General features: G+C 62.0%; 53 protein-coding genes, 1 tRNA gene and 3 pseudogenes (1 of these 57 only partly in view). 35 read left to right on the top strand and 22 right to left on the bottom strand.

The annotated features are described in order from the left end of the window. Nucleotides 1-43, top strand: partial view of a CBS domain-containing protein gene (locus EFD55_RS14030; protein ID WP_125845661.1) — the end only. The gene continues 392 nt to the left of window position 1, outside the view; 43 of the gene's 435 nt are visible here — the last part of the coding sequence; the start codon falls outside the window, past its left edge; the stop codon is at nt 41-43. 54 nt (nt 44-97) lie between these two features. On the opposite strand, the gene EFD55_RS14025 is transcribed toward EFD55_RS14030, so the two are convergent. From EFD55_RS14025 to folE, 3 genes are all read right to left on the bottom strand, one after another. Then, nucleotides 98-1,060, bottom strand: a complete 963-nt coding sequence (locus EFD55_RS14025) for a patatin-like phospholipase family protein (protein WP_125845660.1) — start codon at nt 1,058-1,060, stop codon at nt 98-100. A 115-nt stretch (nt 1,061-1,175) separates the two neighbouring features. Then, nucleotides 1,176-1,628 (bottom strand): phosphoribosyl-AMP cyclohydrolase, encoded by a 453-nt coding sequence (hisI, locus tag EFD55_RS14020; protein WP_125845659.1) that lies wholly within the window; start codon nt 1,626-1,628, stop codon nt 1,176-1,178. A 25-nt stretch (nt 1,629-1,653) separates the two neighbouring features. Further along, the gene (folE, locus tag EFD55_RS14015; RefSeq protein ID WP_125845658.1) at nt 1,654-2,268 is read right to left on the bottom strand and encodes a GTP cyclohydrolase I FolE; all 615 of its coding nucleotides are present in this window, start codon (nt 2,266-2,268) and stop codon (nt 1,654-1,656) included. Between the two features lie 308 nt (nt 2,269-2,576). Here folE and EFD55_RS14010 point away from each other — a divergent pair, with 308 nt between their 5' ends. The 6 genes and pseudogenes from EFD55_RS14010 (at nt 2,577) to EFD55_RS13985 (ending at nt 7,454) form a co-directional block, all read left to right on the top strand. After that, nucleotides 2,577-3,023, top strand: coding sequence for an iron-sulfur cluster assembly scaffold protein (locus tag EFD55_RS14010; protein WP_125845657.1), 447 nt, complete (start codon nt 2,577-2,579; stop codon nt 3,021-3,023). Nucleotides 3,024-3,028: 5 nt separating this feature from the next. Further along, entirely contained in the window at nt 3,029-3,433 is a 405-nt protein-coding gene (gene yidD, locus EFD55_RS14005; RefSeq protein ID WP_125845656.1) for a membrane protein insertion efficiency factor YidD, read from the top strand. A 4-nt stretch (nt 3,434-3,437) separates the two neighbouring features. Then, nucleotides 3,438-3,857, top strand: coding sequence for a DUF2267 domain-containing protein (locus tag EFD55_RS14000; protein ID WP_125845655.1), 420 nt, complete (start codon nt 3,438-3,440; stop codon nt 3,855-3,857). Next, entirely contained in the window at nt 3,854-4,381 is a 528-nt protein-coding gene (locus EFD55_RS13995; protein WP_125845654.1) for a DUF1697 domain-containing protein, read from the top strand. The genes EFD55_RS14000 and EFD55_RS13995 overlap by 4 nt, the downstream gene beginning before the upstream one ends. A 122-nt stretch (nt 4,382-4,503) precedes the next feature. Next, nucleotides 4,504-6,510 (top strand): threonine--tRNA ligase, encoded by a 2,007-nt coding sequence (thrS, locus tag EFD55_RS13990; protein WP_125845653.1) that lies wholly within the window; start codon nt 4,504-4,506, stop codon nt 6,508-6,510. 103 nt (nt 6,511-6,613) lie between these two features. Beyond that, a pseudogene (locus tag EFD55_RS13985) lies at nt 6,614-7,454 on the top strand (lysophospholipid acyltransferase family protein). Between the two features lie 20 nt (nt 7,455-7,474). Here the strand turns inward: EFD55_RS13985 and EFD55_RS13980 are convergent. Next, nucleotides 7,475-8,572, bottom strand: a complete 1,098-nt coding sequence (locus tag EFD55_RS13980) for an RgsD C-terminal domain-containing protein (RefSeq protein WP_125845652.1) — start codon at nt 8,570-8,572, stop codon at nt 7,475-7,477. 113 nt (nt 8,573-8,685) lie between these two features. Between EFD55_RS13980 and EFD55_RS13975 the strand changes: the two genes are divergently transcribed. From EFD55_RS13975 to EFD55_RS13965, 3 genes are all read left to right on the top strand, one after another. Beyond that, nucleotides 8,686-9,270, top strand: coding sequence for a nitroreductase family protein (locus tag EFD55_RS13975; RefSeq protein WP_125845651.1), 585 nt, complete (start codon nt 8,686-8,688; stop codon nt 9,268-9,270). Beyond that, the gene (locus tag EFD55_RS13970) at nt 9,270-9,878 is read left to right on the top strand and encodes a flavin reductase family protein (RefSeq protein WP_125845650.1); all 609 of its coding nucleotides are present in this window, start codon (nt 9,270-9,272) and stop codon (nt 9,876-9,878) included. The genes EFD55_RS13975 and EFD55_RS13970 overlap by 1 nt, the downstream gene beginning before the upstream one ends. A gap of 102 nt (nt 9,879-9,980) precedes the next feature. After that, nucleotides 9,981-11,126, top strand: coding sequence for a DUF2336 domain-containing protein (locus tag EFD55_RS13965; protein ID WP_125845649.1), 1,146 nt, complete (start codon nt 9,981-9,983; stop codon nt 11,124-11,126). Here EFD55_RS13965 and EFD55_RS13960 read toward each other — a convergent pair. Continuing rightward, entirely contained in the window at nt 11,123-11,551 is a 429-nt protein-coding gene (locus EFD55_RS13960; RefSeq protein WP_125845648.1) for a hypothetical protein, read from the bottom strand. The genes EFD55_RS13965 and EFD55_RS13960 overlap by 4 nt on opposite strands. A gap of 127 nt (nt 11,552-11,678) precedes the next feature. Between EFD55_RS13960 and EFD55_RS13955 the strand changes: the two genes are divergently transcribed. Then, nucleotides 11,679-12,137 carry a GNAT family N-acetyltransferase gene (locus tag EFD55_RS13955; RefSeq protein WP_125845647.1) on the top strand — a complete coding sequence of 153 codons (459 nt, stop codon included), beginning with the start codon at nt 11,679-11,681 and terminating at the stop codon, nt 12,135-12,137. Between the two features lie 14 nt (nt 12,138-12,151). Here the strand turns inward: EFD55_RS13955 and EFD55_RS13950 are convergent, their stop codons facing one another. From EFD55_RS13950 to parE, 3 genes are all read right to left on the bottom strand, one after another. Next, on the bottom strand, nt 12,152-13,357 hold the full coding sequence (locus EFD55_RS13950) for an AI-2E family transporter (protein WP_125845646.1): 1,206 nt from the start codon (nt 13,355-13,357) through the stop codon (nt 12,152-12,154). A gap of 90 nt (nt 13,358-13,447) precedes the next feature. After that, a complete protein-coding gene (locus tag EFD55_RS13945; RefSeq protein ID WP_125845645.1) occupies nt 13,448-14,611 on the bottom strand; it encodes an esterase-like activity of phytase family protein in 1,164 nt (387 codons plus the stop codon). Nucleotides 14,612-14,806: 195 nt separating this feature from the next. Then, nucleotides 14,807-16,909 (bottom strand): DNA topoisomerase IV subunit B, encoded by a 2,103-nt coding sequence (gene parE / locus EFD55_RS13940; RefSeq protein ID WP_125845644.1) that lies wholly within the window; start codon nt 16,907-16,909, stop codon nt 14,807-14,809. Nucleotides 16,910-17,118: 209 nt separating this feature from the next. Between parE and EFD55_RS13935 the strand changes: the two genes are divergently transcribed. The 4 genes from EFD55_RS13935 (at nt 17,119) to pyrG (ending at nt 21,317) form a co-directional block, all read left to right on the top strand. Further along, the gene (locus EFD55_RS13935; protein ID WP_125845643.1) at nt 17,119-18,018 is read left to right on the top strand and encodes an alpha/beta hydrolase; all 900 of its coding nucleotides are present in this window, start codon (nt 17,119-17,121) and stop codon (nt 18,016-18,018) included. 124 nt (nt 18,019-18,142) lie between these two features. Further along, the gene (gene tpiA, locus EFD55_RS13930; protein ID WP_125845642.1) at nt 18,143-18,913 is read left to right on the top strand and encodes a triose-phosphate isomerase; all 771 of its coding nucleotides are present in this window, start codon (nt 18,143-18,145) and stop codon (nt 18,911-18,913) included. 122 nt (nt 18,914-19,035) lie between these two features. Further along, the gene (gene secG / locus EFD55_RS13925) at nt 19,036-19,545 is read left to right on the top strand and encodes a preprotein translocase subunit SecG (RefSeq protein ID WP_125845641.1); all 510 of its coding nucleotides are present in this window, start codon (nt 19,036-19,038) and stop codon (nt 19,543-19,545) included. Between the two features lie 143 nt (nt 19,546-19,688). Continuing rightward, nucleotides 19,689-21,317 (top strand): CTP synthase, encoded by a 1,629-nt coding sequence (gene pyrG / locus EFD55_RS13920; RefSeq protein WP_125845640.1) that lies wholly within the window; start codon nt 19,689-19,691, stop codon nt 21,315-21,317. A 49-nt stretch (nt 21,318-21,366) separates the two neighbouring features. On the opposite strand, the gene EFD55_RS13915 is transcribed toward pyrG, so the two are convergent. After that, complete coding sequence (locus EFD55_RS13915) at nt 21,367-22,455, bottom strand: citrate synthase/methylcitrate synthase (protein ID WP_125845639.1); 1,089 nt, start codon at nt 22,453-22,455, stop codon at nt 21,367-21,369. Between the two features lie 83 nt (nt 22,456-22,538). On the opposite strand from EFD55_RS13915, the gene EFD55_RS13910 reads away from it, so the two are divergent. The 6 genes and pseudogenes from EFD55_RS13910 (at nt 22,539) to EFD55_RS13885 (ending at nt 29,188) form a co-directional block, all read left to right on the top strand. Continuing rightward, a complete protein-coding gene (locus EFD55_RS13910; protein WP_125845638.1) occupies nt 22,539-23,684 on the top strand; it encodes a citrate synthase in 1,146 nt (381 codons plus the stop codon). 127 nt (nt 23,685-23,811) lie between these two features. Continuing rightward, a complete protein-coding gene (locus EFD55_RS13905; protein WP_125845637.1) occupies nt 23,812-24,330 on the top strand; it encodes a FecR domain-containing protein in 519 nt (172 codons plus the stop codon). A 5-nt stretch (nt 24,331-24,335) separates the two neighbouring features. Further along, on the top strand, nt 24,336-26,192 hold the full coding sequence (locus tag EFD55_RS13900) for a CHASE2 domain-containing protein (protein WP_125845636.1): 1,857 nt from the start codon (nt 24,336-24,338) through the stop codon (nt 26,190-26,192). A 98-nt stretch (nt 26,193-26,290) separates the two neighbouring features. Next, nucleotides 26,291-28,261: a DEAD/DEAH box helicase gene (locus EFD55_RS13895; RefSeq protein WP_125845635.1), complete on the top strand. Its 1,971-nt coding sequence runs from the start codon at nt 26,291-26,293 to the stop codon at nt 28,259-28,261. Between the two features lie 67 nt (nt 28,262-28,328). Then, a pseudogene (locus EFD55_RS13890) lies at nt 28,329-28,490 on the top strand (GNAT family N-acetyltransferase); the annotation flags it as partial. A gap of 47 nt (nt 28,491-28,537) precedes the next feature. After that, the gene (locus EFD55_RS13885; protein ID WP_125845634.1) at nt 28,538-29,188 is read left to right on the top strand and encodes a class I SAM-dependent methyltransferase; all 651 of its coding nucleotides are present in this window, start codon (nt 28,538-28,540) and stop codon (nt 29,186-29,188) included. A 17-nt stretch (nt 29,189-29,205) separates the two neighbouring features. Here EFD55_RS13885 and EFD55_RS13880 read toward each other — a convergent pair whose 3' ends face one another. The 5 genes from EFD55_RS13880 to EFD55_RS13860 are packed head-to-tail and all read right to left on the bottom strand — an operon-like array spanning nt 29,206 to nt 34,670. After that, complete coding sequence (locus EFD55_RS13880) at nt 29,206-30,429, bottom strand: molybdopterin molybdotransferase MoeA (RefSeq protein WP_125845633.1); 1,224 nt, start codon at nt 30,427-30,429, stop codon at nt 29,206-29,208. Beyond that, complete coding sequence (gene moaC / locus EFD55_RS13875) at nt 30,426-30,923, bottom strand: cyclic pyranopterin monophosphate synthase MoaC (RefSeq protein ID WP_125845632.1); 498 nt, start codon at nt 30,921-30,923, stop codon at nt 30,426-30,428. Before moaC ends, EFD55_RS13880 begins: the two co-directional genes overlap by 4 nt. Nucleotide 30,924: 1 nt before the next feature. Next, entirely contained in the window at nt 30,925-31,737 is an 813-nt protein-coding gene (gene trpC / locus EFD55_RS13870) for an indole-3-glycerol phosphate synthase TrpC (RefSeq protein WP_125845631.1), read from the bottom strand. A 9-nt stretch (nt 31,738-31,746) separates the two neighbouring features. Next, on the bottom strand, nt 31,747-32,763 hold the full coding sequence (gene trpD, locus EFD55_RS13865; protein ID WP_125845630.1) for an anthranilate phosphoribosyltransferase: 1,017 nt from the start codon (nt 32,761-32,763) through the stop codon (nt 31,747-31,749). Nucleotides 32,764-32,777: 14 nt separating this feature from the next. Continuing rightward, on the bottom strand, nt 32,778-34,670 hold the full coding sequence (locus EFD55_RS13860) for a peptidylprolyl isomerase (protein WP_125845629.1): 1,893 nt from the start codon (nt 34,668-34,670) through the stop codon (nt 32,778-32,780). 219 nt (nt 34,671-34,889) lie between these two features. On the opposite strand from EFD55_RS13860, the gene EFD55_RS13855 reads away from it, so the two are divergent. Then, nucleotides 34,890-35,171: a hypothetical protein gene (locus EFD55_RS13855; RefSeq protein ID WP_125845628.1), complete on the top strand. Its 282-nt coding sequence runs from the start codon at nt 34,890-34,892 to the stop codon at nt 35,169-35,171. 118 nt (nt 35,172-35,289) lie between these two features. On the opposite strand, the gene EFD55_RS13850 is transcribed toward EFD55_RS13855, so the two are convergent. Continuing rightward, nucleotides 35,290-35,544 carry a GlsB/YeaQ/YmgE family stress response membrane protein gene (locus tag EFD55_RS13850; RefSeq protein WP_125845627.1) on the bottom strand — a complete coding sequence of 85 codons (255 nt, stop codon included), beginning with the start codon at nt 35,542-35,544 and terminating at the stop codon, nt 35,290-35,292. Nucleotides 35,545-36,201: 657 nt separating this feature from the next. On the opposite strand from EFD55_RS13850, the gene EFD55_RS13845 reads away from it, so the two are divergent. Next, nucleotides 36,202-36,357: a hypothetical protein gene (locus tag EFD55_RS13845; protein WP_008526318.1), complete on the top strand. Its 156-nt coding sequence runs from the start codon at nt 36,202-36,204 to the stop codon at nt 36,355-36,357. 460 nt (nt 36,358-36,817) lie between these two features. Here the strand turns inward: EFD55_RS13845 and EFD55_RS13840 are convergent, their stop codons facing one another. Next, entirely contained in the window at nt 36,818-37,714 is an 897-nt protein-coding gene (locus EFD55_RS13840; protein WP_125845626.1) for a LysR family transcriptional regulator, read from the bottom strand. A 14-nt stretch (nt 37,715-37,728) separates the two neighbouring features. On the opposite strand from EFD55_RS13840, the gene EFD55_RS13835 reads away from it, so the two are divergent. Continuing rightward, on the top strand, nt 37,729-38,970 hold the full coding sequence (locus tag EFD55_RS13835; protein ID WP_245438471.1) for an MFS transporter: 1,242 nt from the start codon (nt 37,729-37,731) through the stop codon (nt 38,968-38,970). Between the two features lie 383 nt (nt 38,971-39,353). Here the strand turns inward: EFD55_RS13835 and EFD55_RS13830 are convergent. Next, nucleotides 39,354-39,443 (bottom strand) — tRNA-Ser (locus tag EFD55_RS13830). A 237-nt stretch (nt 39,444-39,680) separates the two neighbouring features. Further along, on the bottom strand, nt 39,681-40,502 hold the full coding sequence (locus EFD55_RS13825; RefSeq protein ID WP_125845625.1) for an Ig-like domain-containing protein: 822 nt from the start codon (nt 40,500-40,502) through the stop codon (nt 39,681-39,683). Nucleotides 40,503-40,995: 493 nt separating this feature from the next. On the opposite strand from EFD55_RS13825, the gene EFD55_RS13820 reads away from it, so the two are divergent. The 4 genes from EFD55_RS13820 to EFD55_RS13805 all read left to right on the top strand — a co-directional run bounded on the left by EFD55_RS13820 (nt 40,996) and on the right by EFD55_RS13805 (nt 45,191). Continuing rightward, entirely contained in the window at nt 40,996-42,096 is a 1,101-nt protein-coding gene (locus EFD55_RS13820; protein ID WP_125845624.1) for a septal ring lytic transglycosylase RlpA family protein, read from the top strand. 72 nt (nt 42,097-42,168) lie between these two features. Then, the gene (locus EFD55_RS13815; RefSeq protein WP_125845623.1) at nt 42,169-43,362 is read left to right on the top strand and encodes a D-alanyl-D-alanine carboxypeptidase family protein; all 1,194 of its coding nucleotides are present in this window, start codon (nt 42,169-42,171) and stop codon (nt 43,360-43,362) included. Nucleotides 43,363-43,492: 130 nt separating this feature from the next. Continuing rightward, the gene (gene tmk, locus EFD55_RS13810) at nt 43,493-44,173 is read left to right on the top strand and encodes a dTMP kinase (RefSeq protein ID WP_183736724.1); all 681 of its coding nucleotides are present in this window, start codon (nt 43,493-43,495) and stop codon (nt 44,171-44,173) included. Next, nucleotides 44,166-45,191: a DNA polymerase III subunit delta' gene (locus tag EFD55_RS13805; RefSeq protein ID WP_125845621.1), complete on the top strand. Its 1,026-nt coding sequence runs from the start codon at nt 44,166-44,168 to the stop codon at nt 45,189-45,191. Before tmk ends, EFD55_RS13805 begins: the two co-directional genes overlap by 8 nt. Before the next feature lie 81 nt (nt 45,192-45,272). On the opposite strand, the gene EFD55_RS13800 is transcribed toward EFD55_RS13805, so the two are convergent. After that, complete coding sequence (locus EFD55_RS13800) at nt 45,273-46,061, bottom strand: sulfite exporter TauE/SafE family protein (protein ID WP_125845620.1); 789 nt, start codon at nt 46,059-46,061, stop codon at nt 45,273-45,275. 231 nt (nt 46,062-46,292) lie between these two features. Here EFD55_RS13800 and metG point away from each other — a divergent pair, with 231 nt between their 5' ends. The 3 genes from metG to EFD55_RS13785 are packed head-to-tail and all read left to right on the top strand — an operon-like array spanning nt 46,293 to nt 49,459. Continuing rightward, nucleotides 46,293-47,843, top strand: a complete 1,551-nt coding sequence (gene metG / locus EFD55_RS13795) for a methionine--tRNA ligase (protein WP_125845619.1) — start codon at nt 46,293-46,295, stop codon at nt 47,841-47,843. Between the two features lie 4 nt (nt 47,844-47,847). Next, on the top strand, nt 47,848-48,630 hold the full coding sequence (locus EFD55_RS13790) for a TatD family hydrolase (protein ID WP_125845618.1): 783 nt from the start codon (nt 47,848-47,850) through the stop codon (nt 48,628-48,630). 4 nt (nt 48,631-48,634) lie between these two features. Further along, nucleotides 48,635-49,459, top strand: a complete 825-nt coding sequence (locus EFD55_RS13785; RefSeq protein ID WP_125845617.1) for an MBL fold metallo-hydrolase — start codon at nt 48,635-48,637, stop codon at nt 49,457-49,459. A gap of 30 nt (nt 49,460-49,489) precedes the next feature. Here the strand turns inward: EFD55_RS13785 and EFD55_RS13780 are convergent, their stop codons facing one another. Next, nucleotides 49,490-50,098, bottom strand: a complete 609-nt coding sequence (locus EFD55_RS13780) for a TerC family protein (protein WP_125845616.1) — start codon at nt 50,096-50,098, stop codon at nt 49,490-49,492. A 265-nt stretch (nt 50,099-50,363) separates the two neighbouring features. Here EFD55_RS13780 and EFD55_RS13775 point away from each other — a divergent pair, with 265 nt between their 5' ends. Both EFD55_RS13775 and EFD55_RS13770 read left to right on the top strand, forming a co-directional pair. Continuing rightward, nucleotides 50,364-51,056 carry a hypothetical protein gene (locus EFD55_RS13775; RefSeq protein WP_125845615.1) on the top strand — a complete coding sequence of 231 codons (693 nt, stop codon included), beginning with the start codon at nt 50,364-50,366 and terminating at the stop codon, nt 51,054-51,056. A gap of 66 nt (nt 51,057-51,122) precedes the next feature. Further along, the gene (locus EFD55_RS13770) at nt 51,123-51,491 is read left to right on the top strand and encodes a hypothetical protein (protein WP_125845614.1); all 369 of its coding nucleotides are present in this window, start codon (nt 51,123-51,125) and stop codon (nt 51,489-51,491) included. A gap of 163 nt (nt 51,492-51,654) precedes the next feature. Here the strand turns inward: EFD55_RS13770 and EFD55_RS33760 are convergent. After that, nucleotides 51,655-51,813 (bottom strand): annotated as a pseudogene (locus tag EFD55_RS33760) (alpha/beta fold hydrolase); the annotation flags it as partial. A gap of 143 nt (nt 51,814-51,956) precedes the next feature. Between EFD55_RS33760 and EFD55_RS13760 the strand changes: the two are divergent. After that, on the top strand, nt 51,957-54,110 hold the full coding sequence (locus tag EFD55_RS13760; protein WP_125845613.1) for a mechanosensitive ion channel family protein: 2,154 nt from the start codon (nt 51,957-51,959) through the stop codon (nt 54,108-54,110). Between the two features lie 316 nt (nt 54,111-54,426). Next, nucleotides 54,427-55,428 (top strand): IS30 family transposase, encoded by a 1,002-nt coding sequence (locus tag EFD55_RS13755; RefSeq protein ID WP_125845612.1) that lies wholly within the window; start codon nt 54,427-54,429, stop codon nt 55,426-55,428. 88 nt (nt 55,429-55,516) lie between these two features. On the opposite strand, the gene EFD55_RS13750 is transcribed toward EFD55_RS13755, so the two are convergent. Beyond that, entirely contained in the window at nt 55,517-55,930 is a 414-nt protein-coding gene (locus EFD55_RS13750) for a hypothetical protein (protein WP_125845611.1), read from the bottom strand. Nucleotides 55,931-56,061 lie beyond the last annotated feature (131 nt).

Here is a 56,061-nt window from a genome sequence, read left to right as displayed (position 1 = left end):
CGTGCGCGAGACCGAGGAAATCAAGGCCTATATCGCCGGCTGAGGTTTTCGCCCGCCTTGTTTGAGGCATGTCGTCGTTCCAAAACCGCGACATGCGTCACGGGTGGCTGGCGTAGACTTCCTGCATGCGCTGGATCTCGGGGAGCCGGGCTCTGGCTTCCTCGTAGCCGCGTTCAATCGCCTCTCCGGCCCGATGGAACTCGGAAAGGCCGATATCGCTGAGGCGCGGTTGCAGCGAGATATCAGGGGGGTCGCCGGCAAGGCGGGCGCGGGCAATCCTGTCCTGGATGATGTTGAAGGCCTGGACCATGACGCCGGTCATGCCGAGCCGCGCATAGGGCGCCTCTTCCTGCTTCTGCACTTCCTGCGGCGAGAGGCTTGCATTGTGCCGGACGACGGCCGAGCGGCCATAGAGATCATAATTCAAATTGACGGCGACGACGAGCAACTGCTCGTAGGCGCGGCAGACGGAGACGGGTACCGGGTTGACCAGCGCGCCGTCGACCAGCGTGCGATGGTTGCTGCGCACCGGCTCGAAAATGCCGGGCAGGGCATACGAGGCCCTGAGCGCCGTAATCAGCGAACCATTGGCGATCCAGACCTCGTGGCCAGTATTGACCTCGGCCGCGACCGCGACAAAGGGCCGGTCGAGATCCTCGACGTTCAGTCCTTCGAGATGCTCCTGCATGCGTTTGGTCAGTCGCATGCCGCCGAAGAGGCCGCTGCCGCCGATCGTCAGATCAAGCAGGCTCGCGATGCGGCGCATGGTCAGCGAGCGCGCGAAACTTTCGAGTTCATCGAGTTTGCCGGCGAGATAACAACCGCCGACCAGTGCGCCGATCGAGGTGCCGGCAATCATGCCGATCTCGATCCGCGCTTCGTCGAGTGCGCGCAGCACGCCGATATGGGCCCAGCCGCGGGCGGCGCCGCCGCCGAGCGCGAGCGCGATCTTGATTTTCCTTGCGGGCGTGGGGGGAGGGATCGTTTCGAGTGTGGTCGATATGCCGGAACCGGAACCCTCGCCTTCAGAGCTTTGACGATGCAGACTCCAGCTCAGCATGGCGCTCTCCCCTCCAGTAGAACACTTGGTTTCCGATAGTGTGCCCGATCAGTTTCCAAATGGTATATAGAAGCGGTTTTTGGCGCAATAAGGGGCAAATGCCGGCGAAATCGGGCTATTTTCCGTAAACGTCCTGCGGATCGAAATGACGCTCGTCATCGACGATATCAAGCATCGGCTTTCCGTCCTGAAGCGTGACCGTCCGGTAGAAGCAGGAGCGGCGGCCGGTATGACAGGTGGCGTCGTGACCGGCGACCTCGACCTTCAGCCAGATGGCGTCCTGATCGCAATCGGTGCGGATTTCCTTCACCGTCTGGAGATTGCCTGACGTTTCGCCCTTCTTCCAGAGCTTGCCGCGCGAACGGCTGAAATAGTGAGCCGTGCCGGTCTGAATGGTCAGCGCCAACGCCTGGGCATTCATATGCGCCACCATCAGCAGTTCGCCGTCGCCGGCATCTGTCACAATGGCCGTGATTAAGCCGCGATCGTCGAAACGCGGCGTGAAATCACCAGCGTCCTCCAACGCGGACTTGTCCTCGGATGGTTGACTGAAGATCAGTTGGCTCATCGCGGCCCTCCTGAGGGAGCCGGTATCAGCGGCTTCGCACCATGGTCATGAAACGGGCCTGATCGGCCGGTTCCGTCTTGAACGTTCCGGTAAAGGTCGTCGTCAACGTGGTCGAGCCCTGCTTCTGAACGCCGCGCATTGCCATGCACATATGTTCGGCCTCGATCATCACGGCGACACCGCGCGGATTGAGCGTGTCGTCGATGGCCCGGGCGATCTGCGCGGTCATCGTTTCCTGCGTCTGCAGGCGGCGGCCATAGATCTCGACGACACGGGCGATCTTCGACAGGCCGAGCACGCGTCCGTCCGGCATGTAGGCGACGTGGGCCTTGCCGATGATCGGCACCATATGGTGTTCGCAATGCGAGTAGAACGGAATGTCCTTGACGAGGACCATGTCATCGTAGCCGGCGACCTCCTCGAAGGTACGGCCGAGCACGTCTTCCGGCGCCATATCATAGCCGGCGAAAAGCTCGCGGTAGGCTTTGACGACGCGAGCCGGCGTCTCGAGCAGACCTTCACGCGCCGGATCGTCGCCGGCCCAGCGCAGCAGAACACGAACGGCTTCTTCTGCCTCCTGCTGGGAAGGCCGATCAGACTCACGGTTCGTCTGCGGAAAGTTCTTTACGATGGCGTCCATGATCAATGGTCTCCTGGTCCGCATCGCGGACCCGTCTGTCGGAATCGCCACTGGTCAATCCCATGCGGGAATTCATGCACCTCTGGCAGGCTCCGGGGCTTTCAGGGCTGTTTCAACACCCATCCGGCACGGTTTCCCAATCAAACTTACACGAGGCCATTGCATTTTCATGGCCTTCGAACGACATACATATAGGAAGACCGTCATGGTATGTAAGTATCCTTGGGCGACACGGTGTGTTTTTTGTTTCGACGACAATGACAAGCCGATAAGGCCCGATCCGCAGCGATTTTGGAGCGGAATCCAGCATGGACGACATCTACAACAGCAAAATCCTCGAATTCGCGGGCAATATTCCGTTGACCGGCACGCTTGCGGATGCGGATGCGAGCGCCCAGGCCCATTCCAAGCTCTGCGGCTCGAAGGTGCGGGTCTGGCTGAAGATGGACGGCGACGTCGTTACCAATTTTGCCCATGACGTGAAGGCCTGCGCGCTCGGACAGGCCTCGTCCTCGATCATGGCCCGCCATGTCGTGGGAGCCACATCGGGTGAACTGCGCCAGGCACGCCAGGACATGCTCGCCATGTTGAAGGCGGACGGGGCGGGGCCTGCCGGGCGGTTCGAAGACATGCGCTATCTGCTGCCGGTGCGGGACTACAAAGCCCGCCATGCCTCGACGATGCTGACTTTCGATGCGGTGGTCGATGCGATCGGGCAGATCGAGGCGAAACGGGCGGAAGTTGTCGAGGCGTAACCGAGATGTGCGAGTTCTGTGCTCTGCAGGCCAGCGATGAGGACGACGGTGGCGCCGCCGGCTCCCCAAAGCCGCGCAAAGCGCCCGCGCACCGTTCCCGCAACTATACCGGCCCTTTCCGCAAGACCCCCGACCGCCTGCTCGGCATGGGGTTCATCCGTTTCTATCAGTTGACGCTTTCCGGCTTTGTCGGCAATTCCTGCCGCCATATCCCGACCTGCTCCGAATATGGCTACGAGTCGATCGCCCGCCACGGGCTCTGGGCCGGTGGATGGATGACCCTGTTTCGCGTCGGCCGCTGCGGTCCGGGCGGCACCAGCGGACTCGACCAGGTGCCGGAGACGCTCGGCGGCGATTTCCGCTGGTGGACGCCGTGGCGTTATATCGCTCTCGGACGCAAAGGAGGGTGAGCCCATGACGATGCCCGGCGAATACAGGCGTGCATCGGTGGATTTCGACGCTTATCTCGATGATGTGAGAGCAGATACGCTGATCGACAGCCGCAATGTGGTCTACACGATGACCCAGGGCGTCTTTCAGACGTTTCGACGCCGTCTGAATGTCGCCGATGCGCTCCGCTTCGCCGATGTACTGCCGCCGGTCCTGCGCGCGATTTTCGTCGTCGACTGGAATCCCGACGAGCTCAAACGGTCCTTCGGGGATCGTGCGGCCATGACACGGGAAGCGCAGTCACTGCGCGGTGACCATAATTTTTCCCCGGAGACCGCTATCCCAGACGTGGCAGCAGCCTTATGGAAACATGTCGATGAAGCGGCATTCAACAGGGTGCTGAAAACCCTGCCTGATGCAGCAGAGGAATTCTGGCGGCCATGAGCATGTTCGTAGCGCTCCTCCACAGCATCGTCCTGACGCCCGACCGCCGCGTCATCATGGAAGATTTGCGCGCCCTTGCCGAAGAGCTCGGCTATCGCGAGCCGCGCACGCTGGTTTCGACCGGAAATCTTGTCTTCGAAGCCGACGAAATGCGGCCTCACGAACTGGAGGTCGCGCTGGAAGAGGGATTCGAAGAGAAGTTCGGCAAACATGTCGATATCATCGTGCGTAGCGACTGCACCTGGATGGCGCTTTGCAGCACCAATCCCTTCAGGGACGGCAGTGGTGATCAGGTCATTGTCCGGGTGATGCGCCTGCCGGTCGATCCGGCGAAGGTGGAGGCGTTGAAGCCGCTGATGGCGGAAGGACAGCGCATCGCCGTCGTCGGCGGCGATCTCTGGATCGATTTTGCCGGCAAGCCGAGCCAATCCAAGCTGCTTTCGGCGCTGACGACCAAGCGGCTCGGCGTCGGCACGATGCGCAACTGGAACACGGTGTGCGGCCTTGCCGAAATGATCATGTAGGCTGGCTTCTTCTTTACTCATGAGGGAAATCTGGGTATCAGGCGGCAGCGCTTCCAAAGGACGGAAGCGTTGTCGTTGCAACCACCCGCATTCGTTGGCGGGACTGGACAAGGAGAATTTCGATGTCCCAAGCCATTTCCCTGACATTTCCCGATGGTTCCGTGCGCAGCTTCGATGCCGGCGCAACCGGCCGGGATGTCGCCGAATCCATTTCCAAGTCGCTCGCCAAGAAGGCGGTCGCCATTGCGATCGACGGTACAGTGCGCGACCTTTCCGATCCCGTAGCAACGGGCAGGATCGAGATCCTTACCCGCAACGACGACCGCGCGCTGGAACTCATCCGGCACGACGCTGCGCACGTCATGGCCGAAGCGGTGCAGGAACTCTGGCCCGGCACCCAGGTGACGATCGGCCCGGTCATCGAGAACGGCTTCTATTACGACTTTGCCAAGAACGAGCCCTTCACGCCCGACGATCTGCCGAAGATCGAAAAGAAGATGAAGGAGATCATCGCCCGCAACGCGCCTTTCACCAAGCAGGTCTGGTCGCGCGAGAAGGCGAAGCAGGTCTTTGCCGACAAGGGCGAGCAGTACAAAGTCGAACTCGTCGACGCGATCCCGGAAGGGCAGGATCTCAAGATCTATTACCAGGGCGATTGGTTCGACCTTTGCCGCGGTCCGCACATGGCCTCGACCGGCCAGATCGGCTCTGCTTTCAAGCTTTTGAAGGTGGCCGGCGCCTACTGGCGCGGCGACAGCAACAATCCGATGCTGAGCCGCATTTACGGCACGGCCTTCGCCGAGCAATCCGAGCTCGACAATTACCTGCATATGCTTGCAGAGGCCGAAAAGCGTGACCACCGCAAGCTCGGCCGTGAAATGGATCTGTTCCATTTCCAGGAAGAAGGCCCGGGCGTCGTCTTCTGGCACGGCAAGGGCTGGCGCATCTTCCAGTCGCTCGTCTCCTACATGCGTCGCCGGCTGGCCGCCGACTACCAGGAAGTCAACGCGCCGCAGGTGCTTGACACCGCACTCTGGGAAACTTCGGGTCACTGGGGCTGGTATCAGGAAAACATGTTCGCCGTGAAATCGGCGCATGCAATGACCCATCCCGAAGACAAGGAAGCTGACAATCGCGTCTTTGCGCTGAAGCCGATGAATTGCCCCGGCCACGTGCAGATCTTCAAGCATGGGCTGAAATCCTATCGCGAGCTGCCGATCCGCCTCGCCGAATTCGGGCTGGTGCATCGCTACGAACCTTCGGGCGCGCTGCACGGGCTGATGCGCGTACGCGGCTTCACGCAGGACGACGCGCACATCTTCTGCACGGACGAGCAGATGGCCGCCGAATGCCTGAAGATCAACGATCTCATCCTTTCGGTTTATGAAGACTTCGGCTTCAAGGAAATCGTCGTCAAGCTTTCGACCCGTCCGGATAAGCGCGTCGGCTCCGATGCGCTTTGGGACCGCGCCGAAGCCGTGATGACCGATGTGCTGAAGACGATCGAGGCGCAGTCCGAAGGCCGCATCAAGACCGGCATCCTGCCGGGCGAGGGCGCCTTCTACGGGCCGAAGTTCGAATATACGCTGAAGGACGCGATCGGCCGCGAATGGCAGTGTGGCACGACGCAGGTCGACTTCAACCTGCCGGAACGCTTCGGTGCCTTCTATATCGACAGCAACTCTGAAAAGACGCAGCCGGTGATGATCCACCGCGCCATCTGCGGCTCGATGGAACGCTTCCTCGGCATCCTGATCGAGAACTTCGCCGGCCATCTGCCGCTGTGGGTTTCGCCGCTGCAGGTCGTCGTTGCGACGATCACCTCGGAAGCAGACGCCTACGGCCTTGAAGTGGCCGAAGCGCTGCGCGAAGCCGGGCTGCATGTCGAGACCGACTTCCGCAACGAGAAGATCAATTACAAGATCCGCGAACATTCCGTTACGAAAGTTCCCGTCATCATCGTCTGCGGCAGGAAGGAAGCCGAAGAGCGCACGGTCAATATCCGCCGCCTCGGCAGCCAAGACCAGGTTTCGATGGGGCTCGACGCTGCCGTCGACAGCCTTGCCCTCGAGGCGACGCCGCCGGACATCCGCCGCAAGGCCGAAGCAAAGAAAGCCAGGGCGGCCTGAAAACCGCCTGGTCCGACAGCGCCGCTCCGGCGCTGTCGGAAATCTGTTATGAAGCTGCAATATTCTCGTCACGACTGTGGAGCGGGCTCGTCCCGATGCCGGATTGCGCTTCAAAGAATTATCCTATGCCAATGATGGCGATCCGCGCCTGAAGCGCTGGCTGATCCGCTCGATCGAGAGGCTCTCGGGCCGCGACCGCTTCGTCAGGCTCTACGACCTCTGGCGCAGCGACATCATCGGCAAGAGCAACCGTGTGTTCGGCAAGCTGCTCGATCTGATTAACATCGAACTCGACGTCGACGGCAATTGGCCGCTCGAATCCATCCCTATCGAACCGATCGTCATCGTCGCCAACCATCCCTTCGGCATCGGCGACGGAATCGCCGTTCTGGCGCTTGCCGAACAGCTCGGCCGCCCCTTCAGGGTGCTGATCCATAACGACCTGCTGAAGGTGCCTGAGATGGCGCCTTATTCGCTGCCGATCTCCTTCGAAGAAAGCCGGGAGGCGTTGGCGATGAACATCCGGAGCCGGCACGAGGCGGTGCGGCTGCTCAAGGGCGGCACCACCATCATCGTCTTTCCGGCGGGCGGCGTGGCGACCGCCAGGATCGGCTTCGGACCTGCCGAAGATCTGCCGTGGAAGATGTTTCCGGCAAAGCTCATTCAGGCAGCGGGCGCCAGCGTGCTGCCGGTCTACTTCGAGGGCCAGAACGGCCCCCTGTTTCATCTAGCGAGCCTGATGTCGATGACGCTGCGCCTGTCACTCTTGATCCATGAATTCAGTCGACTGTCCGGCAGGACGATCACGGCGCATGTCGGCAAAGTGCTGACATGGGAGACACTGAGCAGCGGCAGCGATCCGCAGAAGTCTGCTCGACCGCCTCCACGCGGCCGTCTTCTCGATGGCGCCGCCGAAACGCGCCGTCCGAAAAGGCTTCGGCTAAGCCGAACCTCTTGTGGGAAATCAATCCAGGCTGGCGCCGTCACCGCCCTGCGGCTCGAGCTGTTCGTAGGAGGGCAGCGGCTGTTCGGGGGCCGGCTGAACGCCGGGCGGCGGCGGGGTGCCGGCCGGCACCTGCTGCACCGTACGGGCCGCACTTACGGGCTGCTGCGGCTGCTGGTCCCTCATGAGAACCTCGACATCGGTGTTTTTGCCGGCGACGACGGTGAAATCGCGCTGGTAGATCTTGTCCTTGTTGCGGGCGACGGCGGAATATCCGCCTTCGGCGAGAACCATCGTCGGAAAGGCGCTGACGCTTTCGCCGACGCTGTCGCCGGCTGCCGTCAGGATCGACCAAGCCGTATCGGCGATCGCCTCGCCACCGGTTTCGGAGACCAGCTTGAAGGTGATCTGCGCAGCGCGGTGCTGGATCGTCGCCTCGGTCAGTTTGCCGGCCTCGACCTGGATGTCGGCGCGGATGACGGCGTTGACGCTGCCATATTCGGAAACGATGTGATAGGTGCCGGCATTGAGGCGGACGACGGTGTTCGGCGAGACATCGGCCATGACGAGACCGCGCTCGCCATCGTCACGCACTTCCGACGAATAGATCGAGAAGCTCAGCTGGTCGGGACGGATGCGGGCATCGGTGCCGGAGACGGCGTTGAGCAGCAGACCGCCGGCATCGAGCACCATCACCTGCTTGTCGACTTCGCCGTCGGCAGGCACGGTCAGTTTTTTGGTGACGCCGGCACGACCGAAGGACACGTTGACGAAATAATCGCCGGGGGCGAGCTGGAAGGCGGCAGGCCCACCCTTGGCGCTGGCGATCAGCGGCAGCTTGCCGTCGGTTCCGGCGATCGGGCTGAAAACGTACCAGGAAAGGCCGTCCTCGACCGGCGTGCCGTCTGATGTCAGCTTGGCCTCCATCGCGACATCGCGCAGCTTGGCGGCCTCGGGCGCCGCGCCGGGCGCGATGAAGGCGTTGAGCTTCGGCATCTTCGACGTCGACTCGAGCTGCTTGAAGTCCTTGAAGGCCTCCTGGGCGCCGGCGCCGCAGGTCGTCAATGCCACCAGGGCAAGCGCGAGGCCGATGCGTGCAAAAGGCGAAATGCCAAACATCTGTTTCGTGAACCGATTGACTTCTGAAATCGCAAAGGCCACTTCAAGACCAACGCGATGGCAAATTCAAGACCCACCCTTCGCAGCAGCCTAAAAATGAAAGCTTCTCCCGCATGAAATCCGATATCAAGCTGATCGACTACCTCGCCGTACGCCGCTCCATCCCCGCTTTCCAGATGTGCGAACCGGGCCCCGAGAAGGCCGAAATCGAGGAGATCCTGCGTCTTGCCTTGCGGGTTCCCGATCACGGCAAGATCGCGCCCTGGCGTTTCATCGTTTATCGCGGACAGCAGCGCGCTGATCTCGGCGAAGAGCTTTTGAAGCTGGCGCTTGAGGCGAAACCCGAGCTTTCCGAGGAGATGATCCAGGTCGAGCGCACCCGCTTCACCCGCGCGCCGGTGGTCGTCGCCGTGGTCAGCAGGGCGGGTCCGCATATCAAGATCCCGGAATGGGAGCAGCTAATGTCGGCAGGCGCGCTTTGCCTCAACGTCATTCTCGCCGCCAATGCCAACGGCTATGTCGCCAACTGGCTGACGGAGTGGTTTGCCTATAACGAACGCGCCTATCCGTTGCTCGGCGTCGGGCCGGACGAAAAGGTGGCGGGCTTCATCCATATCGGTTCGACGACATTTCCGGCAATCGAGCGGCCGCGGCCCGAGCTTGCCGATACCGTGACTTGGGTCGGCGGAGACGACTGATGTTCTACACCACCGACAGCAACCGGCACGGGCTCGCGCATGACCCCTTCAAGGCGATCGTATCGCCGCGTCCGATCGGCTGGATCGGCAGCAAGGGCAGGGACGGTTCGATCAACCTTGCGCCCTATTCCTTCTTCAATGCCGTGGCCGACCGGCCGAAGCTGGTTATGTTTTCCTCCGCCGGGAAGAAGCACAGCCAGCGCAACGCTGCTGAAACCGGCGTCTTTACCTGCAATTTCGTCAGTCGCAACCTCGCCGAAAAGATGAACCTCTCGTCGGCGCCGCTGCCCTACGGCACCAACGAATTCGAGTTCGCCGGCTTGACGCAGAAGCAGGCCGAACTGATCGACGCGCCCTATGTCGGCGAGGCTTTCGCGGTGCTCGAATGCCGCGTCACCGAGATCATCGAGCCGAAGACGCTGTCGGGCGCGCCTTCCGAAAACGTCCTCATCTTTGGTGAGGTGGTCGGCATCCATATCGACGAGGCGATCGTCAGGGACGGCCGCCTCGACATGGCGATCGCTCGGCCGGTGGCGCGCATGGGCTACATGGATTACAGCGAAGGCAGCGATGTTTTCGAGATGCTCCGGCCCCGCGCCGAAGCCTAACCGGCAAGGCATACAAAGGCTTAAGAAACATGGTGAACGAATCTTAAACCTTTTGCCACTACGGTCGCAGCAGTGAATGGAGCGCGAGGGAATCGCGTTCAAGTGCTGGGGCATCGAGTGATCGTAGAAGCTTTCCTTCGTTGGGTCGAAACGGCCAAGACCGGCGACCGGGTCCGGGCGGCAAACGCGCTTGGTCGGGCCTACCTTCAGTCCGCGATGTCTGCGGACGAGCGGAAGGCGGCCGAGATGGCGATGACCTATCTTCTCGACGATCCGTCGCCGCGTGTGCGGCTCGCACTTGCCGAGGCGATCGCCTGGTCGCCCGATGCGCCACGCAATCTGATCCTTTCGCTTGCCGAGGACCAGCCCGAGGTCGCCTGCCACGCCGTCACCTGCTCGCCGCTTTTGAGCGATGCCGATCTCGTCGACCTTGCCGCGCGCGGCAACGGCGCCACCCGCATGCTGATCGCTGCCAGAGCCTATGTGACGCGCCCGGTTTCCGCCGCCCTTGCCGAGGTCGGCGACGAGGAGGAATTGCTCTGCCTGCTCGAAAACGATGGCGCGGCGATCTCCAGCCAATCGCTGAAACGCATCGCCGAACGGCTGGGCGACAACTGCGACATCCGCAGTCTGCTTCTCGACCGCGGCGATCTTCCCGCCGATGCCCGCCAGCTGCTCACCCAGCATGTCAGCAACGCGCTGGTCGGACTACCGCTGGCCCAGGCTGCAATCGGCCTGCAGCGGCTTCAGCGCATCAGCCGCGAGGCGACCGAGGCTGCCATCGTTGCGATTGCCGGCGACATCGCGCCGCGCGAAATACCCGATCTCGTGACGCATCTGCGCGTCAACGGCCGGCTGACGCCGTCTTTCCTGATGCATGCGCTCTGCGCCGGCAAGGTGGACTTCTTTGCCGCCGCGATCGTCGATCTGAGCGGCTGCGGCGAGCGCCGGGTGCGGTCGATCCTGGCGACGGGGCGCATGCATGCGGTGCGCGCGCTCTACGAGTCCGCCGGCCTGCCGAGGGATATCAGCGTCATCTTCGTCGAAGCGACGCTGCTCTGGCGCGACGCTGCCAGGAAGGCGCCTGGAAGCGTGCTCGGCAATGTCTGTGGCCGTCTTCTCGAAAAATTCCGCCATCACGACGGCCCACATGGTGCGGTCGGCGAGTTGCTCGACATGGTGGAAAAGCTTGGTGTCGCCGAACAGCGGCAATCGGCTCGCGTCTATGCGGCGCTTGCGGCAGCCTAATCGTTCAGCCGCGTCACGACCCAGGAATAGCTGGCGGAAACGAAGTGCACGGGTTTGGAAAGCGTCTCCTTGACGTCGCTGCCCGACGGTAAATGCGCGCGGACCTGACCGGCGATGTTTTCAGCAAAACTTGCGAGCCTTACCGGTTCTTCGGCCGGCTCGGGCACGCCAGTCGCGATCTCGGGCGCGGCCGCAGCCAGAGGCGCCGGTTTCGGCGGTTCAGCCGCGGCGAGCGCTTTCGGCGCCTCGCACACCGCAATGACCGAGGGATAGTTGACATTGGCATAGGCTTTGAGCCGACGCTCGGCTTCGGCATCGCAGGCGGCTACGGTTTCCCAGCGCTTATCGACGGTCGCCACATAATTGCATTGACTGACGGAATCGTCGCAACCGAGAATGGTCATCGCGATGAGCACCGCTTGCATATTCTGCCTCCTTGGCTATTGAAGCTGACATCGCCTTAGACGGCGCAATTCCAACCGAAAAAAGGCGAAGGCATTAACTCTTCGTCATCTCGGCAAAAATTGCGCCTTGCAAGCATCCGGAGCCAGCATGTCCGTCATCATCGCCCAGGAGCCGCCGCGCCAAGACGCCATCATCCGCCTCCTCGATCTTTCCGATGCCTATGCGCAATCGCTCTATCCCGCGGAAAGCAACCATCTGGTCGACCTTTCATCGCTGGAAAAGCCTTCGGTGAGCTTCTTCGTGGCCCGCAACGACGGAGCAATCGTCGGATGCTGCGCGCTGGTCGAAGCCGGCGACGGCACGGCGGAGATCAAGCGCATGTTCGTCGATCCCAAGGCGAGGGGGCTGAGGATCGGCAGCGGCCTGATGAACGCGCTGGAGGCGATCGCAAGGGAAAAAGGGCTGGCGGCGATCCGGCTTGAAACCGGCATCTACCAGCCCGAGGCGATCGCCCTTTACCGCAAATACGGATATCGGAATATCGAACCTTTCGGCAGCTATCTGCCGGACCCGCTCAGCCTGTTCATGGAAAAGCAGCTGGGATAAGGGTTGGCGAACGCTCAGCCTTCGGCGACGCGGGGGATCGTTTTCGACGGCGGCGGGGCCTGTTCGTCGATGAGGATCTGCGGTCCCGTCTCGCCCTTTTCGGCGTTGCGGGCCTCGTGGATCCACTCACGCCAGATGGCGACGATCAGCGCCATCAGCACCGGGCCGATGAAAAGGCCGAGGAAACCCATCGTCTTGACGCCGCCGACGAGGCCGAAGAAGGTTGGCAGGAAGGGCAGCTTGATCGGACCGCCGACAAGCTTCGGCCGCAGCGTCTTGTCGACGATGAAGAGTTCGACGGTGCCCCAGACGAAGAGACCGATGCCAGCGACATGCGAGCCACTGGCCAGCAGATAGATAGAGACCAGCGTGAAGGACAGCGGCGCACCACCTGGTATCAGCGCCATCACACCGGTTAGCACGCCGAGCGTCACCGGCGACGGTACGCCGGCAATCCAGTAGGCGAGCCCGAGCACGATACCTTCGCCGATCGCAATCAGCGTCATGCCCATGACGGTGGAGCTGATCGTCGCCGGTACGACGCGGGAAATGCGCTCCCAGCGGTTCGGCAGGATGCGCTCGCCCAGCATGTCGATCTGCTTGGAGAAAGAAAAGCCATCGCGATAGACGAAGAACAACGCGATCAGCATGAAGAGCAGCGTCAGCAGCAGGTGGAAGGCGCCGCCGCCGGCCGCAAGCACGGCACGGTAGATGTTGCCGATATTGGCACCGCTGACCGCCTGGATGACCTCGCCCAGGGCGCCCGGACTGCCGATATATTTGGTCCAGACCTCATCGAGGTATGAACCCGCCAAAGGCAGTACGACAATCCAGTTGGGCGTCGGGGCACCAGTACGGTTGGCGTGGATCGCCCAGGCGACCCAGGTGCGCACTTCGCCCGTCGTATATGCGACCGCAAGCCCGATCGGGATGACCAGGAATGTAATGATCATGATGATGGCGATGGTCGCCGCAATCGTCGTATTGCCGCCGACGCGGGCAAGAAGCTTGCGGTAGAGCGGCCAGCTGGCGAAGCCGATGACGAGGGCTGCGAGCACCGGTACGAGGAAGCCGTAGAAGAAATAGACACCGGCCGCGACGATCAGGACCAGCAGCCAGCGCGCCGCCGAAATGGAAGGGATCAGCGGCGTGCGTGTCGGCGACGACGAACCCAGCCATCGCGGCTCATGATTGGCTTTCTGACGGTCGAACACACCCACACGCGCCTCTTCTTATTCTTGTCGTCTGGTTATGGGCCATGAACCCGGCGGTTTCAAGGTCCGCAGCGTGAAAGCGTATACAAAGCGTCGCTATTCGACCGTCAGGCGGAGCGTCTTACTCTGCGGACGGCTGACAACCTTGAAGGCGTAGAATTGCGTCTTCTGACTGGCCGAGAAATTATTGTCGGAGCCGAGAATGAGGACCTCGCTACCGTCCTTGGCCTTGCCGAGCGACATGGCCTCGATATTGTCGGGAACAAGGCCGATCGCTCTCAGATCGAGGATCTGGCTCTTACGGGCGGGGACAACGTGCTGGTCGTTCTTGGCGAGCGACGGGATGGCGGATACGTCGGTCGCGTCGGCGAGATCCATCATCATGATCTTGACGTTGTTGCCGAACCCCTGGGCATAGCTGCGCTCGACGGCGAGCAGGCGATGATCGTCGAGGGCGAGCATCTCCGACATGCCATTGTCATTGCCGCCGTCAGCCTTGGTGGCGGCCTGCGGGATCGGCGAAACCGGGTAGACGTACTGAGCCTTTGGCTCGCCGGTCGCGCCGTCATAGCGGATGATCCGCGACAGGCTGCCCGATGTCAGCGAGGGGTTCGGGCCGTCCTGATAGAGCGCAGCTTCGAGACCGACGAAAACATCGCCCGAAGGGGCAACGGCGATATCCTCAAAGGCGAGGTTGTCTCGGATGCCGGTCGACTTGTCGGCGGTCGGCGCAAAGCCCTCAGGCAGCTTGAATTCGCGAACGAAGGAGCCGTCCGGCGAAGCGACGCGGATGAAGGGCGGCAAGAGCGCCTTGCCGTCGCCTTCGCTGCCCCAGTAGATGCCGTCCTTGCCGAGGCGGATCGATTCCGGATCGACGGTCCTGGAGGTGAAGGGCTCGCCGTTCTTGTCCTTCAACGTAACGTGCTTGACGATGGAGACGCCCTTGAGGCCCGATGCATCGACATCCACATCGAGTTCATAGAAGCGGGCCGAGGCCCTCTCCGAGCGGTCGTCGCTGATGGCGATATAGTGGCCGGTGGCGGCATCGAAATCGAGGCCTGATATGCCGCCGAATTCGACACCGTTTTCCATATGGCCCGTGGGGATAACAAGTTCACCGAGATAGGAAAGCGAAATGCCGGCGGCGCAATCGCCGAAGGGGCAGGCGGTCCCGAAGGTCGCGCCGATATCGGTGGCGCTGACAGTGACGGTGCTGGACAGCAGAACGAAAGCGGCAGTCGCGAGAAAACGCTTGGTCATAACAAATATCCGGCGAGGGTTGAAAACGATCGAACCGGCGCAGCTACTCCCCCGAGGGAAGGCGCGCCGACCGCTTCATGCGCCGGTTGTTTGACGGAGTTGTTACGGTTCTTCGTCAGTTCCGTGAAATCGCGAATGCTAAAATGAGGCGCGCCGGACCGTCAGTCCGACTGTTCAGCGCGCCCGCGACATGCCTTAGATATCGAGGTTCTCGGCGAAGGCCGCGCGCTCCTGGATGAAGCGGAAACGGGCTTCCGGCTTGGTGCCCATCAGATCGTCGACCGCGCTGCGGGTGCCCTCGAAATCCACCTCGTCGATCAGCACCTTGAGCAGCGTGCGCTTGGATGGATCCATCGTGGTTTCCTTGAGCTGGGCGGGCATCATCTCGCCGAGACCTTTGAAGCGGCTGATCTCGACCTTGGCCTTGCCCTTGAACTCCGTCTGCATCAGCTCGGCGCGATGATTGTCGTCACGCGCATAGGCGGATTTTGCCCCTTGGGTAATCTTGTAGAGCGGCGGCACTGCGAGGAAGAGATGGCCGCCGCGCACCAGCTCCGGCATCTCCTGATAGAAGAAGGTGATGAGCAGCGAGGCGATGTGGGCGCCGTCGACATCGGCATCGGTCATGACGATGATGCGCTCATAGCGCAGGTCTTCGTCGCGGTATTTCGAGCGTGTGCCGCAGCCGAGCGCCTGGATGAGATCGGCGAGCTGCTGGTTGGCGCCGAGCTTTTCGCGGCCGGCGCTGGCGACGTTCAGGATCTTGCCACGCAAGGGAAGGATCGCCTGGTTGGCGCGGTTGCGCGCCTGCTTGGCCGAACCACCTGCCGAATCGCCCTCGACGATGAAGAGCTCAGCGCCTTCGGCGGTGTTCTGCGAGCAGTCGGCGAGCTTGCCCGGCAGGCGCAGCTTGCGCACCGCCGTCTTGCGGTTGACTTCCTTTTCTTTGCGGCGGCGCAGGCGCTCCTCGGCGCGTTCAATCACCCAGTCCAGCAGCTTGGCCGACTCGTTCGGATTGTCGGCGAGATAATGGTCGAAGGGGTCGCGGAGCGCGTTCTCAACGATGCGCTGAGCCTCGACGGTCGCAAGCTTGTCCTTGGTCTGGCCGACGAATTCCGGCTCGCGGATGAAGACCGACAGCATGCCGACGGCCGAGATCATCACGTCGTCGGTGGTGATCTGCGCGGCGCGCTTGTTCTGCGTCAGCTCGGCATAGGCCTTCAGGCCCTTGGTCAGCGCAATGCGCAGGCCGGCCTCGTGCGTGCCGCCTTCGGGCGTCGGGATGGTGTTGCAATAGGAATGCACCTGCGGATCGCCGCCATACCAGGTGATCGCCCATTCCATCGAGCCATGGCCGCTGGTCTTTTCCGTCTTGCCGGCGAAGATCTCGCGGGTGACGGTGAACTCCTTGCCCATCGTCGCCTGCAAATAGTCCTTCAGGCCGCCGGGGAAGTGGAAGACCGCCTTATCAGGGACCTCGGAACCTTCAGGCAGCACGCCCGCTTCGCAGCTCCAGCGGATCTCGACGCCGCCGAAGAGATAGGCCTTCGAACGAGCCATGCGGAAAACGCGGGCAGCGTCGAACTTCATGTGATCCCCAAAGATCTGGGGGTCGGGATGGAAGCGCACGCGGGTGCCGCGGCGATTGTGGACATCGCCAAGTTCTTCGAGCCCGCCCTGCGGCAGGCCACGGGAGAAACGCTGGCGGTATAGCTTGCGATTGCGCGCGACCTCGACCTCGAGGTCGTCGGAGAGCGCGTTGACGACCGAAACGCCGACGCCGTGCAGACCGCCTGATGTCTCATAGGCCTTGCCGTCGAATTTGCCGCCGGCATGCAGCTTGGTCATGATGACTTCGAGCGTCGACTTGCCCGGAACCTGCGGATGGTTCTCCACCGGGATGCCGCGGCCGTTATCGGAGACGGTCAGGTAGCCCTGCAGATCGAGATGCACTTCGATGAAGTTGGCGTGTCCGGCGACGGCTTCGTCCATCGCATTGTCGATGACTTCGGCAAAGAGGTGATGCAGCGCCTTTTCGTCGGTGCCGCCGATATACATGCCCGGGCGCATGCGCACCGGCTCGAGTCCTTCGAGAACGCGGATCGACGAGGCGCCATACTCATCCGAGTTCGACGCGGCGGGCGCAGGGCGCGCGGAGGCTCCGGCAGTTGAGGATGCTGCTGCGACGACGGGCGCGGCCGTCACCGGCGGCCGTTCGGCCGCAACGGCAGGCTTCTGCGCCTCCTCCCGTTTTTCAGAGAGGGGCAGTCCGGAAAAAAGGTCTTTGCTGTTGTCCATGGAGCCGTTCAGATCTTCATCCTGTCTTGGGCTGGTATCCGCCGCCGACCCAAAATCACCGCATTTCACGTCACGTTTGCGAATCAGGCAGATTCTGCCAGAAAGCACCTCTATACGCGACACCGCCAGACTTGGCGGGCTTTTCAGACATGATTTGCGTTGCCGGGCGCAGAATGGCAAGCGGCGGCAGGCTTCAGGAAACCATCCGCATGCGAATGTCCACAAGTCATTGCACCATCATCACTGCAATTGCGGCCTTTTTGCTATCCACGGCCGTGCTTTCCGCCGGCGGATTGGCGTGGGCGGGCGATGCGCTGGGCCCCTTCAAGGACGATCTGTTCTCGAAACAGACAGTGCTGCAGACTGGCGATGACGGTGCCTTGGAGGTCATCGACTATGACGAGACGCGCGATATCAACGGCCGCGACCAGATCCCGGAGAAGCGAGCACAGCAGAAATATGTGGCGCTCGGCATCCGCAAGGCCCAGGCGGATGAAACACTTTCGCTCGACGGCATCAGGCTCGATGTCACCAGGGTGGGACCGGCCGCGAATGCCGCTTTCACGGTGATCTTCATCCATGGCCGCGACGGCGACCGCCGTCTCGGAGCCAACGACTACAGCTTCGGCGGTAATTTCAACCGGCTGAAGAACCTCGTCGCCGGCAATGGCGGCGTCTATTATTCGCCAACGGTGAGAAGCTTCGATAGCAACGGCGTTGCGGCGATCGAAGGCCTCATCCGCTATGCCGCCGCGCAATCGCCCGGCCGGCCGATCGTTCTTTCCTGTGCTTCCATGGGCAGCCAGGTCTGCTGGGGCGTTGCGCGCGACGGCGACAGCGTCAAGCGGCTGAGGGGCATGCTTATTATGAGCGGGGTGACCGATCCCGATTTCACGAAGAGCCCGTTCTACAAGGCGAAACTGCCGCTCTGGTTCGCGCACGGCAGCCGAGACCCGGTCTATGCCGCAGCCGACCAGCAAGCGCTGTTCGAAGGCCTGCACAAGGCGAAATATCCGACGCGCTTCACGCTGTTTCAGACAGGAAACCATGGAACGCCGATCCGGATGATCGACTGGCGCAGGGTGTTGAACTGGATTCTCGCCGGCTGAGAACGATTTTGGCATAAATATGCGCGAGATCGCAGAGATTCCCCTTACGTCAAGGGCATGATGCTTTTCTTTGCCGCACGCTTTTGATATTGCCCCAGGGATATGCAGTTTGTGGAAGGCCGGCATGACCCCTGACGTGCGCCCGCTTGTGGCGGGAAATTGGAAAATGAACGGCACGCGTGCCTCCCTGGATCAGATCAAGGCGATCGCCGAGGGCGTTCGCCCTCCGCTCGCCAACAAGGTCGAGGCGCTTATCTGCCCCCCGACGACGCTGCTCTACGTGGCGACGGCGCTCTGCACCGACAGCCCGCTTGCCATCGGCGCGCAGGACTGCCACCAGAAGCCGTCAGGCGCCCATACCGGCGATATCTCGGCCGAGATGATCGCCGACAGTTTCGGCACGTACGTGATCGTCGGCCATTCCGAGCGGCGCACGGACCATGCCGAGACGGACCATCTGGTCCGCGCCAAGGCGGAAGCCGCCTTTGCCGCCGAGTTGACCGCAATCATCTGCATCGGCGAGACGGCGGACGAGCGCCGCGCCGGGCAGGAACTCGACGTCATCAAGCGTCAGCTTTCCGCCTCCGTTCCCGATGCCGCCACCGCCGAGAACACGGTCATCGCCTATGAGCCGATCTGGGCGATCGGCACCGGCGTGACGCCGACATCAGGCGATGTCGAAAAGGCGCATGCCTTTATGCGTGCCGAGCTCGTGGCCCGCTTCGGCGATGAAGGCCGCAAGATGCGGCTTCTCTACGGCGGTTCGGTGAAGCCTGCCAATGCCGTAGAACTGCTCGGTATTGCCAATGTCGACGGAGCGCTGATCGGCGGAGCGAGCTTGAAAGCCGCCGACTTCCTCGCCATCTACCGGGCCTATGACGTGCTGCTCGCCTGAGAGGCATTGTTTATTCCAGGGTTTATTCCTGGCCGTAGGGCTTGGAATAGATCAAAGCCTCATGTAAAGAGCCGCCAGAATTTCTTATTTATGTCCGTTTCCGGACGGGCAGGACTGGACCCATGCAGACAGTATTGATTGTCATCCATCTCATGATCGTGCTCGCCCTCGTCGGCGTCGTGCTTATCCAGCGTTCGGAAGGCGGCGGCCTCGGCATCGGCGGCGGTTCGGGCTTCATGTCGGCCCGCGGCACCGCCAATGCGCTGACGCGCACGACAGCGATCCTTGCGACCTTGTTCTTCCTCACCTCGCTTGGCCTTGGCATCCTGACGCGTTACGAGGGCCGTCCGAGCGATATTCTCAACCGTATTCCGGCAACGGGCGGTCAGGGCAACGGCATTCTCGATTCGCTCGGCGGCGGCGCAAAGGCTCCGGCCCAGCCGGCTGGCAACGGCGTTCCGAACAGCGGCACTGCTGCACCGGCTGCCCAGGCGCCGGCAACGTCTGCGCCTGCAACTCAGGCACCGGCTGCAAATGTACCAGCGGCGACTGCCCCGGCAGCTCCGTCGACGACTGCTCCGGCAACGCCCGCCGCGCCGGCTCAGCCCTCCGGCGTCCCGACGGGACAGTAAGCCGGTCTTCGACATAAACCGCCGGCAGGCCCTCGGGTCTGCCGGTTTTCTTTTGTGCAGATTCCAGCGCGACGCACCGAAAGTTCCGGAAAAGAATTTTTGGGCTGGTGGAATCGTTTTTGAAAAGGTATCCGGTGAATCCCATGGCGCGATACGTATTCATCACTGGCGGCGTGGTTTCCTCTCTCGGAAAAGGAATTGCGGCCGCGGCTCTCGGAGCGTTGCTGCAGGCCCGTGGATATCGGGTACGGCTTCGCAAGCTCGACCCCTATCTGAACGTGGACCCGGGCACGATGAGCCCGACCCAGCACGGCGAGGTCTTCGTCACCGACGACGGCGCGGAAACCGATCTCGATCTCGGCCACTACGAACGCTTCACGGGGCGTTCGGCGACCAAGACCGACAACATCACCACTGGCCGCATCTACAAGAACATCATCGACAAGGAACGGCGCGGCGACTATCTCGGCGCGACGGTGCAGGTCATTCCGCACGTCACCAACGAGATCAAGGATTTCGTCACCGAAGGCAATGACGACTACGATTTCGTCATCTGCGAGATCGGCGGCACGGTCGGCGACATCGAGGCAATGCCCTTCATGGAGGCGATCCGCCAGCTCGGCAACGACCTGCCGCGCGGCACTGCCGTCTACGTCCACCTGACGCTGATGCCCTATATTCCGGCCGCCGGCGAATTGAAGACCAAGCCGACGCAGCACTCTGTCAAGGAGCTGCAAGCGCTCGGCATTCATCCCGACATCCTGCTGGTGCGCGCCGACCGGGAAATCCCGGAAGCCGAGCGCCGCAAGCTCTCGCTGTTCTGCAACGTCCGTCCGTCCGCCGTCATCCAGGCGCTCGACGTCGCTAATATCTATGACGTGCCGATGGCCTATCACAAGGAAGGTCTCGACGACGAAGTGCTTGCCGCCTTCGGCATCGAGCCGGCCCCGAAGCCGCGCCTCGACCAGTGGGAAGAGGTCTGCAACCGCATCCGCACGCCGGAAGGCGAAGTCACGATTGCGATCGTCGGCAAGTACACCGGCCTCAAGGATGCCTATAAATCGCTGATCGAAGCGCTGCATCACGGCGGCATCGCCAACCGCGTCAAGGTCAAGCTCGAATGGATCGAGTCCGAGGTCTTCGAAAAGGAAGATCCGGCGCCCTATCTCGAAAAGGTGCATGGCATTCTGGTGCCCGGCGGCTTCGGCGAGCGCGGCTCGGAAGGCAAGATCCATGCGGCGCGTTTTGCCCGCGAACGCAAGGTGCCGTATTTCGGCATCTGCTTCGGCATGCAGATGGCCGTCATCGAGGCTGCCCGCAATCTCGCCGATGTGCCCAATGCCTCTTCGACCGAATTCGGTCCGACGAAGGAACCGGTGGTCGGCCTGATGACCGAGTGGGTGAAGGGCAACGTGTTGGAAAAGCGCGCTGCTTCCGGCGATCTCGGCGGTACGATGCGCCTCGGAGCCTATAAGGCAGCGCTGAAGAAGGGCACGAAGATCTCCGATATCTATGGCTCGACCGATATTTCCGAGCGCCATCGCCACCGCTACGAAGTCAATATCGACTATAAGGACCGGCTCGAGAACTGTGGCCTCGTCTTCTCCGGCATGTCGCCTGACGGTGTGCTGCCGGAGACGATCGAATATCCCGATCATCCCTGGTTCATCGGCGTACAGTACCACCCCGAACTGAAGAGCCGGCCGCTCGATCCGCATCCGCTGTTTGCAAGCTTCATCGAAGCGGCGACGGAACAGAGCCGACTCGTCTGACCGCGGCTGACGATCGGCGGCAGGGACATGCCTGCCGCCGAGTCGACCATCAGGCAGCCGCCGGCAACGGTCCTGTATAGACCGAACGCGGGCGGATCAGCCGGCCGTCGAGCGCCTGTTCACGCGCATGCGCCAGCCATCCGACGGTGCGGCCGATCGCGAAGACGCCGGTGAAGGCCTTACGTGGAAAGCCGAGCGCTTCGAGCAGCAGCGCGGTGTAGAATTCGACATTGACGTCGAGCGGCCGGTTCGGCTTGCGCGCTTTCAGGATTGCCAAGGCAGCGGCCTCCACCGCCTCGGCAAGTTCACCGCGGGCGCGGTTCACCTGTCCTGACGCCATCAACGGCTTCAGCGCGCCCTTTAGCGCATCGGCGCGCGGATCGCGGACGCGGTAGATGCGGTGGCCGAAACCCATCAGCCGCTCGCCGCGATCGAGCGCCTCGCCGAGCCAGGTGTAAGCATTCTCCGCCGTTCCGATCGCATCCAACATGTCGAGCACAGGACCCGGCGCACCGCCATGCAGCGGTCCCTTCAGCGCGCTCAGCGCCGCCAGCACCGAAGAGGTAAGGCCTGCCTGCGTCGAGGCGATGACGCGGGACGCAAAGGTCGATGCGTTGAGGCCATGATCCGATATCGTCACGAGATAGGCGTCGAGTGCGGCCGACTGTTCCCGGGTCGGCGATTTGCCGGTCAGCATGCGCAGGATATCGGCCGCCTGTGGCAGCGAGGCGTCCGGCGCGATCGGTTTCTGACTGCGCTGCAGCCGCAAAACTGCCGGCAGGAAGACGGCGGGCGCTGCCAGAAGGTTGAGCACGGTGTCGAAATCCTCGCCGTCCGGCAGCCGAGCGATCAGTGCCCGCATTGCATCGACCGGCGGCAAAGCGAGCAGGGAGGCGTCGGCGGCCCTGACATGGTCAAACACCCTAATTCGCGCTTTCGCCAGCCAGGCACGCAATTGTGCCTCGCCGACACTTCGTTCCATCAACCCGTCAAGCAACAATGCAGCGACGCCTTCATAGCTGCTGTTTGCGACCAGCTGATCCAGCGATACGCCGCGGATGATCAGTCGCCCTGCTTCGCCATCGACATCCGAAAGCTGCGTTTCGGCGGCAATGACATCTTCCAAGCCGTTTTTCATAGGTTTTCTCCTTTACGACACGGATGATCTGACCTAGCGTCATTGACGTCAATCTTGATGCAATTGATCAATATGAGGCACCGATGTCGTGGCTGACCGCCGAGGAGGCGCTGCAAGCGCTGAAGACCAAGCCGCAGACGCTCTACGCCAATGTCAGCCGTGGACGCATCCGGGCCAAGCCCGATCCCGCCGATCCACGCCGCAGTCTCTACCAGGCCGCCGACGTGCAGCGATTGGCCGAGCGTCATGCCGGTCGCCGCAAGGCTGAAACAGTTGCAGCTGAGACGATTCGATGGGGCGACCCGGTTCTCACTTCGGCGATCTCGACCATCATCGGCGGACGCCTGTTCTATCGCGGACGGGATGCAGCCACCTTTGCTGAAGCTGCGACGCTGGAGCAGACGGCAGCGTTGCTCTGGAATAGCGCGGAAACACTCTCTTCCGGCACGGGAGCCGGACATGCCTCTCCATCGCTTCAGGCTGCTTTTCTCGCGCTTGCAGGGCGGCTGACATCAGATCTGCCGTCGCTCGGCCGATCGCAGGCGGCACTTCGGCGCGAGGCCCACGGGGTTCTCTCCACCGTCGCCGATGCGTTGGCGCCCGGACTTGCGGGTGAGCTGTTGCATCTGAGGCTTGCGGCCAGCTGGCAGCGGCCGGATGCAGCCGATTGCCTGCGTCGCGCGCTGGTGCTGCTTGCCGACCACGAACTCAATGCCTCGACCTTTGCGGCGCGTGTCACGGCATCAGCGGGTGCCGCCCTTTCGGCTTCCGTGCTTTCCGGCCTCGCGACGCTGACAGGGCCGCTGCATGGCGCCGCCTGGCAAGGCATCGATGCCTTGATCGAAGCCGCTTCCGGTTTCGGGGCGGAGCAGGCAATCCGCCGCACGCTTGCCCAGGGCAACCACCTGTCGGCCTTCGGCCATCCGCTCTATCCCGAAGGCGATGTCAGGGCTCTGGCGCTGCTTTCGCACTTTCCTCTGCCGCCGCAATTTGCCGACGTCCGGGAAATTGGCGAGGAGATCGTCGGCGACAAGGTCAACGTCGATTTCGCGCTGGCGGCGATGGCTGCCGCCTTCGATCTCCCACGAGAGGCGCCGATCATCGTCTTTTCGCTTGCCCGTTCCGCCGGCTGGCTGGCGCATGCGATGGAGCAGATCGAGAGCGGCCAACTGATCCGGCCGCGGGCGCGTTATGCCGGACCCGCCCCGGAAGCCGTTACCGGCCGCTGAGGCTTGGCATCGCTTTGCTTTTTTCGCATAGGGAAACATCCGAATTCGGCTATCATGCTCCAAATGGAAGAAGACGGTTGGCGGGCACTCTCATAAAAGCTGTTCCGCACGGTCAAAGGGGCTTTCCATGCACACGATGCTTCGCAGTCTGCTTGTCGCCACACTTGGTGTCGGCCTGTTTTCACATGCGGCGGCCTTTGCTCAGTCTGCCGGCTGCGCGGTGTCGCGCGATGCCAGCGCTCGCCAGGTGCTCACGTGTCCGGGCGGCGTGAAGGTGACGGCGGAGGCCGGCGCGTCCTTCCGCCTCATCGACCGCAACCGTGACGGCAGCCCCGATTCCCTATCGCTGCGCAGCAAGGCTGTCCTCGTCGATGTCAATAGCAGCCAGCACGCGGGCGGCTTCCAGGTCGTGACGCCGCAGGCGATTGCCGCCGTGCGCGGCACGCAATGGGCCGTCGATGTCGCAAGCGGCAAGACCTCGGTGCTGGTCGTCAGAGGCAGCGTCGGGGTCCGTCGGCCGACGGGTAAGCCGGTGGTGTTGTCGCCAGGCGAGGGTGTCGATGTCGGCAGCGGAACGGAGCCGCTCGTCGTGCGCCGCTGGCCGGCGCCGCGTGCCGCCGCCCTTCTTGCCCGCCTCGGCCAATAAATGCCATGAACCATCGCCTGCAGACCGTGATCGCGCTGCTGCTCGCCGGTCTCTGGGGGGCGGCGCTCGGCTATATCAGTTTCAACGCCGGCAGCGGCCTCCTCGACCGGATGGAAGCTTCACTCGCCGATATCCGCAGCGCCATCATCGGAGCGAAGGCGCCGCCTCCCATCGTCTCGATCGTCGCGATTGACGACCGCACGGCGGCGGCTCACGGTTATCCGCTGGATCGGGCGACACTTGCGCGCCTCGTCAACGCGATCATCGCCTTGAAGCCGAAGGCGCTCGCGCTCGACATTCTGCTCGTCGATCCCGGACCGGAGGAGGGCGATGCGGCGCTCGTCGCAGCTCTTCGCCAGGGGCCGAGCGTGATTGCGGCCGCGGCCACCTTTGCGCAGAGCCGGCAGCGGGTCACCGACGCGGCGGGCGATCCGCTTGCCGCCATCCCCGAGGCAAACCAGCTTCTGTTGCCGCTCCCCCGCTTTGCCGGGGCGGCCGCAGTCGGCATCGTCAATGTCGCCACCGACCAGACCGGCACGCCGCGCTTCATTCCGCTGATCTCGCGCGCCGCGGACCGGCTGGATCCGGCTTTTCCGCTGCGCGCCGCCTCGGTCGCGCTCGGCGTCGATCCAACGATCGAACCCAATGCCATCATGCTCGGAAATCTGCGCATTCCGACGGATGTCGGCCAGCGCCTGCCGGTGACTTTCTACGGCGGGCGCGGCAGCATCGCCACCTTCAGCGCCGCCGACGCGCTGGATGGCAAGCTTTCGGCAGATGCCGTCGCGGACCGCGTCGTCGTCATCGGTTCGACGGTCACCGGCGGCGGCGACGTCTTCCCGACCCCTTTCGATCCCGTCATGCCCGGCGTCGAGGTGATGTCGACGGCGATTACTCATCTCATTGCGGGCGACGGCATGGTTCGCGACCACAGGATAAGGCTGATCGATGCCGGCACCGCCGTCGGCCTGCCGCTTATGCTCGTTTCGCTGATCGCCTGGCGACGGAGCGCCGTCGGCTACCTCATTATCGTGCTTATGCTGATCGTCTGGGCGATGATCAACCTGTCGGCCTATGCGCACGGCTACTGGCTGAGTGCGGCGCTGCCGATCGCAGCCGCGCTGCCGCCGGCGCTGATCTTCGGCGCGGCCGAACTCTGGCTCGACCGCGGCCGCGCCCGCCATTACGCGGAGCAGAGCGCGCTGCTGCAGCGCATCGAGGCGCCCGGCCTCGGGGAGTGGCTGGCGCGCGATCCGAATTTCCTGGCCAAGCCCGTGCGCCAGAACGCCGCCGTCGTCTTCATCGATCTCTCCGGATTCACCGGCCTCAGCGAAAACCTCGGACCGGTCAAGGTGAGCGAGGTACTGAGCGGCTTCTTCGAACTGATCGACGAAGAGGCGCGCGCCCATGGCGGCGCCATCACCAGCTTCATGGGCGACGGGGCGATGATCCTGTTCGGCCTGCCGGAGCCGGCCGAGGACGATGCCGCTCGCGCGGCTGCCTGCGCGGTCGGCCTGTGCGACCGCACCCGGGCCTGGCTCAGGGTACATGCCGACTTCGCCCAGAAGAAGATCGGCTTCAAGGTCGGCGCCCATTGCGGCCCGATCGTCGCTTCACGACTGGGCACCGGCGACCGGCAACAGATCACCGCGGCAGGCGACACCATCAATGTCGGCAGCCGCCTGATGGAGGTGGCCGCCCGCCATGGTGTAGAGCTCGCGCTCAGCGCCGAAATCGTCCGTGCCGCAGGCCCCGACAGCGTGGTCATGCAGTCCGGCCGGATGGAGGGGCCATTGGAAACGGCGCTGCGCGGCCGGGCAAGCCGTATCGACGCCTGGCTGTGGCGCAGCAGCACGCTTTGACAATCGACGCGGGAGCGGCTAGGAACGGCGCAAATACCCCGCCGGCAAGCTCCGGCCATGGCGCAACACGCGCCTGACAGCTCCGAAAGATCGAACTCATGACAGAATTCAACGGCGTCGTTCCGGCGATCGCCAAGGCGTTGCAGAAGCGCGGTTACGCCGAACTCACCCCGGTGCAGAAGGCGATGCTCGATCCGGCGCTTGTCGCTTCCGACGCGCTGGTCTCAGCCCAGACCGGCTCCGGCAAAACCGTTGCTTTCGGACTGGCGCTGGCGCCGACGCTGCTCGAGGGCAGGGAGCGCTTCGGCAATGCCGGCGCACCGCTTGCCATCGTCATCGCCCCGACGCGCGAGCTTGCGCTGCAAGTGAAGCGCGAGCTCGAATGGCTCTACGAGATGACCGGTGCAGTGATCGCCAGCTGCGTCGGCGGCATGGATATCCGTAGCGAGCGCCGCTCGCTCGAACGCGGTGCCCATATCGTCGTCGGCACGCCCGGCCGTCTCTGCGACCACATTCGCCGCAAGGCGCTCGACATGTCGGAATTGAAGGCCGCCGTGCTCGATGAGGCCGACGAAATGCTTGATCTCGGCTTCCGCGAAGATCTGGAATTCATTCTCGACTCGGCACCGGACGAGCGCCGCACATTGATGTTTTCGGCAACAGTGCCGGCCGCCATCGCCAAGCTCGCCAAGAGCTATCAGCGCGATGCCGTGCGCATCAGCACGCAGGCTGAGGAAAAGCAGCATGTCGACATCGAATATCGCGCGCTCATGGTGGCCCCGAGCGACCGCGAAAACGCGATCATCAACGTGCTGCGCTATTACGAGGCGACCAACGCCATCGTCTTCTGTTCGACACGCGCTGCCGTCAATCATCTGACCGCGCGGTTCAACAACCGCAATTTCGCCGTGGTGGCGCTTTCCGGCGAGCTGACGCAGAACGAGCGCAGCCATGCGCTGCAGGCGATGCGCGATGGCCGCGCCCGCGTCTGCATCGCGACCGACGTCGCCGCCCGCGGCATCGACCTTCCGGGCCTCGATCTTGTCATCCATGCCGACCTGCCGACCAATCCGGAAACGCTGCTGCACCGCAGCGGCCGCACCGGCCGGGCCGGGCGCAAAGGCATCAGCGCCATGATCGTGCCGCTGAATGCGCGGCGCAAGGCGGAGCGCCTGCTCGAGAACGCCGGAATTTCGGCTGCCTGGGCGCGGCCGCCGTCTGCCGAAGAGGTGAGCGAGCGGGACGACGAGCGGCTGCTCGCCGATCCGATCTTCCACGAAGCGCCGCAGGAGGAAGAGCAGGGGCTGGTGCAGCAGCTTCTCGCCAGCCACGGCGCCGACAAACTCGCCGCCGCTTTCCTGCGTCTTTACCGCACCAATCATTCGGCGCCGGAGGACCTCATCGAGGTTGCCGTCTACGAAGACCGCAGCCGCAAGCGCCGCGACAATGCTGAGCCCTACGAGCCGGCGCAGAAGGGACCGCGTGAGGATTTCGGCGCCAGCGTCTGGTTCTCCGTCTCGGTCGGGCGCAAGCAGAATGCCGAGCCGCGCTGGCTGATCCCGATGCTCTGCCGCAATGGCAACGTCACGAAGCGCGAAATCGGCGCGATCAAGATGCAGCCCGAGGAAACCTATGTGGAGATCGCCGCGGCAAGCGCCGAAAGCTTCCAGGAGGCCCTCGGACCGAACAAGACGCTCGAACGCGGCATCCGCGTCACCCGGCTTTCCGGCACGCCGGATTTCAGCCGGGCGCCATCGCCGAAACCTTATGCCGGCAAGGCGTCCCGTGACGAGCGGCCGGACGATTCGTTCCGCAGCGAGCGGCCGAAGAACAAGTTCGGCAAGGGTGCGGGCGGCGGATATGCCGCGGCCGACAGCGGCAGCCAGGAAAAGCGGGATAGCAAGCCCTGGAGCAAGAAACCGGGCAAGCCCGGCTTCGATGGTCCGAAACCCGACAAGCCGAAATACGACAAGCCGAAATTCGAGGGCTCCAAATATGAGGGCCCTAAAAGAGACGGCAAGGGCGGCGCAGGACCGAAGGGCAAGTTTTCGAAGAAGAAGCCGGCCTGATTTCGCCGGTATCTCTCTGCCGCAGCGGGTGGGGAGGTTCGCGTGATGTATTCTGCTGGGAGCGAAGGTGATGGTGGAAACGGCGATACTCAGCGTTCCGGTTTTCAGTACACTCTGCAACGAGGCCTTCCGGGTAAGGCGCGCAGTCTTCGTACATGAGCAGAAGGTTCCCGAAGCCGAAGAATTCGATAGCGACGATCTCACCGCCCACCATATCGTCGCCGTCACCCGCACCTCGCCATGAAGAACTACTGAACCATCGGGCTTCAGACGACGATGAAACGCTCCGTCATGCCGCAACCCGATCCGGCCGCCTTCATCAAGGCCAACCTGCAGATATCGCCCGTTCCCTCCATCCCTGAAATCCTGCTTCATCAGGCGGGGCCAGCGAGCGGTCTCTGGCGGCTTGCCGGCCGCAGACAAGCCGATCCGGCGCCCTACTGGGCCTATCCTTGGGCCGGCGGCGCCGTGCTCGCCCGTCACCTGCTCGATCGGCCGGAGACGGCGGCTGGTCGACGTGTCCTCGATCTGGGCGCTGGCTCCGGGCTCGTCGCCATCGCGGCGGCGAAGGCCGGAGCAATGGCCGTGGCGGCAATCGACATCGATGCCAATGCCATCGCTGCGATCGGCCTGAACGCGGCGATCAATAGCGTGAACATTGCAGCCGTCGCCGCCGATATCACCGAGGCCTCCCCACCAGAAACTGATCTGCTCGTCGTCGGCGACCTGTTCTACGATCCCGCCCTTGCCGTGCGGGTGATGGGCTTCCTCCGGCGTTGCCAGGCCGCCAGCATCGAGGTGCTGATCGGCGATCCCGAGCGCGCTTATCTTCCGCAGGGAGAGCTCAGGCGAATCGCCACCCATGCGGTTGCGGATTTCGGCGCAGGCGGCGGGGCGGCCCAGGCCGGCGTGTTCACGCTTTCCTGAAACCGTTGAGGCGGAAGCTATACCAGAAGGTCAGGCCGCAGCAGCATGACCGGGCAGGGCGCTCCGGCCGGCAGTTCCGGCGCATGCGGCGGGCGGATGATGAGGCAGTCCGAACGGGCAAAGGTCTTCATCATCGACGAATCCTGCTTGTCGAAGGGTTCGACCAGCCAGCCGCCGGCAGCGGATTTCGAAAGCCTGGCCCTGATATAGTCCTGCCGGTGGTCGTTGGCGCGTAGTGTGACGGTCGCCTCCACCATTGCTTCGCGCCGCACCGGCGGCAGGGAGGCGAGCTTGCGGATCAGCGGCTCCAGGAAGAGCAGCGAGCAGACGAGGCTCGAGATTGGGTTGCCGGGCAGCCCGAGCACATGCGTCTCCCCGAAGCTGCCGACCATCAGCGGTTTGCCGGGGCGCATGGCGATGCGCCAGAAATCGAGCTGCATGCCGGCCTCGATCAGCGTGGCCTGCACCAAATCATGATCGCCAACCGAAGCGCCGCCCAGCGTAACGATGACATCGACCTTGGCGTCCCGCGCCTTGTCGATTGCCGCGGTAATCCTGGCCTTATCGTCAGGCACGATGCCGAGATCGAGCACGTCGGCACCGGCCCGGCGGGCAAGGGCTGCAACGCCGAACGTGTTCGACGCAATGATCTGCGAAGGGCCGGGCGTGCTTCCGGGCGGCAGCAATTCGTCGCCGGTTGCGAGGATGGCGATCAGCGGACGGCGCAGCACTTCGACATCAGGCCGGTTCATGCCGGCGGCGACCGTCAGTCGGGAGAAATCGAGCACGGTGCCCGCGGACAGCACGGCTTCGCCTTCGACGAAATCCTGGCCGCGGGGACGCACATGCTGGCCCTGCCGTACAGGGAAATTCGTTTTGATGCCGCCGTCGGTCTTTTCGGCATCCTCCTGCAAGAGGACGCTATCGGCACCTGGCGGGACAGGTGCGCCCGTGAAGATGCGGACAGCCTCGCCCTTGCCGACGCGTCCCCCGAAGCCGTGGCCGGCGGCGGAGGTGCCGATAACCTTCAGCACGGCGCCTGGCTCCGGCGCGTCTTCGCGGCGCAGCGCATAGCCATCCATGGCGGATGCATTGAAAGGCGGCTGGGTCAGGCCAGCCTTGAGATCGACGGCCAGGACGCGACCTTCGGCCTCGGCGAGCGGCAGCGTTTCGGATACTGCGACGGGGTTTGCACGCGAGAGCAAGCGGCTCAAGGCCTCGGCGACCGGTAGAAGGTTCATTTCGCCTCCGGGCGACTGAAATCACCAGATTTGCCGCCGGATTTTTCGAGCAGCCTGACGCCACTGATCTCCATTGCCTTATCAGCGGCCTTGGCCATGTCGTAGATCGTGAGACAAGCGACCGAGACCGCGGTCAGCGCCTCCATCTCCACGCCGGTCTTGCCGGTGAGCTTGGCAGTCGCTCTCACGCGCAGTCCGGGCAGGGCGGCGTCTTCCTCGATCTCGACCGCGACCTTCGTCAGCATCAGCGGATGGCAGAGCGGGATGAGATCGGCGGTGCGTTTTGCCGCCATGATGCCGGCAAGACGGGCCGTGCCGATCACATCGCCCTTCTTGGCATTGCCTTGCCGGATGAGAGCGAGCGTTTCCGGTGCCATCTTCACATGGCCCTCGGCTGTTGCAATGCGCACCGTCTCTGCCTTGTCGGAGACATCGACCATATGCGCCTCGCCGGAGGCGTCGATATGGGTGAGGCCGGGCTTTCCGCCGCTCATATCATTCGGCCGCGATGGCGGCTTCGCCGAAGAGCAGCGAGCGGGTGGCGGCCGTTACGTCGTCCTTGCGCATCAGGCTTTCGCCGACGAGGAAGGTGTTGATGTCGACAGCCTGCAGGCGCTTGCAATCCGCATTGGTGAAGATGCCGCTTTCGCCGACCAGCAGCCGATCATCAGGCACCATTGATGCCAGCGTCTCGCTGACCGTTAGGCTGACCTCGAAGGTACGCAGATTGCGATTGTTGATGCCGACGAGCGGCGAGGAAAGCTTCAGCGCGCGTTCCATTTCCTCGATGTCATGGACCTCGACCAGCACGTCCATGCCGAGCGAGAAAGCTTCGTCCTGCAGACGCTCCGCATCGTCATCCGTCAGCGAGGCCATGATGAGAAGAATGCAATCGCCGCCCCAGGCGCGGGCTTCGTGGACCTGATAGGTCTCGAACATGAAATCCTTGCGCAGCGCGGGCAGGGCGCAGACAGCGCGCGCTGCCGTCAGGAATTCCGGTGCACCCTGGAAGCTCGGCGTGTCGGTGAGAACCGAAAGGCAGGCAGCGCCACCGGCTTCATATGCTTTTGCAAGTGCTGGCGGATCGAAATCCGGCCGGATCAGACCTTTGGACGGGCTTGCCTTCTTGATCTCGGCGATGAGGCCGAGCTGGCCGGCATCGCGCTTGGCGACGAGCGCCTTGTGGAAACCGCGCGGCGCCGACTGGCCGGCCTGCATGGCCCTCAGATCCGCAAGCGAGGTCTTCGCCTTGGCGGCCGCGATTTCCTCACGCTTGTAGGCTTCGATCTTCTTCAGGATATCGGTCATGAGGCGATCCTAGTCGATATCGTTGGATACGGCGATCAGTTTGTCGAGGGCAGAGGCCGTGGCGCCGCTATCCAGTGACTCCGTGGCGAGCTTCATTCCGTCGCGGATCGTCCCGGCTTTGCCTGCAATAACGAGCGAAGCGGCGGCATTGGCGAGCGCGATATCGCGATAGGCGTTCTTGGCACCGGCAAGCACATTGCGGAGTGCTGCGGCATTGACGGTGCCATCGCCGCCCTTGATATCGGCGAGCACGCAGGGTGCTATGCCGAAGTCATCAGGTGAAAGCTCGAAAGTACGGATCTGACCGTTCTCGAGTGCAGCGACACTGGTCTTGCCGGTCGTGGTGATTTCGTCGAGGCCGTCACCGTGAACAACCCAGACGCTTTCGGAGCCGAGATCGCGCATGACTTCGGCAAGCGGCACGACCCATTGCGGCGCAAAGACACCGAGGAGCTGGCGCTTGACGCCAGCCGGATTCGAGAGCGGTCCAAGCAGGTTGAAGATGGTGCGTGTGCCAAGCTCGACACGGGTGGGGCCGACATGGCGCATGGCCGAATGATGCTGCTGCGCGAACATGAAGCCGACACCGGCCTCGGCAATGCAGCGCGAGATCATTTCGGGAGTGACCTCGAGATTGACGCCGAGGGCGGCAAGGCTATCGGCGGCACCGGATTTCGAACTGAGTGCCCGGTTACCGTGCTTGGCGACCGGAACGCCGGCACCGGCGACAATCAGGGCCGCCAATGTCGAAATATTGTAGGTGCCGCTGGCATCGCCGCCGGTGCCGACGATATCGATCGCGTCGGCGGGGGCTTCTACCCGCAGCATCTTGGAGCGCATCGTGGTAACAGCGCCGACGATCTCGTCGACCGTCTCGCCGCGAACACGCAGTGCCATCAGGAAGCCGCCGATCTGCGAAGGCGTTGCCTGGCCGGACATCAGGATATCGAAGGCCTGGCGGGCCTCGTCACGGGTCAGGGGCTCGCGGCTTGCTGCCTTGGCCAGAAGCGGCTTCAGATCGGTCATGCGGTTCAAGCCTCCTAGCGGACCGTCGCCTTCTCGGCGAGCGTCTGGTTGATCTGCGCGCCGTACTGCGTCTGCAGCAGGTTGACCATCTGATCGAGAATATCATCGCCGGCGGCATTGGCCATGGCGGTGATCTGGGCATCGCGGTTGTTCAGCACGTCGCCGGTCGGCTCAGCGTTGACCTCGGTGACCTTCAGCAGGATCTGCGTCGAGGGATCGGCGCCGACAGCGCTCGCCACCGTATCGGTAGGTCCGGAGAAAGCGGCACCGATACCGCCACGGCCGAGGACCGGATCGTCGGTGGAACGGGTGAAACCGCTCTTGCTTTCAACAGCGATGCCGAGCGGCGCTGCGATATCGGCAAGTGCGGTGCCCTTCGCGGCTTCGGCCTTCAATTCTTCAGCCTTCTTGGCGAGTGCCGCCTTCTGCTGTTCCGCCGTCCAGTCCTCGACGGCCCTTTCGCGCACCTCGGCAACCGGACGATCGCGATCCGGCGTGATTTCGCGGACGTTGAACCAGACATAACCGTCATTGCCCATCGGCAGCGGCGGCGCATCGACGCCGACCTCGGTCTTGAAGGCTTCGCCGAGCAATTGCTGCTTGGTCGGAATATCCTTGACCTCGTTGCCGTCCTTGCCGGCGCCGGTCATATCGACGGCATCGACGGCCACAGCCTTGAGCTTCAGCTGGTTGGCGATATCCTCGAGCGTGGCGCCGCCGGCGCGCAGGTCCTCGATGCGGTCATGAACATTGATCACTTCCTGAGAGGCGTTGGAGAGCGCCAGCTGCTTGCGGATATCGTCCTTCACCTCGTCGAAATTCTTGATCGTCTCCCGCTTGATATTGGTGACGCGCAGGATGACCGGACCAAAGGAACCATCGACAACCGGCGTCGTGCCGCCATCTGTCGCAACCGCGAAGGCGGCGTCGGCAACGGCCTGGTCGGGAACCTTGTCCTTGGTGAATTCGCCAAGCAGCACGTCGCTTGCCGTCTTGCCCTGGTCGGAAACTAGCTGGTCGAAGCTGGTGCCGCTCTTCAGCGCCGTTTGGGCGGCAGTGGCAAGATCCTTGCTGGCGAAGGTCAACTGCTCGATGGTGCGGCTTTCCGGCGTGCGATAGGCATCCTTGCCCTTGTCGAACGCCTCACGGATCTGGTCGTCGCTGACAGTCGCGGCATCGGCGATATCGACGGGCTGCAGCTTGAGATAGATGAGCTTACGGTATTCCGGTGCGCGGTAGCGCTGTTTGACACCTTCGAACCACGTCGCCAGCACGTCGTCGGCCGGCGCCTTGATCGGCTCGATATTGGCGGCGGTGAGCAGCAGATAGTCGACGCTGCGGCTTTCGTTGCCATAGAGCTTCAGGGCATCGACCAGCGTCTTCGGCGCTGTGAAGCCGTTGGAGACGGCATCGACGATCTGGCTGCGGACGGCGACCTTGCTGCGCTCCTTGATATAGTCGTCCTGGCGGATGCCGGCGTTGCGCAGGCGCGAGATGAAGAGCTCGCGGTCGAACTTGCCGTTGACGGCCTTGAAGGCCGGATCGTCGCCGATCAGCTGGGCAAGGCGATCCTCGGAGAGGCCGAGATTCATGTCTTCGGCGAGCTGGTCGAGCGAGGCGCCGGCAACGAGCTGGGAGAGCACCTGCTGCTCGACGCCGAAGGCGCGGGCCTGCTCGGGGGTGAGGCGCGTGCCGAACTGCTGGCTGAGGCTTGCCACCTGGCGCTGATAGGCGAGGTGGAATTCGTTGACGTCCACATGCTGATCGCCGACGGCCACGACCGTGGTGCTGTTGCCGCCCGTTATCAGCGAGCGGGAAACGCCCCAGATGCCGAAGGAGGCGACCAGCAGAAGCATCAGCAGCTTGGCGACCCAGGTCTGAGCGGCTCTTCTCAGAAGATGGAACATAGAAACGCAAACCTCGCAGTATCATTGACCCGCACGCGGGCAGACATTCGACGTTCCTTAGAACAAACCCGACAGGAAATGAAGGGTTTGTCGCGCGAAAAGCTGCGGGGAACGGCGGGCGGCGCGCGCGACCCTGATGGGCAACAAAAGATCGGCTCCGGCGGAACCTTTCCGGCCGTCATTTCGTTGAAGCGGCATCCCAGGAAACAGGAGCAGACCATGGCAGAATTGAAAACCGCTTCCGCCGAATCCACCGCTGCGCGCGTCAAGGCCGATATCGCAGCAGACGATCTGTCGGCGCAGGTCGCGGCGCTGCGCGAAGACCTCTCCAGGCTGACCGACAGCGTACGGGCGCTAGGGCAGGGCGCAAAGTCCGTGGTGAGCGACGAGGCTTCGCTGATGACGGAACGGCTGCGCGACAAGGTTCGCGAAGAACCGCTCATGGCGCTCGCGGTGACGGCAGGCGTCGCTTATCTTTTCGGCCTGCTGAGCCGCCGCTGAAAACGGAGTTCGGGCAAGGAAAGGCCGGACGCCATGAACGCCCGGCTTTCAAGTTTCATGTGCTCTAACGGCTGTCGCGACCGGGCCATCTAACATGACCGGTCACTGGCGCGACCGGTCAGCGGCGGATGACGCGGCCGATTACGATCAGAATGCAGGCGCCGACGAAACCGGTGATCAGATAACCCAGCCAGCCGGCCAGCGGCTGGATGTGCAAGAGACCCAGTATCCAATTGGCGACGATGGCGCCGACGATGCCAAGCAATATGTTCATGAGCAGGCCCATATTGCTGCTCATGGCCTTTTCCGCCAGCCATCCGGCAATACCGCCGATGATTATGGCCGCAATCCAACCCACGCCTGCGTTTTCCATAGTGTTTTCCCTCCTGACAAAACGACTCGAATGAATGCACGAAACGAAAGAAAGTTCCACTCCCGGAGGAACTTAAACAGCGTTCACGGATGTAGCTGCGTGACCGGCGTTTCCAGCGCATGAATGGCGATTTGAAACAGAAGACCGGCGATTGCAAGTGTCGCGAAGCCGAAAGGCATGATCAGGCTCTTGCTAAACATCTTTTTCTTCCCCGTTTTGAGTAAAGCATAAGCTGATGTAGACGCTTCGCAAGATTATTATTAACGGATGGTTAAGTGTGAAATTTAAGTAAAATTTAAACTACTGCCTCCCGCAGGTTTTCTTCTGCTAACGATTGAACAATAATACCCGTATGAAGGATTCAAACTCCTGATAGAACGGGAACATATTCGACGGCTGATGTAATTCGTCTTCATGGCACTGATGTCAGCGATCAATACTGACCGTCCCGCAGTCATTGCAATCAAGACGCTGCGGTCGATGACGGCAGATCCGCACATCGCCTGGAACGGAGTTTTGATCGGCGTTAAACCCGGCGGGTGCGATCCGAAAGTGATGCCGGCCATCATCGGCCGTGCCCGCCGCCTGCTAGCGGATTGATTTTCGCAGGGATTGCACCATTCTTCCCGGATCGCCATTCAATCGGGGAAACATTTGATGCCAAAAGCTGCCATCGCCCTTGCCTGCATCTGCCTGCTCACACTTTCCGGTTGCGGCAACACTGCGCGCGGACTGAAGAAGGATGGGCAGGAAACAAGTCACGCATTGGACAATGCGACACATCGGGTGCTTTCAGCCGGTGCCAAGAAGTAGTCAGGCAACGGCATGACCGCCGTTTTGCACGGCGGGCGTCGCTTGCTTCAACAAAAAGGGCCCGCCTGGGGTAAGGCGGGCCTGGACTAACAGAGAGAATGACGGACAGAAGCCGTCTTTTAGTGAGTAAAGCACTTCTTCAAGCGCATGACCCTACGTCGTTCAACGTAACCACGACCGAGGTCGCCTGGGCAACGGCCGTCGGAATCACGTCAGAAATTGCCCCAGTTCTGGGCGCGGGCACGGGCGCGGATGATTCGATATTCGCGACCGCCATAGAGCGAGCCGATGGTCAGCAGAATCGTCAGAAAGTCCCAGATGATGTGCATCGTATCCTCCTTGGATTGAATGCCTCTGCCGTCGATCGGTGAAGATACAATAGCAATCTTTCGAACGTGCTTATATGACAAGAAATCGGGATAGGCGAAGCATTGCTGCCTTGGCGCAAACCGCCGCCCTCTTAGCCGATCGCCGCGCAGGCGTCCCGAACACACGCACGCAGCCAGCGATGCGCGGGATCGGCATCCATCCTCGGATGCCAGAGCAATGAAACCGTGATGTCAGGCGTGGAGACGGGCAGGGGGAAACTGTGCATTCCCACCCGCAAGGCTTCGGTGTGCCGTTCCGGAACGCTGGCGATCAGATCTGAGGCGCGAGCGAGAGCCAGTGCGGTCGAAAAGCCGCCGACGATCGTGACGATCCGCCGTTCCAGCCCGAGCACAGCAAGAGCATCGTCGATCAATCCTTTGTCGCGCCCGCGTCGCGACACGGAGATGTGCCGACCGGCCGTATAACGGGACGGCGTCATCTCGCCCTGACAAAGCGGATGCCCCATCCGCACGACGCCGATGAAACGGTCGCGGAACAGGGCCTGCGTCCGCACCTCCGGCCCGGTCGCCTTGTCGACGACCCCGGTTTCCAGGTCGACAGTGCCGTCGCGCAACGGGGCGCTGTCCTTGTCCGGTTTCTGCATGAAGCGCAGCCGCACGCCGGGCGCTTGCCTGTGCAGGCGTTCGATGAGTTGGGGTCCGAAGTTTTCGACGAAGCCTTCGCTGGTGCGCAGCGTAAAGGTTCGGACCAAACGGTCAAGGTCGAGCGCCTTGGCAGGTCGCAGGACCGCTTGTGCATCCTCGACGATCCGCCCAACCTGCTCACGCAGTTCGAGCGCCCGCGGCGTGGGGACAAGGCCGCGCCCGGCCCGGACCAACAGCGGATCGCCGGTCGTTTCGCGCAGTCGCGCCAGCGCCCGGCTCATCGCTGACGGGCTGAGCCGCAATCTTCGGGCCGCGCGCGCAACGCTGCCTTCCGTAAGCAACACATCAAGGGTGACAAGCAGGTTGAGATCGGGTGTTGACATCACTCCGTCATAACATGGCCTATCTCCTCACCATTACCATCCTGATCGTCAGCGTCGGACGGCTCGGCGACACGACCGGCCGCAGACGGCTTTTGCTCATCGGCATCCTGCTCTTCACGCTGGCTTGCATCCTGTGCGGCCTCGCGCCGACCCTATGGACGCTGATTGCGGCGCGCGCCCTGCAGGGCCTGGGCGCGGCGATCATGATGGCTCTCACCATGGCCTTTGTCGGCGAGACCGTGCCGAGGGCGAGGATCGGCAGCGCCATGGGGCTGCTCGGAACGATGTCGGCGATCGGCACCGCTCTCGGTCCGTCGCTCGGCGGCGCTCTGATCACGGGATTCGGCTGGCCGGCCATCTTCCTCGTCAACGCCCCGCTCGGCGTGTTGACCTTCGCTCTCGCCTACCGCAATCTGCCTGCCGATAGCAGCGGAGAGAAAACCGATCGGGCGGGCTTCGACATTGCGGGCACGTTGCTGCTTGCCCTGACGCTCTCGGCCTATGCGCTGGCGATGACGATCGGGCATGGCAGGTTTGGTCCGCTGAATGTGGCTCTGTTGCTGGCCGCCGCGGTTGGCACCGGTCTTTTCGTGTTCGTCGAGGCGAGAACAGCTTCACCGCTGATTCGATTGGCGGCGTTCCGTAATCCGGTGATGAGCGCCAGCCTGGCCATGAATGCGCTCGTTTCGACGGTGATGATGGCAACGCTGGTGGTCGCCCCATTCTACCTTTCCCGTGCGCTCGGGCTCGACCAAGCGCTCGTCGGAATCGTCATGTCGATCGGCCCTGTCATCTCCACCCTGAGCGGTGTCCCCGCCGGCCGCCTGGTCGACCGTCTGGGCGCACCATTCGTGATTATCGTAGGGCTCGCCGCCATGGCAGCCGGCTCCATTGCGCTCACCGTGTTTCCCGGGATTGCCGGCTACGTCGCTGCCATCGCCATCCTGACACCGGGCTATCAACTGTTCCAGGCCGCCAACAATACGACCGTCATGATGGACGTCCGTCCCCAGCAGCGGGGCGTCATTTCGGGCATGCTCAACCTGTCGCGCAATCTCGGACTGATCACCGGCGCTTCCGTCATGGGAGCCGTATTTGCACTTGCCTCGGCGGCGTCGGACATCGCCATGGCGCGTCCCGAAGCCGTTGCATCCGGCATGCGAACCACCTTCGCCGTCGCAGCGGCGCTGATTGCCGCCGCGCTCGCCATCGCGGCCCAAACTTACAGGCGCCGCCGAGCAGCCGATCCCAGGTAGTTACCGGGTTTCAGCGCCGGAAAACCGAGACCAAGGTCCGATTCATCCCGGACTTCAGGCCGATACCAAAGCTTCGGTCGCTGCCGTAGATCTTTGCGGCATGGCTGGAGTTTGGGAGTTTTTTCCGTGACCAAAATCTTCGTCGTGGCGATGATACTTACGCCGCTGGTGTTCTGGGGTTCCATTGGCGCTCTGATATATTCGCTCCTCTCGTGAACGAGCTTCAACGGCGCCCGGCGCCGACACGCATGCCCTTGCCACCGGCAATCTCGGCAACTCGGGCCTCAAAATCTTCTCTGGTGTGGATGATCGTGCAGCTCACCGCTCAACTGGAGGGCTGAACCAGTGGCAGACGGCCATGATGCGGTCGGACACTCGGAAAATGGCGGAAGAGGTGGGATTCGAACCCACGGTACGGTTTCCCGCACGCCGGTTTTCAAGACCGGTTCCTTAAACCACTCGGACACTCTTCCAGGCAATTGAGAAGCCCAAAGAAATTCCGGTTCGGCGTTTCTTTTGGATCGGTGTTTCTACCGATTTGCTGCCCATTCACTCACAGGCGGGCTTTGTAGCAGCTTTGATCGCAGCGTCAACTTGTTCTGCAGTGTTCAACTCATCGCCGTATGGATGAATAAATCGGCTTCTTTGAGGCGCCAGGCGCCCAGGAGGGGCTGGGAGAAGCGGCGTCCATGGCCGCTTCTCGACTATTGTCACACCAGGACGGTGAAGTTGTCGAAGGCGAGCTGCGGAAAGCCTGTGGGCTCTGTTTCAGGCTCGATATCGAAGCGGATGAAGTCGACAGCTCCGAGCGCCTCCAACGAAATATGCTGACCATCGGCAATGGTGTCTCCATAGACCGTCACAGCCATCTCGCTCACTTTGTTGCCATCGATGTAGCCCTCGAAAGTGACGAGAGCATCGACGCCTTCGTAACCAGCGTCAAAATTGGTCGCGACGTCGACGCCCTCGATCGTGAAGAGCTTGCCGTCAACGCGATCGAAAAAGGGATTGTAGGGATTGCTGACGACGTACTCGTTGCCGCCGGATTCAGCAACGGCCCATAGATTGCCGTCAACCTTGTCGCCAAACTTGAAGCCGGCATAACCTGAAGCGATATCCGATTGCCCGGGATATTCCTTGGGGGCGTTTTCGAAATCGATGGAATACAGTCCTTGCGGAGGCGCGTTGACGGCGATGTTGAAATCGGCGACGTCGGTACCGCCTTTTCCATCCGAGATCTTGAACGAGAATTTCTCGGAGAAGGATTTTCCCGGCTCAAGACTTGCCGGATCATCGACCGCGTAATTGTAGCTGCCGTCGCCCCAAATCGTCAGCGTTCCGTGCTCGCCCTCAATGGTAAGATATCCGGGCTCACCTGCTTTGTTGGGAATTCTCACACCGTTGACGAACTGAACCTGAAGCAGGTCGCCATCTGGATCCGATGCGTTGTCGAGAAGGCTTCCTTCAATGGCTTCCATGGGTGAGTAGTCGTGGATCAATACGCTAGGCACTGTTGGTTTGTGATTTGCCATGGCTCGTCTCCTGAAGATGAGCGTGGAAAGGACGCCGGGCGCACCCCGAACGCCGCAAATAAACTTTCCACCTCACTTTGAGTCAAGCAACAAAACACACGCACCAAGGGAAACACAGCTGCGAAGCAGGCGCCCTCAATGACTCAAGCGTGTCAAATGCGCTGAAGACCACTAGGGAGCGAAACCTTTACGCGCGGCTGGCGCCTCCAATCTGGAGCTTTTCGAGCATACAGACGCCATCAGCCGTTTGCGATGTGCCTCGGTTCGGCACGACGATTTCGGGCATCGTTGCGACGGCTGGTGGGCAGGGCGGCGGGGTTGGTGTTAGCAATCCGTAAACCATAATCATTAGAATTGTCGCTATCGCTGCGAAATCGTTCGCAAATTTGCCACGATGCCAGCAAGATTAAGCTCTCGTTAGGCGGGTGGGAATAAGGCGCTATTGACCCATTATCGGGCAAAGTTCCTTAACCATATGAGCGGCGTGGGACACATGAAACTGGAATACGGGGCGGCGTCATTCGCAACGACAGCACGGTGGCTGGCGATATCGGCGATGTGCGCGACGGTTGCAGCGTGCGGCACGACACAGGCGGTGCCGAAGAAGAGAGCCCACGGCAAAGAGTATTTCTCCGAATCCGAATATGGCGTGAAGGCGAGCCCGCGGGTCGCCACCGGCAACAATATTCCGAAGGGCGGCGGCCGCTACATGGTCGGCAACCCCTACGAGGTCAAGGGCAAGTGGTATTATCCGAAGGAAGACTTCGCCTATAACAAGGTCGGCGTCGCCTCGTGGTATGGCTCCGCCTTTCACGGGCGCCTGACGGCGAACGGCGAAGTCTACGACCAGATGCATCTTTCAGCCGCACATCCGACGTTCCCGCTGCCGAGCTATGCGCGCGTCACCAATCTCGAGAACGGGTCGTCCATCGTCGTTCGCGTCAACGATCGCGGTCCTTATCATGAAGGCCGCATCATCGATCTTTCCAACAAGACCGCCGACATGCTGGATCTGCAGCACAGCGGCACCGGCAAGGTGCGCGTGCAATATGTTGGCCGCGCCCGCATGGACGGCCATGACATGCCTTACCTCATGGCATCTTACGCGCCGAAGGGCAGCCGTCTTCCGGGGATCAATCCGGAAGGCCAGATCGCAACCGGCGTGATGGTCGCCTCCAATAGCCGCAAGATCACCCGCGACCAGCTGCAGAGCGCTGAGGACTACGAGACCCAGCCCGCCAACGTGCCGGTGCCGATGTCGGCGACATCCTATGCCGGTTCGACGCCGAGCGCCCGCTACAATGCAGCGCCCGCCCTCGCACCGGCTGCCCATGTTCTGGTCGCGCCGTCTGCGCCCGCAGGCAATGGCATGCAGGCCTTCGACCAGATGATCGTACTGCCGGAAATCGGCCCCATGCCCTATGAGCGCCCCTATGGCGGGGCATCGCTTGCGCTCGGCTATCAGAACGAAGAGGTGAGGACGGTGACTGTCGATCTCGCTTTCGACGCGGTGATGGTGCGCAATGACGGGCTGACGCAGGAGTCGATCCTTGCCTCGGCAAAGCGGCAGCAGGCAAAATCCGCCGCGCGCTGAGCATGGCAATTGCATCGGATTCCCTCTCGCTCTAACCTCCTTACAGACGACGCTCGTTCGATAGGAATTGCGATGCTGAAGCCTTTGCTTCGCCTTCTTGCGTGCCTGATGCCGCTCGCCACCGGCGCGCTCGCAGCCGATGGCGGCACCGTTGGTTTCGCCACCAAGGCGACGCAGGCCTATATGATCGAGGCGTCCACCGGCACCGTGCTTCTCGCCAAGAACGAGGACCAGGGCTTTTCGCCGGCTTCGCTCGCCAAGCTGATGACGATGGATATCGTCTTCGACGCGGTGACGAAGGGTCAGATCACGCTCGATACCGAATATCCGGTTTCGGAATATGCCTGGCGGACGGGCGGCGCGCCGTCGCGGACGGCAACCATGTTCGCCGCGCTTAAATCGCGTGTACGCGTCGAGGACCTGATCAAGGGGATCGCCATACAGGGCGCCAATGATGCCTGCATCGTGCTTGCCGAAGGCATGGCGGGAAGCGAACAGCAATTTGCCGAATCGATGACGCGCCGCGCCCGCGAACTCGGCCTGGAAAAGGCGATGTTCGGCAATTCCACCGGCCTCCCCGATAGCAGGAGCAAGGTGACGGCACGCGAGATGGTGACGCTCGCCGCCGCTCTCCAGCAGTCCTATCCGAACCTCTATGCCTATTTCGCGCAGCCGGAATTCGAGTGGAACAAGATCCAGCAGCGAAACAGGAATCCGCTGCTGGGGTTCGATCTCGGCGCCGACGGGCTTGCCACCGGCTTCACCGAAGGCGAGGGCTATTCGATCGTCGCTTCGGTTGAGCGCGACGGCAGACGGCTGTTTCTGGCGCTTGCCGGCATCGCTTCCGACAAGGAGCGGACGGAGGAAGCCAAGCGCGTGCTTGAATGGGGGCTGACGGCCTTCGAGAGCCGGCAGATCTTCGCCGACCGGGAAGTCATCGGCGCCGCCAGCGTCTATGGCGGCACGGCCCGCACCGTCGATCTCGTCGCCAAGGCGCCGGTCAGCGTCTATATTCCGATCAGCAATCCCGACCGGCTATCGGCGCGCATCGTCTATCACTGGCCGCTGACGGCGCCGGTCAAGCCGGATTACCAAGCGGGCACGCTCAGGATCTTTGCCGGCAGCAGGCTGCTCAGGGAAGTGCCGCTCTATACCGTGCAGGCGGTAGAGGAGGGCTCGCTCAGCAGCCGGGCCGTCGATGCCATGCTGGAACTCGGCGAATCGCTGTTCTTCTCCTGGCTTTGGGACAAGTCGGCGCCCGGTTGACGCCTCGTTCCGATGCAATTTGCCGGGAAAGGTGAATATGTCGCCGCGGCAAAAGGTTTTCCTCCCTGGTATCTTCGGATAGATAGAAGAGGCAGGGCGCATGCGGCGCCCGGAATGCGGGAAGTTGTCATTGTCATCCGGTGCGGGATTGTTCGTTACGTTTGAAGGCGGGGAAGGCGCTGGGAAATCCACCCAGATCCGCCGCCTCGCCGCAGCGCTGAAGGGCGAAGGTCACGATGTGCTGATGACGCGAGAGCCGGGCGGATCGCCGGGTGCGGAGGCCGTGCGCCATGTGTTGCTCTCAGGCGCTGCCGAAGCCTTCGGCACGCGAATGGAGGCGATTCTTTTTGCCGCAGCGCGCAACGATCATGTCGAAGAGGTGATCCGGCCGGCACTTGCCGCAGGCAAGATCGTGCTCTGCGACCGCTTCATGGATTCCTCCCGCGTCTACCAAGGCATTACCGGCAATCTCGAGCCCGATTTCATCGAGACGCTGCAGCGCATCGCCATCAACGGTGTCATGCCTGATTGCACCGTGATACTCGACATCCCTGCCAGGATCGGACTGGAGCGGGCGCAGAAGCGCGCTGCCGCCGACGGTCCCGACCGTTTCGAGAAGGAGCGGCTCGAAACACACGAGAAGCGGCGCGAGGCCTTTCTCGATATCGCCGCCCGCGAGCCGGAGCGCTGCCACGTGATCAACGCCATGCAGGCGGAGGAGGCGATCGCCGCCGAGATCCTGACGATCGTCAAGCAGCTGCTGGCGCCATCAGGCCATGTCAGAACGCCGGAAGCCGCCCACCATGAGTGAGGAAAAGCCCGGACTGCTCGACGGCGCAATCTGGCCGGCGGAAAACACCAGGCTGTTCGGCCATGAGGAGGCGGAGGCGTTCCTCGCGCAATCCTACCGGTCGGGCAAGGGCCATCACGCCATCCTGATCGAAGGGCCTGAGGGCATCGGCAAGGCGACGCTCGCTTTCCGCTTCGCCAATCACGTGCTCTCGCATCCCGATCCCGAGACCGCGCCGGAAACGATCGGCGATCCCGATCCTGCCTCTCCCGTGAGCCGGCAGATCGTCTCTGGCGCCTCGCACAATCTCCTGCATCTTGCCCGGCCGGTGGATGAAAAGACCGGGAAGGTGAAATCGGCGATCACGGTCGATGAGGTGCGCCGCGCCGGCAAGTTCTTCTCGCAGACGTCGGGCACGGGCAACTGGCGGATCGTCATCATTGACCCGGCCGATGATATGAACCGCAATGCGGCCAACGCTATCCTGAAGATCCTGGAGGAGCCGCCGAAGCGGGCTCTGTTTCTGGTGCTGTCGCATGCGCCGGGCAGATTGCTGCCGACGATCCGCTCACGTTGCCTGCCGCTGAAACTGGCGCCGCTTGCGGATGATGCGCTTATCGCCGCGCTTGCCCATCTCGGCATAGCAGGCGAGGGCGGGGCGCTGCTTTCGGCGGCCAAGGGCAGCGTCGGCGAGGCACTGAAACTCTTGAACTACGGTGGCGGCGACATCATCGCCGCCTATGACGAGATGCTTTCCGCCGAGGGACCGACGGCACGCAAGGCGATGCATCGGCTGGCCGACGCGCTTTCGGGGAGGGAAAGCGACACGATCTTCGATTTCTTCGTCAGCCATATCGGCGACGACATCATGAGCCGCGCGCGGGCCGCAGCAGGCGAGGGGCGGATCACGGCTGCGGAACGGCTGGCGCGGCTTTATTCCGAGATCACCGAGCGGCTTACCATTTCCGACGGCTACAATCTCGACCGCAAGCAGACGATCATCAGCATTCTCGCCGATATCAAGCAGCCGGGCCTCTAAACCCAGTCCGGAGATCGCCGACTTGCCCCCGGGGGGTTGCCGTCGCGGCACGAACCGGACAGCAAGGGCATCACACTCCGATCAGCCGGCCAGCAGCTTCCATGCGACGACGGCGAGCGTGGCGGCCAGGACGATGCGGATGGTGCGTTCATGCAGCTTCGGCGCCAGAAGACTTCCGGCAATAATGCCGGGAATCGAACCGATGAGCAGGGCAAACAGCATTGCCCAATCGATCTCGCCGATAAACCAGTAACCCATGCCGCCGATCAGGGTCAGCGGTACGGCATGGACGATATCGGAACCGACGATCTCGCGCACGTCGAGCCTGGGATAGAGTACCAGCAGGATCGTCACACCAAGCGCGCCCGCGCCGACCGAGGTCAAGGTGACGAGGACGCCGAGCAGGAACCCCAGGGCGACGGTGAAGGTGACGATCGTTGCCGGCCGCGGCAGCGTGCGATCACCGATGGCGCGGCGCGCCAGCTCGAGTATCTGTCCTCGGAAGACCAGCATGATCGCGGTCATGACGAGAAGCCAGCCGAGCGCGGTGGTGATGGTATGGGCGACGCCGATGCTCTTGCGATCGACGCCGGCCAGCATCCATAGCATCAACAAGGCGGCCGGCACGCTGCCGGCGGCCAAGCCGCCGACGATCTTCCAGTTGATGCGTCCATGCATGCCGTGAACGGTGGTGCCAGCCGTCTTGGTGATCGCCGCGTAGAGAAGATCCGTGCCGACGGCGGTTGTTGGGTGGACGCCGAAGAGCAGCACCAACAGGGGCGTCATCAACGATCCGCCGCCAACGCCGGTGATGCCGACGAGCGCGCCGACGCAGAGACCCGAAAGCGAATAGAGAGGCTGGAATGTCAATCGAGCGCCTCCGACGGCGTGCGACTACGGCACTTCCGGTAGATGAATATTGGCACTTCGTTCTGTCCCGCCCTCTTTTCATGACGGGTAAATTGCGCCCGTTCATGAGTCAAGCTCACCGGCCAGCGTCCCGGAAATCATTGATGACTGGAAAGTTGATGTTTCGCTTGGCGGTGACATGCGCTAAGAGCGGCTGACCATTTTTATAGAGTAAGCCGGACATTGGCCGCCATGACAGACAAGACACCTTTCTACATCACCACCGCGATTTCCTATCCCAACGGCAAGCCGCATATCGGCCATGCCTATGAGCTGATCGCGACGGATGCGATGGCACGCTACCAGCGCCTGGACGGCAGGGACGTCTTCTTCCTGACGGGGACCGATGAACACGGCCAGAAGATGCAGCAGACCGCTCGCGCCGAGGGAATTGCGCCGCAGGCGCTCGCCGACCGCAACTCCGGCGAATTCCAGGCGATGGCGAAGCTTCTCAACGCCTCGAACGATGATTTCATCCGCACCACGCAGGAGCGTCATCACGAGACTTCGCGCAATATCTGGAACCTGATGGCCGACAGCGGCGACATCTACAAGGACAGCTATGCCGGCTGGTATTCGGTGCGCGACGAAGCCTATTACCAGGAAAACGAGACGGAGCTGCGCGCCGATGGCGTGCGTTACGGACCGCAGGGCACGCCTGTCGAATGGGTGGAAGAGGCAAGCTATTTCTTCAAGCTTTCCGAATACCAGGACAAGCTGCTTGCGCATTACGAAGCAAACCCTGATTTCATCGGTCCCGCCGAGCGCCGCAACGAAGTGATTTCCTTCGTCAAGTCGGGCCTGAAGGATCTCTCTGTCTCGCGCACCACCTTCGACTGGGGCATCAAGGTGCCGAACGATCCCGCCCATGTCATGTATGTCTGGGTCGATGCGCTGACCAACTACATTACCGCGACGGGCTACATCGAAGACAAGAATGGCCCAAGAGCGAAATATTGGCCCGCGGACGTGCACATCATCGGCAAGGACATCATCCGCTTCCACGCCGTCTACTGGCCGGCCTTCCTGATGTCGGCGAAGCTGCCGCTGCCCAAGCGCGTCTTCGCCCACGGCTTCCTGCTCAACAAGGGCGAGAAGATGTCGAAATCGCTCGGCAACGTCGTCGATCCGGTCAATCTGGTCAACCATTTCGGCCTCGATCAGGTGCGCTACTTTTTCCTACGCGAAGTCTCCTTCGGCCAGGACGGCAGCTATAGCGAAGAGGCGATCGGCACGCGCATCAATTCCGATCTCGCCAACGGCATCGGCAACCTCGCCAGCCGCTCGCTGTCGATGATCGTCAAGAATTGCGACGGCAAGATCCCGGAATGCGGACCGCTGACGGACGAGGACAAGGCGATGCTGGCGCAGGCCGATGCACTGCATGCCTCGACGCGCGACGACATGGGCAAGCAGCTCATCCATCGCGCGCTCACCTCGATCATCGCTGTCGTTTCGGAGGCCGACCGTTATTTCGCCGGCCAGGCGCCGTGGGCGCTGAAAAAGACGGATCCGGCGCGCATGGGCACGGTGCTCTACGTTACAGCCGAGGTCGTGCGCCAGATCGCAATCCTGTTGCAGCCCTTCATGCCGGATTCATCAGGCAAGCTGCTCGATCTCGTGGCCGCGCCTGCTGACAAGCGTGATTTTGCTGCCCTCGGCGAGGCAGGCCGCCTCGTTGCGGGAACGACGCTGGAAGCGCCGACGCCGGTCTTCCCGCGCTACGTGGCTCCGGAGGCTTAAGGCCGTGCTGGTCGATACGCATTGCCATCTTGATTTCGCCGATTTCGAGGCGGAACGCGACGAAATCGTCTCGCGCGCCCATCAGGCCGGCGTCGCGCAGATGGTGACGATCTCGACGCGCGTGCGCAAGCTCGACGGGCTGCTCGCCATCACGCAGAAATATCCATCCGTCTTCTGCTCGGTCGGCACGCATCCGAACAATGCCGACGAAGAGCTCGATATTCAGACGGAAGACCTGGTGCGCCTGGCGAATGCCCATGAAAAGATCGTCGCGATCGGCGAGGCCGGTCTCGATTATTTCTACGACACGCAGAAGCCGGAGGACCAGCAGACCGGCTTCCGGCGCCATATCGCGGCTGCGCGCGAAACGCGGCTTCCGCTTGTCATTCACAGCCGCAGCGCCGACGAAGACATGGCTGCGATCCTGACCGAGGAAACGGGGAAGGGGGCCTTCCCCTTCATTCTGCATTGCTTCTCGGCCGGCCCCGAACTGGCGAAGACCGGCGTTGAGCTCGGCGGCTACATTTCCTTCTCGGGCATCCTGACCTTCCCGAAATCGGAAGAGCTGCGCGAGATCGCCAAGACCATTCCGCATGAGCGTCTGCTGGTGGAGACCGACGCGCCATATCTCGCGCCGAAGCGCTGGCGCGGCAAGCGCAACGAGCCGTCCTATGTGGTGAATACGGCCGAGGTGCTCGCCGACACGATCGGTCTTTCTCACGCGGAGGCTGCGCGGATCACGACCGAGAACGCTTTCCGGCTGTTTTCGAAGATGCCGAGGATCTAGCAGCGTGCTCTACCGGCGGCGTTTCACCATTCTCGGCTGTTCGTCGTCACCGGGCGTGCCGCGCATCACCGGCGACTGGGGTGCCTGCAATCCCGACAATCCGAAAAACCGGCGCACGCGCGCAGCCTTCATGGTGCAGCAATTCGCCCCGGACGGCGGTGTCACGACCGTCGTCATCGATACCGGGCCGGATTTTCGCGAACAGATGATCAGGGCAGGGGCAGACCACGTCGACGCCGTGCTCTACAGTCATCCGCATGCAGATCATATTCATGGCATCGATGATCTGCGGGGCTATTTCCACAATACGCGCCGCCAGGTGCCGATCTATGCCGATCGGTTTACGATGGAAAGGCTGCGCGAAGCCTTCGGTTATTGCCTGGAAACGCCGCCGGGCAGCAATTATCCGCCGATCGCGCTGCCGTTCGTCATCGAAAACGTCGACGAGCCCGTCGAAATCAACGGTCCCGGAGGCAAGATTGCCTTCCGTCCGCATATCCAGCAGCACGGCGATATCTGCTCACTTGGCTTCCGCATCGGCGATGTGGCCTATTGCAGCGATATCAGTGACTTCCCGCCGCAAACCGTCGAGAAGCTTCATAATCTCGATGTGCTGATCATCGACGCGCTGCAATATACCTATCATCCGAGCCACCTGTCCCTGGAGCAGTCGCTTGACTGGATCGGCCGGTTGAAGCCGAAACGTGCGATACTCACGCATATGCACACGCCGCTGGACTACGACGCGGTGATGGCGCAGACGCCGGACCATGTGGTGCCGGCGTATGACCAGATGAGCTTCGAGACCGAAGTCAGGATCCCGGCCTGAGCCTTGGACCTAAGGACGGGCCAAGGCCCGTTACTGCATGTAAGGCAGAACCTCGACGGCGCCGCGATGGATCATGTCGAGCGAGACGTAGAGGATGATCAGCAGGCCGACATAGGCGATCCAGCGATGCTGATTAAGCAGCCGGGCGATCAGGTTTGCGGCGATGCCCATCAGCGCGATCGACAATCCGAGGCCGATGACCAGAACACCCGGATGTTCGCGCGCAGCACCGGCAACGGCGAGCACGTTGTCGAGCGACATCGACACGTCTGCAATGACGATCTGGGTCGCCGCCTGGAAGAAGGTCTTTTTCGGCGCGCCTTCGGCGTTCGTCGCATCGTGATCCCCGCCATGACCGGCGCGAATCTCGCGCCACATCTTCCAGCAGACCCAGAGGAGCAGCAGTCCGCCGGCCAGCAACAGGCCGACAATCGCCAGCAGATAAACGGCGACGCTGGCAAAGAGGATACGCAGGACGGTCGCGGCCAGAATGCCGACAATGATCGCTTTGTGGCGCTGGGAGGCCTCCAGGCCGGCGGCCGCAAGGCCGATGACCACCGCGTTGTCACCGGCGAGAACGAGATCGATAGCGATAACCTGCAGCAAAGCCGTCAGAGCGCCTGCCGTAAAGAAATCCATAATGATTACCCCCAATGCGTTAGAAGCGTGCTAGCGTCTCGGAAGTTTGGCGTCAACCGCTGAGAGGATGCGTCAAGCCTCGCTATCCATGACGCGGCGCATCGGGAATGCGCAGGCGGCAGCGTTATGGAACTAGAGGCGAGGGGGCTGCATCGCTGTCCGGTCCATTGCCATTTCCCTGGAACATTCATCTCATCCGCCGGTTCTTCCAGTCAGGAAACCAGGCCGGATCGACGGCTGTGTCTACATCGAGAGGAGAGCCCCCGTGAGCAACATTTACAAGGATACCAATCCAGCCTTCCCAGGCCGGGCAGGCGGCGGCAGCCTTGCCGCATTTTTCGACAGCCGATCGGAAGCCGAGTCCGCAATCTCCCGTCTTGAAGACGCGGGTGTTCCGACTGCGAGGATACGGTTGATGCCGGGATATGAGGCGGATGGAAAAAACGCCGGCGTGGTGAGCGACGACCGCAGCGGCTTCTTCGACGCGCTGGCGGACTTCTTCTTCCCCGACGAGGATCGGGCAGTTTATGCGGAGGGATTGCGGCGCGGCGGCTTCCTTGTCCAGGTCAGCGACATCGATGACGCCCTCTATGAAACCGTCCACGACATCCTGGACGATGAGGGCAGCATCGACTTGGATGAGCGGGCGGATCTCTGGTCGTCGGAGGGCGCATTTCAAGGTGCATCGAACACGGGCTTTGCCGGACCTGTCCACGGCGGCAAATCCTCGGAAGATCTGGCCGTATCGGAGAGCGCATTCGAAGAAGGTGATTCGTCTCCGGCTTCCGAAGACACGCGTCCGGTCGCGACGCGAGACACCACGCACGGAAGCGGCAAAGTGCGTGCCTATACGTTCACTGACACCGGCTCCACGCCATCGAGCGGTGACGATCGGCAATCGCAGGCCCAGTCACAAGGCGGATCGCAACAGAGCCAGGGTTTCCGACGCGATCACTGATGCCCCAGAGGCCCGGCTGCAAAGCCGGGCCGCATTCCGTTCCGCTCGAATATCGAGGACATGTCCATGCAATCATCCATCAACCGCGACGGCTTCCTTCCGCCCGACCCCGACGAATTAATCGAGGAGGGCGAGTTGCCTTTTGCCGACGCTGCGCGCGACCAGGCCGACAACAGCTTGACCGCTCTGCAGCGGGAGGTAAGGCTGCTTAGCGCCCGCATCGGCGTGCTGCGCGAAGATGCGGAGGCGGCGTTGAAAGCCAAGGCGACATCGATCGATGCAAACGCCCACGTCCAGCTCGGCGACTATCCCTGGCTGAAGCTCGCCGCGGCGACAAGCGCAGCCTTCATCGCAGCCAGGATCCTTCGAAGCCTTCCGTTCGGTGCGCTGCTTGCCGGCTATACCAGCCATTTCGCGGAGACGAGACGGCGGTGAAGGGCTTGCACGCGCAAAAGCTTGACGGACAGCGCTGCGCGCCATAACGGGAAAGGCCGGGACGGCACTGCCGCGAATACGTAGCCAGCACTTTCTCGAGCTTTATCTGAATGATGTGGTGTTTTCCTAAACCGTTTGTTCCGACTTCTGAAGATGCGGGAAGTGAGCCGCTTGGCCCGCCTTTGAGATTCTGCAGGTTCTCCCATCCAAGCTGCGGGCTGTCGAACGGCGCGAAGTTCTGAAGATGATGCGACTGGCGATTGCCGGCTCATCGAGAACATCGCAGAGCGGGCAGGGCCGCGATGTCAGTGGCATAGATCATGCTTCGACCGGTCGGCGCCTGGCCAATGATCGGGTATGCGTCCGCCAAACAGGTTCATCGATTGACGTTGATCGCGCAACGTTTCACAAAGTTCCAAGCCTCTACCAACCAGAAGCGATGACAACACGCGGGACCACGATTACATGCACATCAACGACGTCCGTCATCCTTTGCGGAGAGTGTCCACATTCCTGGCGGTCGTATTTTCGACGCTTCTGCTGGCGAGCATAAACCCGACCTCGGCGGCCGAACCCTCTGCTTCCCCAGCACCGATCCGCGTTATTATCGAACTGCCGAATGATGATTCCGGACGTGCGCTGGTCAATCGGATAGTTCCTGGCAATCAGGAACCGGCGCAGCCTGTGGCGGTCTCGCAGGTGGCCGAACCGCCGTCGATTGCTACCTCACTTCAGGAATTGCGCCAGAGGTTGCTTACACTCCTCAATGCCGTTCCAACTCTTCCGGGGCAGATCCAGGCGGCAATCCGGCTCTTCCAGGCAGATGATCGTATCGACCCAGTCGGTCTCGTCTTGGCGGTCATACTCTTCGTCGCCGGCGGATTCGTTGCGCAGCGCATCGCCTGGTGGTCAGGGCGCGGCCTTCTCCATTTCGTGCTGACCGCACCTGCCGACACCATCCGGCAGCGGATCAAGCTCCACGCAGGTCGACTCTCGATGGGTCTTCTCGCGTTGGCCGGCTATCTCATCGGAAGCCTTGGGGCGTTTATCCTCTTCCCATGGCCTGCCGTGTTTCGCGACGTCGCACTCATCCTATTGTCAGCCGCGCTCATGGTGCGCCTTGCCGTGCTTGTCGGCCGCATTGTCATCGCGCCAGGCGCCCGCCTGCCGCATATGCGGCTGTTGACGCTTGTCACGTCGCTTGCCTGGTTCTGGTACTACTGGCTCCTCGGGATTGTCGCAGTATTGGCGGCCGGCTGGGCCATCATCGAAGTGATCCGGACGATCGGGGCGTCAACCATCCTGGTCGATCTCTTTACCGCGGCATGGCTTGGCGCGGTTTCAATTGCGCTGCTCATCATGATCTGGCTGCGGCAGTTTCGTTCTGATGGACCGCCGGTGAACCGGCTGATCAGCGTGGGCTTCAGCGCCAGCATTATACTATCGTGGCTTCTATGGGTGTCCGGGCTGCGCGGTGCGTTCTGGACGGTGATCATCATCACGCATTTGCCTCTTACCGTCTCGGTAGCTCGCGATATCATTCGGCACATCATCATACATCCCGAGAATGAGCGCGCGGCGGAAGATCCGACCGTCTTGGGATGGTCGGTCGTCATTATGCAAACGCTGCGCAACGGCCTCATTGTGGCTGCCGCGCTCCTCATTGCCCGCTCGTGGAATGTCAACCTCAGTGACCTTGCCGCATCCGAAACGGTGACCACGCGCTTAATCCGTGCAGGAATCCGCATCGTTATCGTGTTGTTGGTGACCGACGTCATCTGGAAGCTCGTAAGCACTCTGATCGACACTCAGATGGCCGTGGCGTCGCGAAGCGGGAACGAGGGACATGAGCAGGGGGCCGACGCACGCCGGCGTCAGCGGTTGAATACTCTTCTTCCCATTCTTCGCAATGTGCTGTTCCTGGCGATCGGAGCTGTTGGCTTCTTGATGATCCTCGATGCCGTTGGCATTCAGATCGGACCACTCCTGGCGGGTGCCGGGGTCGTCGGCATAGCCGTCGGCTTCGGTGCCCAAACACTCGTCAAGGACATCATCTCAGGCGTTTTTTATCTGTTCGACGATGCCTTCCGCATCGGCGAATACATCCAGGCGGCAAAATACAAGGGTACGGTTGAAGGCTTTTCGCTGCGATCGATCCGCTTGCGACACCACCGCGGCCCGGTCACCATCGTTCCTTTCGGTGAACTCGGCGCGGTGCAAAACCTCAGCCGCGACTGGGTTATCGACATCATTACCCTAACCCTGAACTATGACAGTGACCTCGAGGAGGTTCGCAAGACCATCAAGCGCATCGGCGTTGAACTGCTGGAGGACGTTGAACTTGGGCCCAATATCATCGAGCCCCTGAAAATGCAGGGGATCGAGCAGATGGCGGACTATGGCGTGCAGATTCGGCTGAAGTTCATGGCGAAACCCGGCGAACAGTTCGGCGTTCGCCGAAAAGCCCTTGCCATGCTCAAGAAGACATTCGCGGAAAAGGGCATTCAGTTTGCAACTCCGACGGTTCATGTTTCCGGCGGACCGGCCGATGCCGCGGCAACCGCTGCCGCGTCGGAGCTCCAAAGACCATCAAAGGTCATCTCGACACTTGAGGAATAAGGCGAGCGCATGTGCTTTCCGTCGAATCCCGTCAAGGCAAGACACGCGGTTTCCAATGAGTCTGTTGGCTGGGATCAGCCGTTCAAGTCCGGAGGTGAACCATCGATGCGCTGGATCGTCAGGACGCAAATTCGAGCGGGCCGATTTTAAATGAGTTGGGCTATAAGATGATGATGGAGGGTATGCCATTGTAATCAAACGGCATATTTCTGTTCCATAATCTATCTTATGCGATCAAGATGTGTAGCCGGGGTACATTCTATTTCCAAGTGCGACATGCCAGTAATTTCAATGGCTTCACTTTGGAGATTTTGGCATGTCTCGATGCTATACGCAGATCACCCTCGCCGACCGGCGACGCCTACATCAACTGGTGGCGGCAAAAGTTCCGGTCAACGAGATGGCCCGTCAGCTTGGCCGTCACCGCTCGACGATTTACCGCGAGATCAAGCGCAATACGTTTCGTGATCGCGAACTGCCGGACTACGACGGCTACTACAGCACGGTTGCTCACGATATCTCCAAGGAGCGGCGACGCCGGCTGAGAAAGCTGCGGCGCCACCCGAATTTACGCACGGAGATCATCAACCAGTTGGAGGCACGCTGGTCTCCAGAGCAGATCGCCGGGCGTCTGTTGTCGGAGGGGCTCAGTCTTGTTCGCGTCTGCAAAGAGACAATCTATCGCTTCATCTACAGCAAGGAAGATTATGGGCTAGGCCTCTATCAGTATCTACCGGAATCGCGCCGCAAACGTCGCCCACTGCGCTCCAGGAAGCCGCGCGACGGTGCGTTTCCAGCCACGCACCGCATATCCCAACGTCCTGATTTTATTGGAGATAGATCGCAGTTTGGGCATTGGGAGGGCGACCTCCTCATCTTTGAACGTACACTCGGACATGCCAATGTCACGTCCCTCGTGGAGCGCCGAAGCCGCTATACCGTTCTCATCAAGAATCCGAGCCGGCACTCACGCCCGATCATGGACAAGATCATCAGAGGATTTTCTCCTTTACCGGCGTTCGTGCGTCAAAGCTTCACATTTGATCGCGGTACCGAGTTTGCCGGATTCAGGGCTTTGGAAGAAGGGATCGGCGCGCGTAGCTGGTTCTGCGACCCGAGTGCACCGTGGCAAAAAGGGACAGTCGAGAACACCAACAAGCGCATTCGCCGTTTCATGCCAGGCGCTACGGATCTGGCAGCCGTGTCACAACACGACCTGATCCAACTCGCACGTCATCTCAACGACCAACCCCGTAAGTGCCTCGGCTACAAGACGCCAGCCGAGGTGTTCATGGCGCATTTGCAGGATGAGGCGTGATCCCCTACCCTGCAAAACGGCCATGATGCACTTGGGTTAGCTTCTCCACCGCAAAGTTGAAGTGTCCTGTTTCTGCAAAGTTGGAATGTCACTCGTCCCCTGTCTGAACGGCACCTGGAGCTTCCCCGGATTTAGAACGTTTCCGTGGCGGAGCGTGCATCGCCCTTAGCCGGCGGATCGTCTCGCAGCCCTCAGTCGCCGACGAAACCGCGGTCTTCCTGCCGGCCGCTTCGGCCGCTGCATCCACCAGTTGGAACGCATATTCAACCGCAGCTTCCGTATCGTCCTGACAGAGTTTCTCGCCGCTGCAACGGGTTTCAAGCAATTGTCGAACCCGGCGCTTGATCACTGGCACGACGAAGCGACCCGAGTGAGCGAAAAGCTGTCGCAAGCAGATGGTTGCGACCACTTCGCAAACCAATAGCTTTCCCTCGATTTCGCCGAACGTGGGTACGGCGAATCGCGCTCCTCCCGTCCTGCAGTCACGATCTGTAACCAACATCTTCGTTCTCCAATGAAAGAACACAAGGGGCAGAACGCTTGTTCTGCAGGGCTTTCCCTGGGTTCGGTTGTGTTTTGACCGGCATTCTGCCGACCGGGTAAATTTTCTCCGTTCGCAGGACGGGCTTTTCC

The organism is Rhizobium pisi, from assembly GCF_003938655.1.
In the GTDB taxonomy this organism is placed as follows: domain Bacteria; phylum Pseudomonadota; class Alphaproteobacteria; order Rhizobiales; family Rhizobiaceae; genus Rhizobium; species Rhizobium pisi.
This window is presented reverse-complemented; position numbering and strand designations above follow the sequence as displayed.

Coding starts and splice junctions, on each gene's coding strand:
- thrS (WP_125845653.1), top strand. CDS start 4,504: ATGTCCCAAGCCATTTCCCTGACATTTCCCGATGGTTCCGTGCGCAGC.
- EFD55_RS14010 (WP_125845657.1), top strand. CDS start 2,577: ATGGACGACATCTACAACAGCAAAATCCTCGAATTCGCGGGCAATATT.
- EFD55_RS13910 (WP_125845638.1), top strand. CDS start 22,539: ATGTCGTGGCTGACCGCCGAGGAGGCGCTGCAAGCGCTGAAGACCAAG.
- folE (WP_125845658.1), bottom strand. CDS start 2,268: ATGGACGCCATCGTAAAGAACTTTCCGCAGACGAACCGTGAGTCTGAT.
- trpD (WP_125845630.1), bottom strand. CDS start 32,763: ATGACCGATCTGAAGCCGCTTCTGGCCAAGGCAGCAAGCCGCGAGCCC.
- EFD55_RS13905 (WP_125845637.1), top strand. CDS start 23,812: ATGCACACGATGCTTCGCAGTCTGCTTGTCGCCACACTTGGTGTCGGC.
- EFD55_RS13935 (WP_125845643.1), top strand. CDS start 17,119: ATGCGAATGTCCACAAGTCATTGCACCATCATCACTGCAATTGCGGCC.
- EFD55_RS13960 (WP_125845648.1), bottom strand. CDS start 11,551: ATGCAAGCGGTGCTCATCGCGATGACCATTCTCGGTTGCGACGATTCC.
- EFD55_RS13900 (WP_125845636.1), top strand. CDS start 24,336: ATGAACCATCGCCTGCAGACCGTGATCGCGCTGCTGCTCGCCGGTCTC.
- EFD55_RS13880 (WP_125845633.1), bottom strand. CDS start 30,429: ATGAACCTTCTACCGGTCGCCGAGGCCTTGAGCCGCTTGCTCTCGCGT.
- metG (WP_125845619.1), top strand. CDS start 46,293: ATGACAGACAAGACACCTTTCTACATCACCACCGCGATTTCCTATCCC.
- EFD55_RS13945 (WP_125845645.1), bottom strand. CDS start 14,611: ATGACCAAGCGTTTTCTCGCGACTGCCGCTTTCGTTCTGCTGTCCAGC.
- trpC (WP_125845631.1), bottom strand. CDS start 31,737: ATGACCGATATCCTGAAGAAGATCGAAGCCTACAAGCGTGAGGAAATC.
- EFD55_RS13825 (WP_125845625.1), bottom strand. CDS start 40,502: ATGGCAAATCACAAACCAACAGTGCCTAGCGTATTGATCCACGACTAC.
- yidD (WP_125845656.1), top strand. CDS start 3,029: ATGTGCGAGTTCTGTGCTCTGCAGGCCAGCGATGAGGACGACGGTGGC.
- EFD55_RS13850 (WP_125845627.1), bottom strand. CDS start 35,544: ATGGAAAACGCAGGCGTGGGTTGGATTGCGGCCATAATCATCGGCGGT.
- EFD55_RS13915 (WP_125845639.1), bottom strand. CDS start 22,455: ATGAAAAACGGCTTGGAAGATGTCATTGCCGCCGAAACGCAGCTTTCG.
- EFD55_RS13770 (WP_125845614.1), top strand. CDS start 51,123: ATGCAATCATCCATCAACCGCGACGGCTTCCTTCCGCCCGACCCCGAC.
- EFD55_RS13780 (WP_125845616.1), bottom strand. CDS start 50,098: ATGGATTTCTTTACGGCAGGCGCTCTGACGGCTTTGCTGCAGGTTATC.
- EFD55_RS14025 (WP_125845660.1), bottom strand. CDS start 1,060: ATGCTGAGCTGGAGTCTGCATCGTCAAAGCTCTGAAGGCGAGGGTTCC.
- parE (WP_125845644.1), bottom strand. CDS start 16,909: ATGGACAACAGCAAAGACCTTTTTTCCGGACTGCCCCTCTCTGAAAAA.
- EFD55_RS13750 (WP_125845611.1), bottom strand. CDS start 55,930: ATGTTGGTTACAGATCGTGACTGCAGGACGGGAGGAGCGCGATTCGCC.
- EFD55_RS13835 (WP_245438471.1), top strand. CDS start 37,729: ATGGCCTATCTCCTCACCATTACCATCCTGATCGTCAGCGTCGGACGG.
- EFD55_RS13885 (WP_125845634.1), top strand. CDS start 28,538: ATGAAACGCTCCGTCATGCCGCAACCCGATCCGGCCGCCTTCATCAAG.
- EFD55_RS13955 (WP_125845647.1), top strand. CDS start 11,679: ATGTCCGTCATCATCGCCCAGGAGCCGCCGCGCCAAGACGCCATCATC.
- EFD55_RS13995 (WP_125845654.1), top strand. CDS start 3,854: ATGAGCATGTTCGTAGCGCTCCTCCACAGCATCGTCCTGACGCCCGAC.
- EFD55_RS13975 (WP_125845651.1), top strand. CDS start 8,686: ATGAAATCCGATATCAAGCTGATCGACTACCTCGCCGTACGCCGCTCC.
- EFD55_RS13970 (WP_125845650.1), top strand. CDS start 9,270: ATGTTCTACACCACCGACAGCAACCGGCACGGGCTCGCGCATGACCCC.
- secG (WP_125845641.1), top strand. CDS start 19,036: ATGCAGACAGTATTGATTGTCATCCATCTCATGATCGTGCTCGCCCTC.
- EFD55_RS13855 (WP_125845628.1), top strand. CDS start 34,890: ATGGCAGAATTGAAAACCGCTTCCGCCGAATCCACCGCTGCGCGCGTC.
- tpiA (WP_125845642.1), top strand. CDS start 18,143: ATGACCCCTGACGTGCGCCCGCTTGTGGCGGGAAATTGGAAAATGAAC.
- moaC (WP_125845632.1), bottom strand. CDS start 30,923: ATGAGCGGCGGAAAGCCCGGCCTCACCCATATCGACGCCTCCGGCGAG.
- EFD55_RS13860 (WP_125845629.1), bottom strand. CDS start 34,670: ATGTTCCATCTTCTGAGAAGAGCCGCTCAGACCTGGGTCGCCAAGCTG.
- EFD55_RS13815 (WP_125845623.1), top strand. CDS start 42,169: ATGCTGAAGCCTTTGCTTCGCCTTCTTGCGTGCCTGATGCCGCTCGCC.
- hisI (WP_125845659.1), bottom strand. CDS start 1,628: ATGAGCCAACTGATCTTCAGTCAACCATCCGAGGACAAGTCCGCGTTG.
- pyrG (WP_125845640.1), top strand. CDS start 19,689: ATGGCGCGATACGTATTCATCACTGGCGGCGTGGTTTCCTCTCTCGGA.
- EFD55_RS13805 (WP_125845621.1), top strand. CDS start 44,166: ATGAGTGAGGAAAAGCCCGGACTGCTCGACGGCGCAATCTGGCCGGCG.
- EFD55_RS13895 (WP_125845635.1), top strand. CDS start 26,291: ATGACAGAATTCAACGGCGTCGTTCCGGCGATCGCCAAGGCGTTGCAG.
- EFD55_RS13840 (WP_125845626.1), bottom strand. CDS start 37,714: ATGTCAACACCCGATCTCAACCTGCTTGTCACCCTTGATGTGTTGCTT.
- EFD55_RS13755 (WP_125845612.1), top strand. CDS start 54,427: ATGTCTCGATGCTATACGCAGATCACCCTCGCCGACCGGCGACGCCTA.
- EFD55_RS13820 (WP_125845624.1), top strand. CDS start 40,996: ATGAAACTGGAATACGGGGCGGCGTCATTCGCAACGACAGCACGGTGG.
- EFD55_RS14000 (WP_125845655.1), top strand. CDS start 3,438: ATGACGATGCCCGGCGAATACAGGCGTGCATCGGTGGATTTCGACGCT.
- EFD55_RS13845 (WP_008526318.1), top strand. CDS start 36,202: ATGCCAAAAGCTGCCATCGCCCTTGCCTGCATCTGCCTGCTCACACTT.
- EFD55_RS13760 (WP_125845613.1), top strand. CDS start 51,957: ATGCACATCAACGACGTCCGTCATCCTTTGCGGAGAGTGTCCACATTC.
- EFD55_RS13980 (WP_125845652.1), bottom strand. CDS start 8,572: ATGTTTGGCATTTCGCCTTTTGCACGCATCGGCCTCGCGCTTGCCCTG.